Origin of the sequence: Ureibacillus massiliensis 4400831 = CIP 108448 = CCUG 49529, assembly GCF_000772965.1 — a bacterium.
Taxonomy (GTDB): domain Bacteria; phylum Bacillota; class Bacilli; order Bacillales_A; family Planococcaceae; genus Ureibacillus; species Ureibacillus massiliensis.
In genome coordinates this window covers 1-45,034 of record NZ_JPVQ01000028.1, presented here as the reverse complement: position 1 = coordinate 45,034, position 45,034 = coordinate 1, and the positions used below count along the sequence as shown (strand labels likewise).

The window sequence follows — 45,034 nt, the reverse complement described above, 5'->3', positions numbered from 1 at the left end:
CTGTTGATTTTTGTTTGTGGAAAACTGTTAACTCTAGTTTAGCGTTTACAACATTTTCATAAATCCCATTGCCAGCAATTATTTCAACACTCATCGAAGCTAAATCACTTTTGTAAATAAAGGTTGCTAATTGCCCCCGTGTCACAGGACTGTTAGGTTCAAAGGTTGTTGGTGTAACACCATTTGTAATTTTAAGATTTAATAAAGTTTGAATAGCATTTTTATACCATGCATTTTCACTTACATCTGTAAAAGGAAGATGTACTTCTTCATTCAATTCAAATTCATATGCTTTTGTTAAAATACCTGCCATATGGGCTCTTGTAAGTTGTTCATTAGGTCTAAAGGTATTATCTTCAAAACCACTAATGATTCCTTTGTTAACAAGAGTAGCAATTTGTTTGTAGTACGGGTGTTTAGTTGAAATATCTTTAAATTGAGGGTTAGTTACTGTTGAAGTATCTAGTTGTAGGGTTTGTACAAGCATAAGGGCCGCTTGTCCACGAGTTACGGGTTGATAAGGTTTAAAAGTTCCATCTTGGTAACCTTTAATGATTCCTTTACCTGCTAATTGTTGAACAGGTTCATAAAAATAAGCATCCACATCAATATCTTTAAACATAATCTCCTCAGCATTTGCTGTTATAAAATTGCTGTTATGTAAGCAAAAGATTATGGTTAAAGCAAAGAGTGATATAATTCTAACTATTGTTTTCATTTATACACAATAATAGTATTTAATACTCACCCAAATCGTACCAAAGTCGGGAGGTAAATACTAGATAAATTTGTTATTAACTAGGCTAATTTTATTTTTTTCGAGAATATAAAAAACCGCCTCGCGACCCCGAGACGGTTTATGTAACTTTATATGTTCACGACTCACTAAGAGTGAATCGTTTCCTATAAAGTTTTTATTATTATCAAGTTACCCTCTGGCTTCTTGATAAAAGATTTGAAAACTATTGAGCATCACTGTACTACATTAATAGTTGTCATAAAAAAATTGAGTTAAAATTTTATAAGCACTGCTTACCTTTTTCGATTTGAAGTCGTACTTGATCAAAGCCAGTTCCACCAAGAGAATTTCTTCTACTAACGGCCGCTTCTGGTTTTAATACTTCATACACATCCTCTTCGATAAGGTCGCTCTCTGCTTTCATATCTTCAAGAGGTAAATCTAATAAATAAATCCCTCTTTGAATACAAGTAAACACTAATTTCCCAGTTACTTCATGAGCTTCACGGAAAGGCATGCCCTTTGTCGCTAAGTAATCAGCAAGCTCAGTTGCATTTGAAAAATCACTATGAACTGACTTTTTCAAACGCTCCTTATTGACAGTCATCGTACGAACCATACCCTCAAAGATTTTCAATGCACCAAGAATTGTATGGACAGTATCAAACATACCTTCCTTATCCTCTTGCATATCTTTGTTATACGTTAACGGTGTACCCTTCAATACTGTTAACAGTCCCATCAGGTTCCCATAAACGCGACCAGTCTTGCCACGAATAAGTTCTGCCATATCTGGGTTTTTCTTTTGTGGCATAATTGACGAACCAGTTGAAAAGGCATCATCTAATTCAATAAATTTAAACTCATCAGTTGACCAAATAATAATCTCTTCTGCAAATCGAGATAAATGTGTCATGAGCAATGAAGAATTTGATAAAAATTCTACGATAAAATCACGATCACTTACTGCATCCATTGAATTTGCATACACTTTGCTAAATCCAAGCAACTGGGCAGATTTTTCACGATCAATCGGGAATGTTGTGCCTGCCATGGCGCCTGCACCTAATGGCAATATATCAATTCGTTTCATGGATTCGTTAAAACGTTCTTTATCACGCTCAAGCATCCAGAAATATGCCATTAAATGATGAGCAAAACTGATTGGTTGTGCTCTTTGTAAATGGGTATAACCCGGTGCAATTGTTTCAATGTGTTGTTCAGCTTTTTCTAAAATTGTACGTTGGAAAGCTTCAATTAAATCGACCACTTCGACTACACGTTTTTTTAAGAATAAGTGAACATCCGTTGCAACTTGGTCATTACGGCTACGGCCAGTATGGAGTTTTCCCCCTACTGGACCGATTATATCCGTTAACATTTTTTCTAAATTTAGATGGATATCTTCGTTGGCAACACTAAACTCGAGCTCTCCAGCCTCTGCCAAAGTTTTTAGCTCATGTAAACCGCCAAGTATCTTCTCTACATCTTCAGCAGATAAGATTCCTTGTGCGCCTAACATTGTTACGTGTGCGACACTACCTTCGATATCTTCCATTACTAATTGTTGGTCAAAGCCTATTGACGCACCGAATTCATCTACCCAGCTTTCTGCTGACTTTTGAAAACGGCCACCCCATAATTTTGTCATGATGACACCTACTTCTAAGATCCAAATTACTAGTGGAAATTATTTTGTTACTTTCTGTGTATTTTTAGCGACTTCCGCAGCAACTACTGTTGGAAGTCCCCATAATTCAATAAAACCAACTGCAGAATTATGGTTAAATTTATCTGCTTTTGAGTATGTTGCTAACTCCTCAGAGTATAGTGAATTTGGTGATTTACGTCCATCAACAATTGCGTGACCTTTAAATAATTTCACACGAACTGTACCGTTTACGTATTTTTGCGTTTCCTTGATAAAAGCATCAAGTGCAGTACGGATTGGGTTGAACCATAATCCTTCATAAATCACCTCTGAAAGTTTATGCTCAATAATCGGTTTGAAATGGGCTAGTTCTTTTACTAATGTAATATCTTCAAGCTCTTTATGAGCAGTTAAAAGTACTTTTGCACCTGGAATTTCATATACTTCACGAGATTTAATACCAACTAAACGGTTCTCAACGTGATCGATACGTCCAATACCATGAGCACCTGCAATTTTATTTAGCTCTTGGATTAAATCAGCAAGTTTCATTTCTTTCCCATTTAATGAAACTGGTTTACCTTCTACAAATTCAATTTCCACATATTCAGCTACATCAGGAGCGTTTTCAACTGAAACAGTTAAACCATATGCTTCTTCCGGTGGAGCTACCCAAGGATCTTCCATTACACCAGCTTCATTTGCACGGCCCCAAAGGTTTTGGTCGATTGAGAATGGAGAATCGATTGTAGCTGGAACAGGTACACCATTTTTTTGCGCATATTCAATTTCTTCATCACGGCTCCATCCCCATTCACGTACTGGAGCAAGAACTTCTAAATCTGGATTTAATGCTTTAATTGAAACCTCGAAACGTACTTGGTCATTTCCTTTACCTGTACATCCATGTGCTACTGCATCTGCACCTGTTTCATTTGCAATTTCAACTAATTTTTTTGAAATTAATGGACGGCTTAGTGCAGAAACAAGTGGATATTTTTGTTCATACCATGTATGACCTTGTAAAGAAAGCAGTACGTATTCTTCTGCAAACTCGTCTTTAGCATCTACCATATAAGATTCAATAGCACCAACTTGTAGTGCTTTGTTTTTTACGAATTCAAGATCTTTTCCTTCACCTACATCTAGACAAACAGCGATTACATCCCATCCTTGTTCTTTTAACCAAGGAATTGCTACTGAAGTATCAAGACCACCTGAATATGCTAATACTACTTTTTTATTTGCCATAAAACTTACGCCTCCGATAACACTGAATGTATTTTTATACAACTATATAAAACTTTATACATGAATAGTAACACGTTATAAAAATAAATACAAGTGTATTTTTATAAAAAATTAACTATTTAAAAAACGAGTAAAACCTTTTATTTTCTAAGTGTTTACGTTCTACTCGTTTATGTATCATTTTTTATTAAAAAACCCGCTTCCTAACATCTCAACTAGTCTGGGAGCTACTGCATAAAGCTTGCTTGTAAAACCCATTACCTTTGGCAAATTTATTTCTCTTACAGGTTTATCGATACAATTTACGATACCTGTTGCGACCTTTTCGGGTTTTAACAAAAATTTTTCTATACTTTTACGATAGGCATTTGTTGCATCTACCTTTTGTAAAAAAGGAGTATCAATGGGTCCGGGATAAATTGCTGTAACTTTCACATCAAATGGTGCTAGCTCCATTCGAAGCCCATTTGCAAATCCTGTAATAGCATGTTTTGTAGCAGCATAAATACTTGCTTTTCTCGTTGCTACCTTCCCTGCTTGAGAACCGATAAAAATAATATGACCTTTTTTTCTTTTTATCATAGATTGAGAAAGTCTTCTGGTCATTAGCATCGGTGCACGCACATTGACATCGATCATTTCATTAATATTATCATCAAGTAAATCGAAAGCATTTTGGAAAATACCTAATCCTGCATTCATGATGGCGACATCTAGTGGAGGAAGATTTCTACAAACTCTTTCTATATCTTCTATTTTAGTTAAATCTGCTTGAAAAACATTTGCCCCTAATTTACTAAGCATTTCTAATGATGGTTCATTGCGTCCAGTGGCATAAACAATATGACCTTTTTTAATACACATTTCTGTAATTATTCGACCAATTCCACTAGTTGCTCCTGTTATAAAGATAACTTTACCATTCATTTCACCGCATGTTCCTTTCTGAACAATCCATACTTTTATTTATAATGTGTTTATATCTCATATTATAAATGATTGTTTTTTGTATTTTGTTTTAAATTAATTTGTTTTAAAAGCAACCATCAATTTTGTCCTATTGAATAGCTACTCTAAAATTAGAAAAAAGAGTATAGAAAATCTATACCCTTTATCCGCCTATTAATAATTTATATAGTTCATCTTTCGACTTTAAAAAGTCGTTTAAATTGTATGTGTCTAAAACAGCTAAATATGCCTTTAACGCTTCATTTAATGCATTTTTCAATTGGCAGGCTGGAGAGATTTTACACATATTATTTTCACTATTAAAACATTCAACTAAGTAAAAATCCTCTTCAGTTTTACGCACAACTTGACCAATATTTATGTCATTAGGATTCATGGCAAGTCGAATCCCACCTCCGCGACCACGGATTGTTTCAATGTATCCGAGTTGACCTAACTCATAGGTTACTTTCATTAAATGATTTTTCGATATATTATAATTGTCAGCAATCTCTTGGATCGTCGATAATTGTTCATTACCTTTTATGCCAAGATATAACAACACTCTTAATGAATAATCTGTATATAATGTTAAGCGCATAATGCCACCACACTTTCTTAAGACCATTGTATCATTTTCTCATAGAAATTTTTAATAAGAAATCTACAAATTTTAAACATGTATTTTATATACTTCATTTGTGTCTGATTTGTTAAAGATGTATTTTATATATTGCTTTTAAAAATCCCTAGGAGTATAGTGACTTTTGAAAGGACGTGTTTAAATTGTTATCACAACAAACTATCGACGTTATTAAATCAACTGTACCAGTATTAGAACAACATGGGGTTACAATCACTAAAACTTTTTACAGCAATATGTTAAATGCACATCCAGAATTATTAAATTATTTTAACAGAGCCAATCAACAAAAAGGTCGTCAACAAACCGCTTTAGCTAATACAGTATTAGCTGCTGCAAAATATATCGACAATTTAGAACCAATCGTACCTGTAGTAATGCAAATTGCACATAAACACCGCGGATTAGGTATTTTACCTGAGCATTATCCAATTGTTGGTGAAAATTTACTTCGTGCTATTAAAGAAGTACTTGGTGATGCTGCAACTGATGAAATTATCGACGCTTGGGCAAACGCATATGGTGTTATTGCAGAAATTTTTATTTCTGTAGAAGAGGATTTATATAAAGCTGCAGAAGATAATGGAGGTTGGCGTTTATTTAAACCATTTAAAGTAGCTCAAAAAGTGCAAGAAAACGAAGAAGTAACATCATTTTATTTAGTACCTGAAGATGGTTCCACTTTACCAGCTTTCCAACCAGGTCAATATATTACAGTTCGTGTGAAAGTACCTGGGGATGAATACACATCAAACCGTCATTATACTTTATCACAGGCTTCAAATCCTAACGAATACCGTATTTCAGTAAAACGTGAAGATGCATGTGATCCAAAGGGTGTTGTATCAAACTACCTTCATAACAATGTAAATGAAGGCGATTTCATTGATGTAAGTGCTCCAGCGGGCTTATTTACTTTATCAGAAACTAACAATCCTACTCTATTTATTAGCGGTGGTATTGGTGTAACGCCATTAAATACAATGTTACAAGCAATGGAACCAGGACGTGATGTAACATTTGTTCATACAGCACGTAATAAAAATGTAATCGCTTTTCAAGAGCAAATTGAAAACAAAGTTAAAGAACTAAACGGAACTTATAGAGCTTACTACTCAGATTCCGAAGGTTATATTACAAAAGAAGTATTAGCTCCTTATATAAAAGAAACAACAGAAGTTTATGTATGTGGACCAGCACCATTTATGGAAACAGTTATTTCTCTTTTAAATGAACTAAATGTACCTAAAGAAAATATTCACTTCGAATTCTTTGGACCTGCTATGACGATAAAAGCATTTGCTCATGCATAATTTAATCGACTATTTAGTTTACATTTTCTAATATAAGGTAAAAATTCACCCCAAATGTATAGCGAATAATACATTTGGGTTTTTTTTATGTTCTTGAATAAATCAAAACATCTCCTACTAGTTCTACCTTAACTAATCCTTCTTGTTCTAAGTAATCTAACTCCCCTATTGTTTTCGACAAAGTTAATCCAAGCTCTGATTTATAAAGAGATGCATATAATTTTTGTGTTACCTCATACACTGTTTTAGGTTCACTTAAAATATCATAAGCCTGTTTTGCTCGCTTATGATCTCTTTTAATTCTAAAATCAATTAATTCATTCACGTTTTCGATTTCATTGCCGTGTCCAGTATATAATTTACTTACGTTTAAATCCTTTAATAGTGTTAAAGACTGATGATACTGTAGAAGCGTTTTAGGGCGATCCATTGAAAGGTCGATCGGCGGTTCAATTAAAGGATTCGATGAGATTGTTTCTAACAACAAATCTCCCCCAATTGCTGTGTTTGTTTTTTCATCAACAAAAATCAAATGACTTTGGGCATGACCAGGTGTGTAATGTGCTTTCAATCCAGGATGTCCAGGCATTTCATCTCCATCTTGAATAAAATGAGTTAAAGGCGTAGTACCTAATAATTCTAGTTCACCTCGAATTTGCAACATTTTTTCAATATAACGTTCAGGCACTGCTTGCCGTATCATATGATATTGATAAAATTGATCTCTGTATTCAAGAAACTCTGGTTTTTGGCGTAACCAATGATCCACATACTCATGGGCTAAAATGTTTGCCTTTGGAAATGCATCAATCCATCCGGCATGGTCAGGATGTTGATGGGTTAAAATGACTTGATCGATATCTTTCATTTCATAGCCAGCTGCACGGATTCCCGTTTTCAATGTTTCATAGGCCTCTGTTGTCTTTGGACCTGCATCAAATAATGTCAATGCTTCTCCTTTCACTAAAAACACATTAACATCTCCAACAGGAAATGGTGTTGGCAAAACTATTTTATGTATGTTCATTAATCTTCCCCCTAAGTGAACTAAACAATTATTTTAAAAAATGAATCATTATTCATTATATTTTACTTCTTTTTTCTAATTTCGTCTATGTAACAGAGTTGACATATTCTCGTATAGTGCATATAATTTTCATTATTCTTAATATTAAAAATGTAATGATGAAGCCGAGTAAATGATTTGATGGTTTAAGAGAGTGCTATGTTTGGTGAGAATAGCATAACCCCCTCAATTCATTGAACCTACTTCTGAACAGTCATGACAACATGACCGTAGCCTTGCGATAAAAGGAAATGAGTTGTGCTATTATGGCAAACTAAGGTGGTACCGCGGAAACTGTATGCGTTTTTCGTCCTTATTTAAGGATGGAAAACGCATTTTTTATTTGTTATGAACTTAACACATATATTGAAACGGAGGGATATAGATGGAAAAAGTAGTTTTTGTTGGAGCAGGATCAATGGCTGAAGCAATGATTCAGGGGTGGATTGAACAAAATGTGGTAGACGCAACACAGATTTATATAACAAATCGCTCAAATTATGAAAGACTTGATGAATTAAGTTTAAAATATGGCGTGAATATATTACAAAAAAAGGAAGAACTTTTTCATGCGGATATCATCGTTTTAGCGGTGAAACCAAAGGATGGAAAAGTTGCTATGGAATCTATTTCTTCATTTATTGCACAGAACACACCTGTATTATCAGTAATGGCCGGAATATCAATTAATGCAATTTCTAATTTATTAGGAAATAGACCGATCGCACGTGTTATGCCAAATACATCAGCAACTATCGGAATGTCAGCGAGTGGTGTTGCATTCAATGAAGATGTGAATGAGGATTTAAAGAAACAATATTTACAAATGCTAGATGCAATTGGCATTGTTATTGAAGTCGAGGAAGAAAAATTACATGCTGTTACAGCTCTATCTGGAAGCGGTCCAGCTTATCTATACTATCTGCTCGAGGCTTGGGAAAAGGTAGGAACAGAGTTTGGCTTATCAAAGGAGACCGTCAGAAAATTAATGGTTCAAACAATCGCTGGATCAGCCGCGATGTTACAGCAAATAAAAGAAGAGCCTGATGTTCTACGAAAAAAAGTGACAAGTCCAGGAGGAACAACTGAGGCAGGAATTCAAGCGTTAGAAAGTCATCATTTCAATGAGGCCATTTATCAATGTATTAAAAGTGCAGAAGCAAGATCTAGAGAATTAGCAAAGGGAGAATAATCAAAGCTTTTTTCGTCTTTTCTATTACTCTTCTCTTACCAAAGCAACTTTTTTCCATACGAGCGTATTTTTCTGTAAGATAAGAGAGTAGCTAATTTGAAAGGAGTTTGAATTATGGTAAAACTTTTTGAACCATTTTCAATAAGAACTATTGAACTTAAAAATCGCATAGTAATGTCCCCTATGTGCATGTACCAGGCGGAGGATGACGGTATTGCTACTGATTTTCATCTTGTTCATTATACATCAAGAGCAATCGGTCAAGTTGGACTGATTATTTTAGAAGCTACTGCAGTTGTTCCAGAAGGTCGAATTACAAATAAAGACTTAGGCATTTGGAGCGATGAACATATTGAAAACCTGACTAAAATTGTATCTAACGTAAAAGCGTATGGTTCAAAAGCTGGCATTCAGCTTGCTCATGCTGGAAGAAAAGCAACGGTTGATGGCGATACATATGCCCCATCATCTATTGCATTTAGTGAAATGTATAAAACGCCTTTAGAAATGTCAAAGAACGATATAAAAGAGGTTGTTTCAGCATTTAAGGCCGCTGCGCAACGAGCGATAAAAGCAGGTTTCGACGTTTTAGAAATCCATGGGGCGCACGGTTACTTACTTAATGAATTTTTATCTCCATTAACAAATCAACGAACAGATGAATATGGTGGCTCTATTGAAAACCGATATCGTTTACTTAGAGAAGTAATTGATGCAGTCCGTTCAATTTGGGATGGTCCCCTATTTGTTCGCATATCTGCAAATGAATATGCTGAAGGTGGATTAAAACCAGAGGATTATATTCAATTTGCATTAAGGATGAAGTCTCAAGATGTTGATTTGATCGATGTGAGCTCTGGTGGCGTTGTATCTGTATCAGTTACATCCTTCCCCCTTTATCAAGTTCCTTACGCTGCAACTTTAAAACAAGAAGCAAACATTGCAACTGGAGCAGTTGGTATTATTACAAACGGAAAAGATGCCGAGGCTATTTTACAGGAGCAAAAGGCAGATTTAATCTTTATTGGACGGGAACTTTTAAGAAATCCTCATTTCCCATACACGGCAGCAGTGCAGCTGGGGATAACAATTGAAGCGCCAAATGATTCATATGATCGAGGTTGGCGTTTTTAAGGAAGATAACCTGCGCGTGATAGATAGTTTTGAAGTAACAAAACTATCTATTCACGCGTATTTTTTTATATTAAAGAGTACCTTCCTTTATACGTTTCACAATTGAATATGTAGTGAACAAAGCCATAGGTCCAAGAACTGCAGTTATGATAATCCAAATATTCAAAGCATTAGCTGCTTGTAATCCCTCAAAATTCGTAATGATATAAATGATTAAACCAAATAATAGTAGATAGCTTAAAACATTTGGAAATATTACGAGTAAACGTAAAACAGCAGGATTGATTTTTGGTTGATTCATTTGACCACCCCTTATTAATTCTCCATCACACTATCATTTTACTCGTTTGTTCTACTATTTTCTACATATAATTATATTTCAATTAAAAATGCACCTTCGAATATTAGAATTGTTTCTAATAATGGAGGTGCTCTAAAGCATGTTTTTTCTATCTTATTTATATTTTTAATAACTTATTATTTTTCCACAAAAATTCATCGAAATCATTGGCGATAAAAGTATTTGGAAAAATCCCCTTTGCTTCAGTAACTAATGCTTGAATTTGTGGGAATAAAAACCTTGCGCTCAGATGGTTTAAAATTAGATTTTCTGCATGCGCTTCTTTTGCAATTTTAGCGGCTTCAAGGTTTGTTGAATGTCCGTAACTTGCTGCAAGCTCTGCTGTATTATGATCGAAAGTAGCTTCATGGACGACTATATCCGCATTTTCACTTAAATTTATTGCATTACCACAATACTTTGTATCACCTAAAATCGAAACTACAAACCCTTCTTTTGGGGGTGCTGTTACATCTTTACTATATACAACCGTCCCATTTTCTAATGTTATATTTTCTCCATTTTTTAATTTTCCTAGAAGCGGACCTTTTGGCACACCTAGTTCACGAGCCTTTTCAATAAGCAATTCACCTTGTAATGGTTTCTGTTCTATGCGGTAACCAAAACATTGTATGACATGCTCCAATTCCAATGCAGTTACGATAAATTGCTCATCCTCAAAAATAATACCTTCTTCAACTTCCACAAATTGAATATCATAGGTTATATGTGTATTGGATAATTCAAAAGTCGATAAAACCCAACTTTTCAATCCTTTTGGACCATACAAGGTTAATGGATCTTCCCCACCTAAAAATGAACGAGAGCTTAAAAAGCCTGGTAAGCCAAATATATGATCTCCGTGTAAATGGGTAATAAAAATCTTATCAATTTTTCGTGGTCGAATAGAAGTATGTAAAATCTGATGCTGAGTTGCTTCCCCACAATCAAATAACCAAATCGTGCCACATTCATCTAGCAATTTAAATGCTAATGCACTTGTATTTCTTTCTTTTGAAGGCATTCCAGCTCCAGTACCTAAAAATTGTAATTGCATAATAAGCCTCCGTTTTATATTACTCTTTCAAATCCTCTAAAAAATCCTTACTGAAACTTGTTTTAGAGGCATAGGTAGTTTTTTTATCAATTTCAATACCTTTTTGGATTAGACCTTTTCCAAACTTTTTCTCAATTTCATCAATTAATTCGTAAATAGGTTCCTGCTTGGCAAATTTTTCGTAGTTATCAAAGGATAGTTGTTGAGCAGAATTTTTTCGATCACGAACATTTGATACCGTTACACCTAATAAACGTATCGGAGAGCCATCCCACCCCTTGTGGAATAATTTTATCGCCTCTTCAAAAATATCATCTTTTAAATAAATATCGTTTTGTAATGTTTTACTACGTGAGCTATTATGCCAATCAGCATCTCGAATTTGGATACTGACCGTTGAACCACATAGCTTTTTCACTTCTAATCTTTCTGCTACTTTTGCAGATAACATTTGAAAAGTATCTGTAAGCTTATCTATATCCGTTTCATCAAATGGCAACGTTGTTGAATTCCCTACACTTTTTGTTTCATAAATCGAATCTGGATCAACCTCTCGAAAGTCGATACCATTAGCACGTTCTCGCAATCTTATTCCATTTTTTCCAAGAGCTTCTTTTAATAAACCTTCATTTGACTGTGCTAAGTCACCAATTGTATTTATTTTAATGGTCTGTAATTTTTTCGCTGTACTTTCACCTATTCCGTGCATTTCTATGACAGGTAAAGGCCATAAAATGGATGGAACATCACGTTTTCTTAAAATAGTGATACCCATAGGTTTTTTCATATCAGAAGCAGTTTTAGCTAAAAATTTATTTGGCGCAACGCCTATCGAACAAGGAAGATCTAATTCGTTTTGAATACGAAGCTGAATTTCTTTTGCAATTTCAATTGGATGTCGTTCTTTAGATTTAGCTGAAATGTCCATATATCCTTCATCAATGGAAACCGGTTCAACCAAGTCTGTATATTCTCGCAAAATTGAAAACATAGCTTTTGAAGCTAGTCGATATTTTGGGAAGTCTGGGGGTAATAAAATTAGACCTGGACATTTTCGTAAAGCTTCGCCAACATTCATCGTTGTATATATACCCTTTGCGCGAGCTTCATAGGAACTTGTAACAATAATCCCTCGTCTTTGCTTTGGATCTCCTGCAATGGCGATTGGTTTATCCTTTAACTCCGGATTATACGCTTGCTCCACTGAAGCATAAAAACTGTTCATATCAACATGTAAAATAATCCTCGACAATGTCCCCACCTCCAAACCTATACCCATACTACAAGAAATTTTACCATAATTAATAGACTTTAAAAAAACAGTATCATCAATAAGATATTTATCACTAAAAATATTTCCATTTTTATCATTGACAAACAATTATTTATATAATATCCTCATTTGTGTAAACCTTATAACTTTATAGGTTAACACAAAGGGGGATAAATTTATGAAATCTAAAACATATCCATACGTTATGACAGCATTTGCAGCAGCAATCATTGCAGTATTAGCACAAATTACAATTCCGTTACCATTAGTACCGATTACAGGGCAAACTCTTGCAATTGGTTTAGTTGTCACTATTCTAGGTACTAAATACGGGACACTTTCTGTACTCGTTTATATTTTATTAGGAGCTATAGGAATGCCAGTCTTCTCCGGTTTTTCAGGTGGCTTTGCAGTACTTGTAGGACCAACTGGTGGTTATATTGTTGGTTTTTTAGTACAAGCGCTCGTTATGGGAATTTACATGGATAAGCTTGGTTACAATTATGTGCAAGCAATCATTTCCAATTTATTAGGAATGATTGTAACATTATCATTTGGAACTATATGGCTGAAAATTTTAGCAAATATTTCATGGGAAGCTGCTTTTTTCAGTGGTGTTGCTCCGTTTATAGTTGTTGGGATTATAAAAGCAATCATTGCTGCATGGGTAGGCATAATGGTTCGCAATCGATTAACTACAGCTAAACTATTGCAACAATTTGCATAATGTATGAAAAAATGAGCATATCTTTATTTTGATATGCTCATTTTATTTATTCAAATTTAAAGTCAAACCAGTTTTTGATTCTTGGTAAATTTATATGTTGATTGTAGGATTGATCCTTCACAAAAAGTTTAGTTGGAATATCGGTTAGTGTATTAATAACCTGTGGCTTATCGTCAAAATAGTAATCTAATTTCAACTCTTTTATTATGTGAATTTTCTCGTGATCTTCCATACCACAATAAAAGTTTTCTGCTTTTACAGGAAACCCCCTCTCTTCTACCCATTGCTTCGTTCGTGTACAATAACCTTTTGGGCGAGATGTAATATAAAAAATTTCATGACCATCCTGATGTAATCGATTCAACAATTCTATTGCTCCATCAAAAGCTTGGCAATTAGTAAAATATATTTCCTCTAATAAACTTGCCCACATTTTACCACCAGCCACTTTATCTAAACCAAATGCTTCATGGATTTCGACAGTTTTCAGCTGTTTAAAAATTTCAATGCTTACATTTTGATGAAGCTTTTGATTATATATATGAAAAGCGTGCTCTCTTAAATTAATCAACGTATCATCAATATCAAAACCAAATCTCACAACAATCCTACTTTCTTAAGGAGATAACTATTACTATTTTTTCGGATAGGCGACTATCATTAAATCTTGTCCAATTTGATGATAAGATTCAAATTCGAGATTTGTCGCTAAGTCCATGCTATCTAAATCATCGCCAAGGACAGGTGATTTCGAATGAATGCCCCCAATTATTTTCGGAGCAATGTATACATGGTATTTATTAATAAGACCTCGTCTAAGGAAGGAGCCATTTACTGTTCCCCCACCTTCTACTAAAATATCTGTAATTCCTTCATTATATAAGGCTTCTAACATTTCATCTAAATCCAGACCATTCTCGGCTTTCGTTACACTAATAATTGATACGCCTTTTTTCTCAAGTTCTGCAATTTTATTCGGGTTTACATTTTTTTCTGTAACAATAATTGTTTTAGCATCACTAGTATTTAATACATTAGAAGCTAAGGGAATACGCAATTGACTATCTAGAATAATTCTTATTGGATTTTTCCCTTTACCTTCAGGCAAGCGCGTCGTTAATGTTGGATTATCTGCAAGTACTGTACCGATCCCCACTAAAATTGAATCTACTTCATTACGTAATTGATGTACATGTAGTCTTGCTTCTTCACCTGTAATCCATTTTGAGTGTCCTGTGTGAGTAGCTATTTTCCCATCAAGTGTCATTGCAAACTTTGAAATAACAAATGGTCGTTTTGTAATCATATTATGAATAAATCGTTCATTAAGCTTTATCGCCTCATCTTCGAGCAAGCCCACTTCAACTTCAATTCCTGCATCTCTAATCAATTGGATACCACGTCCCGCTACAGCTGGATTTGGATCCTTTGTTGCAACTACTACACGTGCAACTTTCGATTCTACAACTAAATTTGCACATGGAGGTGTTTTCCCGAAATGTGAGCAAGGTTCTAATGTAACATATAAAGTAGCCCCTTTTGCATGTTCACCAGCCATATTAAATGCATGTACTTCAGCGTGTGGTTCTCCTGCTTTTCGATGTAAACCTGAGCCTACAATTACACCGTCTTTAACTAGCACAGCTCCAACAACAGGGTTAGGATTTGTTCTCCCTTTAGCTGAAGCCGCTAAATCTAATGCTAACTGCATATAATCTTTATCAGTTTTCACAAAATACACCTACTACAAAGTCATTTTTGGGTCAGGAATATGTCCTGATTTCAGTATTTTTGTATTTAGATAATAACGATTTGTCTCTGTCATTCCGCCCCATAAAGGGATATGTTCTTTAGCAATTAAGCCGTGGCTTTTTAATGCTTGTAGCTTTTTAGGATTATTTGTTATTAGTGTTACTGGCTTTTGTCTTAGAGATTCAAGAATTCGTAAAGCTTCCTCATAAGAACGAGTATCATCTTCAAACCCTAATGCTTCATTTGCCTCAACTGTATCGAAACCTTCTTCTTGCAATAAGTACGCAAGAGATTTGGAAAATAGACCAATTCCTCGGCCTTCATGGTTAGCAAGATAAAAAATCGCTCCATGACCGTGTTCTTTTATCATTTTCATAGATTGATGTAGTTGGTATCCACAATCACATCGCATACTTCCGAAAATATCTCCCGTATGACAAATACTATGCATTCGAATTATTGCGTCCTCTGCAGCCTCAAAATCACCATATACTAACACCGACGACTGCTGCTGATCAGCTAAATTTGCATTAGCAATTAAATCTAACACTTCTTCTTTTGTTAATTTTCCATCTATTTTTAACCATGTATACCACTTAAAGGTCGCTTCAAAATCACCCTGTTTCACCGGTAATTTTACAGGACCAACTAAGCATAGATTCTGATTTTTATTGAACGGTACGATGTTCATTTTATTTAAAAGGATTTCCTTTTTATTTATAAGTAAATTGTTCATTCCACACCCCAACCAATCTTAAATTAACAACTCAGTTACTATTCGTAACTAAGTGTAGGTTAATAATTTTAACACGTCAAATCATAGTATTCAGACTTTCACCATTCTATTTGGCGAATATCCAATTCACACTTAGAATACTACCACATAGTGAAAAATACTAAAAATGACTCAACTCAAAGAAATTTCATTATCTACGTTATTTTAATAGGAAGGTAATAAGAGGGATTGGATTTTGTTCAATTTAAAAAAATGAAGGTTCTGTTTTATTATTCATAACAGAACCTTCATTATAATTCGATAAATCTTTTATTATTACATTCTGGCAAAACGATGATACACATCATTTAAAGTTTCACACCCCATTTGTTGTACTCTCTCAATATAAATACTCCAAATTTTTGCTGTCATTTTTGCATCACCTAACGCATGGTGTCGATTTTCAATAGGAATATTATTATGACTACAAAGATTATCTAATGTCGTCATGGTCATAATTTGTGGCTCTACAACTTTATACAAAAATGATGTGTCTACAATTCGTTGCTTAAATGGCGTACGTAATATTTTATTACTAAAATGCTGCAAAAAACTTCTTTCATGATTCGCATGATGCGCCACTAATGTAGAGTTTTGTGTAAATTTGAAGAATTGAGTTAATACTTCTATAATTGGCGGTGCATCTTTTACTTGTTCCGTTGTAATACCTGTTAACGTTTCAATTTCTTTTGAAACCTCTTTATCATATTGAACGAGAGAATAAAATGTTTCATTTTCTATAATCTCTTTACCAGACATTTTTGTAGCACCTAAAGAAAGGATACAATCACCCTTCTCTGGTGAAAAACCAGTCGTTTCGATATCAAATACAACGACATTTAACTTATTTAAATTGATATTCATGACATCTTCCTGATTCATCTCTTTTTGTAAATGTCTTAAATAAGCAATTTGTTGAGGATTTTGCGTTTCACCAATTCCACCTACTGATCTTCTCGATTGTATACCCCTTAACATTTGCATAAATGGTTCAAACGCCATAATAAACACCCTTTTGTTTAGTCTCGATTGAAGACTTACTTTTAATAAATTAACGATAATCTCATTAGCCTATAAAGTTCATTGATATCACTGCATCGTGAAGTCTTTTACCATCTTTTAATATTTGTTTTATTTCTTTACGCTGCTCTTTTGATAAGTTTTTAATATTCAAATAATGTGTATCATCATAAGTAGAAGCATTTAATAGTGACATACGGTATTTAATTAAATTAGAAAAATGTCCCTCACAATTTTTTAATAATGATGTATACTCTTCTTTTTTTACTAACTTACCCATCCGATCTAATGTGGACGTTTCATAGATATTCTCTTTAATTGAAAGCAATCTTATAGAATTTACATAGGGTATAAACGCACTATATTTCAAATTTATACACCCCTGATATACTCCGTGCGGTTCAACAATAATTTGACCAAATGGACCAATTACATTTTTTGCGTGTTTCATATTTGCTGCAAATCGTTTAAGTATTTTAGGGTGATGTTGTTTAAAATCAAAAATAACCGATTTTAAATGATGGATATAATACGTATTTCCAAAAAGTACTCGTGCATCAAAAAATATTTGTAAATATCTTATGACTTCCCAGCTTTCATTTTCCATCCAATCCACCAATTGTGTTTCCCAATCTTTTAACGATTTGCACCAAATAGGATTGGAACTCATAATATTCCCGTTACAGTAAGGGTATCCTACGAAATCAAGTCCAAAAGCTATCTCCTCACCAAGTTCCTTAAAATATAAATCATTTATTTGATTAGAAACTTCATATACAATGCCATGATCTTGATCACTTATTAAGCCCTGTTCTAAACGACCTCCACTTCCTGTGATAAACCAAGAAAAGCTGCAGGGTGGCGAGTCCATTTTCATTTTCCCTTTTGCTACCTCTAACACTTTTAGCATCACTTGATCATGAAAATCATTAAGAGAAACGCTTGTATCTATGTAAGAGGAAATATATTGATTCTTCCATTGTCTTATTGATTCATACGTTTCCATGAGCCACTTCCTTTTTTTACGTTCGGAAACTTTGATTATACGTTTCTAACACAAGCCTCAGTTTCATTAAACAAGATAGGAAGTTGTTTTTACAACTTTTATCTACCAAAAAACCTCTGTGACAAATTTGAAACAGAGGTTTTTTATATACTATGTTTTAATGAAATTATTTATCTTCTGTAGTTGCAGCTGTTGTTAATTTTGCTTCTTGTTCCATATGTTCAGGATAACCGTAGCTACCGTGTTCACTAATATCTAGACCCATGATTTCTTCTTCTTCAGAAACTCGAAGTCCAATTGTCATATCTAAAACTTTTAAAATAATGAAAGATACTACAAATGCATATGCACCAGAAGCAACAACACCTAAAGCTTGAACACCTAATTGCTCGAAGCCACCACCGTAGAATAATCCTGGTAGACCCCATTCGATGTCAACAGAAAGAGCTGGTACAGCGAATAAACCGTTTGATAATGTACCCCAAACCCCTACAGTACCATGAACTGATAATGCAGCGATTGGATCATCAATTTTAAGTTTTTCAAATAGTTTCATAGAGAATACTACCATGATACCACCGATTGCACCGATAATTACCGCAGCCCACGGTTCAACGAAACCACATGAAGCTGTAATTGCAACTAAACCTGCAAGAGCACCATTTAATGTTGTTGGAACATCAGCTTTACCTGTTACTGCCCATACTGTAAACATTGCTGCAACAGCACCAGCGCCAGCAGCTAATTGTGTATTTAAAATAACAAATCCTAGGAAGCCATCTGCTACACCAAATGTTGATGCACCGTTAAATCCAAACCAACCTACCCAAAGGATTAATACACCTAATGCAGTGTAAACTTGGTTATGACCTAATAGATTGTTAGAAGAACCATCTTTATTATATTTACCAATACGTGGTTTTAAAATGATTGTTGCAGCTAATGCAGCCATTGCACCAGTTAAGTGAACAACTGTTGAACCAGCAAAGTCTTGTTTGCCGTGTTCAGCTAACCATCCGCCACCCCAAATCCAGTGAGCAACGACTGGGTAAATAAATGCTGAGAATAATACTGCAAAGATTACATAAACTGATAATTTCGCACGTTCAGCAAAACCACCAAATGCGATTGTTAACGCAACTAACGCGAACATTACTTGGAATGAGAAGTCTACAGCTGGTGTTAAACCACCATCAGCAGCTGAAAAGTCTCCATAGAAGAAGCTTGATAATCCGATAAATGGATTTCCTTCACCGTAAATAAATCCATATCCAACCGCCCAGAATACTAATGTTCCGATACCAGCTGTGAAAATTGTTTTACCAGCAATATGACCGGCGTTTTTCATTCGAGTGGAACCTGCTTCTAATAATATGAATCCGCCTAACATGAAAAATACTAAAATTGCACCTAGAGCTACCCACAGGTTATCCATCAGAACAACAACTGCATCCAAATCCATAAAACATTCCCCTTTCTGTAGTGAAAAGTAAACATGTTACGTTATATTATTCTTTCATGTGATGAAATGTAACATGTATTTTATAGCTTTATTTTAACCTATCTATAAGCATTGTCAATATTGTTTTGAATATCAATTTGCGATAAGTATTATCTAATGTAAGAATTTATTACATAAAAACCAACCGTCTTTCAATGTGAAATATTGTAACATCAACCTTTGAAACGCTTACATATTTTTCATTTCTTTTGAATAATTTAACAATTAGCGTACCCTTTAACTAAACTAATTTTCATTTTTTTCTAAAAATAAATACTTTTAACTGTTTACGAGAGGTTGCTCCTTTTTGTATTTTTATACTTCTTTTTTACTACACATCTTACATAATTCAGCAATAAAAAAAATTCCCAAAAGTCATTTTACACCTTTGAGAATTTTTTCGAATTAATTTAAATGGATATCGGTGTGATAGCTTGGAAAGATATATATTCCGTCAATTAAATCTATATCGTAATGTTTTTGTCTAAATTTTGAATTATATACGTATTCCATTAGTATAATTTCTTCGTCAGTTACATCACATAGTACACCAGAGATGGATAATCCATTTTTAAAAGCAACACCAATAGGCTGGCCAACCAAGGACTTTATTCGATCATTCATGATATTAGCCCCCTTATATTCTAGATTATGACTATGAACATAAAAGAGCTGTGCGATTGCCTTTCTACTTATATATAAAAAAACTCCGTTCATCATTATTCGAACGGAGTAGTGGTATCATTTTTTTCTGTTTCCTCTCATTAACTTTTCAAAACGATCCATCATTGGATCTTTTTTCGGAGTGAAATGAAATGGATTCTTCTCCATTCCAAACTCCTCATTTTGGTTTGCTTTAGTAAAAACGCTTAACTTGTCTCCAGCCGTTGCTGTTGGATCATTTATAATGCTTTCTTCTTTACCATCAAAATGAGGGGTTGCCTCTACATGTTGGTTGTCTGTGTCTCTTGGCATAATTTCATCTCCTTTGATTTTTAATATGACGAAGGAAGATGAGAATTATGCAATATTTTTTTATAAATGTTACTTTTTCTATCATAAATCAAATTTTATCCAGAAACGAATGTTGAAATCTTAAATTTATAAATTTCTTAACATAGTCCAAACTAAATTTACGTTTTTTTATAATAAATGCTTTGACATCAGAAAAAAAATACGTTAAATTACGTAAGGGCGAACAATAATAGCCTTATTTTAAAAAAATATTCGTTTTTTCGAGGTGTATATGATGGATAATGTATTTGATTATGAAGATATTCAACTAATTCCTAATAAATGTATCGTAAATAGCCGTTCTGAATGTGATACTTCTGTAATGTTTGGTGGATTTAAATTTAAACTTCCTGTTGTGCCAGCAAATATGCAAACAATTATTGATGAAAAAATTGCTGTTATGTTAGCCGAAAATGGTTACTTCTATATTATGCACCGTTTCAATCCAGAGACTCGTGCAGATTTTATTAAAGATATGCATGCACGTAAGTTAATCGCTTCTATTAGTGTAGGTGTTAAAGAAGAAGAATATAAGTTTATAGAACAATTAGCAATCGAAGATTTAGTTCCTGAATTTATTACGATTGATATTGCCCATGGTCATTCTAATGCTGTAATTAACATGATTAAGCATATTAAAAATCATTTACCACAAAGCTTTGTTATTGCAGGTAATGTCGGTACTCCGGAAGCTGTAAGAGAATTAGAAAACGCTGGTGCAGACGCAACAAAGGTTGGTATTGGACCTGGTAAAGTTTGTATTACAAAAATCAAAACAGGCTTTGGAACTGGTGGATGGCAATTAGCCGCGCTACGCTGGTGTGCAAAAGCTGCTACAAAACCAATTATAGCTGACGGTGGCATTCGTACTCACGGTGACATCGCTAAATCTGTTCGTTTTGGTGCATCTATGGTAATGATTGGTTCTTTATTTGCCGGCCATGAAGAGTCACCAGGTCAAACGATTACAAAAGATGGAAAAATGTTTAAAGAATACTTTGGTTCTGCATCTGAATTCCAAAAAGGTGAAAAGAAAAACGTTGAAGGTAAAAAAATGTATGTAGAGCATAAAGGATCATTAAAGGATACTTTAGTGGAAATGGAACAGGATTTACAATCATCCATCTCTTACGCTGGTGGCAATAAATTAGAAGCTATCCGCACTGTAGATTATGTTGTCGTAAAAAATTCTATTTTCAATGGTGATAAAGTATACTAAATCGATTTTATTAACTACCCATTATAAAGATAAAAGAAACGAATAGATTTATTCATAAATCTACTCGTTTCTTTTCATTTCTTCATAAAATGAACATCTATTTATACGTAATGTCCTCATGTTTTTAACACCTATGCTTTTCTAAATCTACGTAAGAACGATTGAAGACGTTCATTTTTAGAATGTTCTAATACTTCAGATGCTGTTCCCTGTTCTGCGATAACCCCTTGATCTAGAAATAGTACTCTATCTGCCACATTTAAAGCAAAATCCATTTCATGCGTGACGAGTACCATTGCCATATCCTCATTGCGAGCAATATCACGAATTACTTCTAATACTTCTCCAACTAGTTCTGGATCTAAGGCAGAAGTGACTTCATCAAACAACATGATTTTAGGACGCATAACCAATGCCCGTGCCATTGCAACTCGCTGTTTTTGACCGCCTGATAGCTGAGAAGGATAATTATTTAGTTTATCACCTAACCCTACTCTTTCAAGCATCTGAATAGATCTTTCTCGAACTTCTTCCTTATTTTCATTTTTCACATGAATTGGTGCTGCCATACAATTATCTAAAATTGTCATATGGGGAAATAGATTAAAATGCTGAAATACCATTCCGATATCCCCTCGTACCTCTCTTAAATGTTTTTCATTTGCTCGGACTAGTTCACCCTTCTTTTCCATCTTCCATAGGTTTTTATCCGCAACAAAAATATCGCCTGACGTCGGTTCTTCCAAGGTCATTAACATTCGAATAATAGTAGTTTTTCCAGATCCACTCGGACCAATCACTGCTATTTTTTCTCCTGAGTGGATATCAAGATTAATCCCCTTTAAAACATGTACATCTCCAAAGGATTTTGTTACATCCCGATATTTTACAATAGCCTCACTGTTTTTCAGCTCTTCTTTCGTTTTTAAAGTTAAGTTTTTAACCAATAGAATGTCCCCCCTCTAAATGGATACCTTCAAATTTTTCTTTCTCGCTTTCTTTAATAAAGCATTTTTATCAAATCTTGTATTCATCTTTACTTCAAGTTTTTTAATAAGTATTGAGGATGGATAACTAAGTGTTAAGAAAATAATTCCTACAATTGTTAATGGTTCTAAATAAGCAAAATTCAAAGCACCATAGGAATTAGCCATGTATAAAATTCCACCTACGCTGATTGTCGATGCAATCGGAACTTCTTTGAACATAATAATGAAATAATTTCCTAGCATCGGTATAGTTGGGGGAATTGCTTGTGGTAAAATAATTTTTTTCCATTTATCTAATGTAGAAAAGTTCAACGCTACTGAAGCTTCCCATTGTCCTTTATCTACACTTTCAATACCTGCACGATAAATCTCACCTATATACGTACTATAATGGATTCCAATTCCTAATACCGCGCAAGTAAATGGCTCTAATGTCACACCTACGACAGGCAATACAGGTAATGCATAAAAGATAAAGAATAACTGAACTAAAAGAGGGGTTGATCTGATAAATTCCATAATCCAAGTAACAATCCAAGTAAAGTATTTACTTGGTACACTTCGAAGAATAACCCATACAAATCCAAAGATTAAAGCAAATGCAAAGCAGGCAAATGTTAAACCTACTGTAATACCTAGTCCCTTTAATACAATTGGTAATGCTTCAAAAAAGGTTTCCCATTTCCAATTATTCATCAGCTTGCCACCCCTCTCTTAGCAATACTTTCTCCTTTTCTAGTTAACCAAATCAACGGAAGCGCTAGAACGAAATACATAATTAATACCGCAACATAAATAAGTGGTGCTTGTGATAAATTTGTACTTCTCATAATATCTCCGTAGTATAAAATGTCTCTCATACCAATTAAAGATACAAGTGACGTCGCTTTCATCATTTGAATTGTATAATTTCCGAACTCCGGTAGCATCATGCGAACAGCTTGTGGTAATATGATGTACCGCATTCTTTGAAAGGAGGACATGTTTAAGGCAATACCAGCTTCCGTCTGTCCTTTATCCACAGCTAAAACGGAGCTTCTTACAACCTCAGATAAATAGGCGCCATAGTTTAGCCCGATGGCAATAACTCCTGTCCACCAATTTGACCCTAGTTGAATTCCGAATAACATTGGTATAGCGTAATATAGCCAAAAGAGCTGAACTATTAATGATGTGCCACGGAAAACTTCAACATATACACCTGTAATACCGGTTATTACTTTATTTTTTGATAGTTTAGACAATCCTGCTATAAAAGCCATAAAATATGCAATTAATGCAGAAACAACTAATACCGAAACGGTTATACCAAGACCTCTCATGAGCTGAGGAAATATGTCAATTAAAGTGCTAATATTAGATCATTCCCTTCTCTCTCATCAATTAATATCTTATGAAAAAATAGGGACAGCTTATTATGAAAGAAGCTTGTCCCTATTAATCTAGCAATCAATCATTTTACAAATAGTAGAATTAACTCTGACCTGCACAAGCTTGTTCAGTTGTAATCTCTCCTACTTCTACCATATTACTAATTTCACTAAAGCCATTTGCTTCTAGTAGTTCTGCTATCGTGCCATTCTCTTTCAGTTCTTGTAATTTTTCATTATATGCATCACGTAATTCTTGATCTTCAAGATTAAAGGCTGCAGCACCATAGCTTGGTACGCCTTCAACATCTGGTTGTTCAAATGTTTCAACAAACTCTAACGCATCCGTTCCTGCAGAAACTAACGCCATTTTTACAGTCATTTCAGTTCCTGTTGTAGCATGAGCACGCCCTGCTTGAACAGCAGAGAATGTAGCAGGGATATCTGGAGCTGTAATAATTTGATCAGGACTTACACCTTCTTCTTGTAAAAAGCCAATTTCCGTTGTCCCTTCCATTACAACAACTTTTAATTCTGGATTTGCAGCGATATCTTTATAACTTTGGATATTTTGTGGGTTTCCGGTTTGAACGATTAAACCCTCACCATATTTCATTTCTGGTTCACTAAATAATACTCTCTCACAGCGATCAGGATTGATGGCCATACCTGCAGTAATAACATCGAATTGTCCTGCTTGCACACCTGGGATTAATTGACCAAAATCAGCTAATTGTGCTTCCACATTTTCAATGCCTAATTCTTTAAAAACAGCTTTTGCAATGTCAACATTAGCTCCCTTTAATTCACCATTTTCTTCATATGCATATGGTACCTCATTGGCAAAACCAATTTTGACTGTTCCAGCTTCTTGTAGTTTCTCTAATTTTGATGGTTCACTTGCTGTTGTAGTTTCAGAAGAATCATTTTCCTCTGCTGGTTCACTAGATTCACCAGGTCCTCCACAGGCAGCTAATACAAGGATGACTAATGTAGTTAATAGCATTAATACGTGTTTTTTCATAAAAACCCTCCTCCAAATAAAATTCTATTTAAAATGTCATTAAATAGCGGTTATTAGGTTTTACCTATTTTAAAGCACACTACTTTCAGCTCAGTCATTTCTTCAATTGAAAAGGAAACGCCTTCTCTACCAATTCCAGATCCTTTAATTCCTCCAAATGGCATAGAATCGATTCTAAAATCACTACTATCGTTTACCATTACACCTGAGTATTCCATCTGTTTAATAGCTTTAAAGGCTAAGTCAATATTTTTAGTAAATATTCCTGCATGCAATCCGTATTGAACATTGTTAGATTTTTCAATTGCTTCATTTAAATCTTCTACTCTATCTAAAATGACTACTGGTCCAAATAGTTCCTCTTTCGATATCTTATTTTCAGGGTCGACGTTTGTCAGTATAGTCGGATAATAGTAAGCGCCTTTTCGTTGACCACCACAAAGACAAATTGCACCTTCAGCAATAGCTTCATTCACTAGTTTTTCTACACGGATAGCTTCTTTTTCTGTTATAAGTGGTCCCATATCTGTTAGTTCACTCATTTTATCGCCAACCTTATACTGATTCGTCCGATAAACAATCGCATTTTCAAATTCTTCATAAATATCATTTTCTATATAAACCCGTTGGACTCCTAAACAATTTTGTCCGGCAGCCCAAAAGGCTCCTGAAACAATGGAATCAACAGCTTCCTTCAAATCAGCATCTTTCAATACAATACAAGGGGAATTTGATCCAAGCTCCATACTTAGCTTTTTCACTCCAGCTTTTGAAGCAATATCATTGCCAGCTTTATTTCCACCAGTAAAAGAAATCATTCTTACCGATGAACTTGTCACAAGTACATTTCCAATCTCACTTGAATAGCCAGTTAAAACAGAAAGGATTTTTTTTGGTAATCCCGCATGCTCAAATGCTTCTGCTAATAAAAGTGCACTTAATGGTGTAACGGTAGCAGGCTTTATAATAATTGCATTTCCTGCAGCAATGGCCGGACCTAGTTTATGAGCTACTAAATTAAGAGGGTCGTTAAAGGGTGTAATTGCAACGATTAAACCAACAGGTAATCGTTCATAATAACCGACTCTATTTTCGTTGCCCTCCATTTGGTCAAAAGGAATCGTTTCACCCTTAATACGCCTTGCCTCTTCCGCACTTAAGCGAATGGTTTGAATACATCGTTTCACTTCTTTTTGAGCTTCTCGAATCGTCTTACTACTTTCTAATGCAATCGTTTCTGCAAACACATTCTTTCGTTCTTCAATCCAGTTTGCAGCATTATTTAATATCGTCATCCGTTCGTAAGTTGAGAGATTACTAGCAATTTTTGCACCAATGACGCCTTCTTCAATTGCAATTAAGGCATCATCTTTGCTCGCGGCGGGAACCTTTGCGATAATCTCACCGTTTTGTGGATTTTCAACTTCAATCATACTTTCCCGCCATACCCATTCACCAGCTAACAACATCTTTTTACTTAGGAGTGTTTGTTCCATTAATTCTCTCCTTTCTTGCATCTAAAGTTGTCTACGATGAATATTAATTAAATCAATCAAAATCGAAAAACCTGTTTCAGATTTACCTGCACCCGCCCCTATTAACGTAACTGGTCCTAATAAATCACAATGATAAGAAATTGCATTTGTAGCACCGTTAATACTTGCTAGCGGATGATTTAAAGCTATCATTTCTGGTTTAACAGAAGCGGAAATACCGTCTGACGTTTTCATTAACCGAGCAATTAGCTTCCATCTTTTACCTTCATTTTTTGCCTGCTCGATATCCTTATTTGTTAAGCGAGAGATTCCCACTCGTTCTACCGCATCCATTTTTATAGGATAATTTAGTAAAACATTTGAAAGAATGACAATTTTATATAACGCATCATAGCCTTCAACATCATTTGTTGGATTTGCTTCAGCATAGCCTAGTTGTTGAGCTTCTTTTAACGCTTCTTCATAAGAAAGACCCTCTTCCATACGTGTCAGCATATAATTCGTCGTACCATTGAATATCCCTTGAATCTCGGTTATATCATTACCTGCTAATGATGTTGTTGCCATCCTTAAAGCAGGTGTTCCACTCATTACTGAGCCTTCATAGCCCCAACGTACTTTATTTTGTTGCGCAAGGGTATTCAGTTCCTGAAATGCCAATGCAACAGGACCTTTATTACTCATAATGACATTTTTCCCATGGTTAAAGGCGTGTTTACAATGATCAATTGCTGGTTGACCAGTTTGAACATCAGTAAATGTTACTTCAACAATCGTTTCTGCATTTGTATTTGCAATAGTTTCAAAGCTATCCAATCCTCTAATAAGACCTGGATAATCCGGATATGCATCAAATGATCCTGTTTCTTTAATGACTTTCAATAAATCCTCAACAGAAAGACCTTCTGGATGATAAACGGAGCCTTTCATTAAATCACTTACTGCTACAATGGAAATATTTAAACCATACTCATTTTCTAATTGTTGTTTTTTGTTTAATACGATTTCCGCAAAACCTTGGCCTACAACTCCAAAACCTAATAATGCCACTCGGTGTTCCAAATATACTCCTCCAATCATGAAGCGAATAAGTTTTCTTTTTTAAATCGTTTTTCTGGTAACTTGGCATTTCCTAATAGATAATTTAATAATGTTTGCGTCAAAATGGCTGCGCCAATTGGTAAACACCGTTCATCAATATCGAATATTGGTGTATGTAAATCCCGTTTTACACCATCTGGATAGGCACATCCTAGGAAAATCATAGAACCAGGTGCTTCATAAGTCATATGAGAGAAATCTTCCCCACCTAAACCAAATGGAACTTCTTCAATTTTCATCAAGGGGTATAATTCTTGAGTTGTATTTTTCAGCACCGCATTTACTTCTGGATGATTATATAATGCCGGCTCACCATGAGTGATTTTTAACTCATATGTCCCTCCAAATGCTTCAACAATTGAAAATGCCTTATCTAATTTTTGTTCTAAACTACTTCGAACAGTCGGTGTGTAGCTGCGCATTGTACCTTGTAAAAACACTTCAGTTGGTATGATATTACTAGCTGAACCACCCTTTACTTCACCAACACTAATAACCGCCGCATCAAGTGGTGAAATATTTCGAGCTACGATTCCATGAAGAGCTTGCAATACAGGACCTAGCATCCAAATTGGATCTGTACCTAAATGTGGGTATGCACCATGGCCACCTGAACCATGTATCGTCGCTTGAAATACATCAACATTCGCCATACTATATCCATCATGGATGAAAACTGTTCCTACCTCGCGCTCCGGATTCATATGAAGAGCTACAATTGCATCAATATCTTTTAGTACACCTGCTTCAATTAAATAAGGTGATCCCGTTTTACCATTTGCATCTGTATTTTCCTCAGCAGGTTGAAAGATGAATTTCACAGTGCCTTGAATAGTAGTTTTAACAAATAGCTCACCCATTAGAGTTGCTACAGCTATTCCAATGGAAGTGTGAGCGTCATGCCCACAAGCATGCATGACGCCATTATTTCTTGAACGAAAGGAATGGGTTGTTTGTTCGACGATAGGTAATGCATCTATATCAGCTCGGATAGCTACTGTTGGACCAATTCCTCGCGTTAATGTTCCGATTACAGCTGTCTCTACACCGATTCCTTTCTCAACCTTCATACCTTCAATTTTTGATAACTGCTCATAAACAAAGTTAGAAGTCTCATATTCTTCAAAACTTAGTTCAGGGTTTTCATGAAGCTGTCTTCTCCATAGAACTAATTGTTCAGACAACTGATTTACTCGTGAAAGGATGTCTATTTCCATATGCACACCTTCTTACTCGCCGATTGCTACTGCACTATCTTTTAAAATGGCAAATGCTTGTTCAAGATCTTGGATAAGATCCTCAGTATCTTCAATACCTGCTGAAAGTCGAACTAAACCTTCAGGAATTCCCATTGCCGCTCTTTCCTCAGGGGTACTTTCTACATGGCTCGTTGTTCTAGCTGGACCATAAGTTGTTTCAACTGCCCCTAAGTTCGCCGCGCGATTTGCATATTTCAATTGTGGCAATAAAATTCTCACAGCATCCATGCCACCCTTTAAAGAGAAACTTAACATACCACCAAAGCCTCTCATTTGTTTTTTCGCAATGTCATGGTTAACATGGGATTCTAAACCTGGATAATAAACGCCTTCCACTAATTCTTGCTGCTCTAAAAATTTTGCAATAGCTAGTGCATTTTTTTCTTGTTGTCTAACACGTAACTTTAAAGTTTTCATACCTCTTAATAAAAGATAAGCTGCCCAAGGATCAAGTGTTGCTCCATTGATTTCGCGGTAGTGGTAAATTTGTTCAACTAACTCCTTCGATCCACAAACAACACCACCTAAAGCATCAGCATGGCCACCAAGGAATTTCGTAGCGCTGTGTAAAACAAGATCTGCACCTAATGCTAATGGATTTTGGTTGATTGGGGTTGCAAATGTATTATCAACAACGACAAGCGCTCCAACTTCCTTCCCTTTTTTCGCCATCAATTCAATATCAGTAATCTTTACCGTTGGGTTAGTAGGGGTTTCTAAATATAGAATTTTACAACCTTTTTCAATTTCTTTCGCAATTGCTTCATGATTTCCTGTTTCACAAAGGGCTACCTCTATCCCCATTTTTGGCAGAAATTCAATGAAGATTTTATTCGTTCCACCGTAAGTATCTTTAATAGAAACAATTCTATCTCCAGGCTGTAAAAATGTGTAAAGTGTATTGCTGATGGCAGCCATTCCTGTTGAAAAACTTGTGGCTGCTTCTGCCCCTTCAAGTGCTTTTACTTTATTCTCAAAAGCTTGCACTGTTGGGTTTGTATTTCTGCCATAAATATGGCCTTGCTTTTTACCAACCGCCACGTCATACCATTCGTCCATATCGTCATAGGAATAAGCTACACTTACTATGACAGGTACTTGTGATGCACCATGTACTAGCACTTCCTTTTCTCCTGCCCAAACTGCTTGTGTACCTACATTAACTTTTTCTTCTTTCATGTCTATACCTCCGCTTTACTTGAAGTTATTTGTTTATTAATTGATTGTAAGCAAACCTTGCAATCACTGTATCTTGAACACCTGTGCCTGTTAAGTCACATATTGTTATTTGCCTTTCATCTATCCGCCCTGTTTTTATACCGGAAATTATTTCGCCAATTTCCAATATGTTTTCGTTATGTTGAGTAATGATTTGGCTTTCAAGAGCGTGATGTAATTCGCCTAATCTAAAACATTGTGATTTAACATCACATGCGATGATATCTGCCTTCTCAAAGATTAGGGGTTCTAGCTCCTGCTTATGCTCTGCATCTGATCCCATCGCTGTAATATGTAAGCCTGGGTGGAGCCAATCCGCCTTAATTAAAGGGGTTATAGAAGGGGTTGTTGTGACAACAATTTCGCTTTCTTTCACTAATTCTTCTACATTTTTTGCGATTACAACTTTTACCCCTAATGTTGATTCCATTTCAAGAGCATATTTTTTTGCCGATTCTTCATTTCTACCGTAAACAGTTAACTGTTTAAAATCTCTTACATGGGATAAGGCTTCAATTTGGTAACGAGCCTGTGTTCCTGTACCAATTACTCCAACTCGATCAACCTTTGATTTTGCTAAATATTTGGAAGCAATTGCCCCTGCAGCTGCAGTCCTAACATCAGTTAAATAGCCGTTATCTAGCAAAATACTTTCTGTTAAACCAGTTTTCGTTTGAAATAAAATCATCATACCGCTTAAGCTAGGTAATCCTATTAATGAGTTATTAAAGAAACCGGATGATATTTTTATTGCAAAGGTATCTAAACCTTTTATATACGCCGTTTTAACATCGATTTCTCCATTATGCTCAGGGATGTCGATTCTCATAATCGGCGGTAGTGTTACAATGCCTTTTGCCAGTGCGGTAAATCCTTCCTCTACTATTTCAATAGCTGTTGGATTTACTTTTACAAATTCTCTTATTTCATTTTCATGAAATATTTTCATAGTATTTCACCGCTTTAATAGATTTTTGTAGAATTTTTAACAAATAGTTGTCGTGGGAAGTTTGCAAATACTTCTATCCCCGTTTCCGTTACTCGGAAGGATTCACTTAGTTCTACACCATATTCATCAAGCCAAATACCAGGAATACAATGGAATGTCATATTTGGTTGTAAAACTGTTTTATCTCCGGGACGTAAGCTTGCAGTGTGTTCGCCCCAATCTGGAGGATAGTTTAAGCCCATTGAGTAACCGATACGAGATTCCTTTTCAAATCCACTTTTTGCAATACTTTTTCTCCATACCGCTTCTACTTCTTCACAAGTAATCCCCGGTTTAACAGAGCTCAATGTTTCGTTAAGACCTTCAATCACAACATCTGCTAAATATTTAATTTTTGGATCTGGTTCTCCAATAAATACTGTTCGAGATAATGGAGAATGGTAGCGGTGATAGCATCCTGCTAATTCTAAAATGACAGGTATACCGGATTTATATTTTTCATCTGTCCATGTTAGATGAGGTGTTGATGTTCTTTCACCTGATGGTAGTAAAGGCATAATTGCAGGATAGTCACCACCAAATTCAACTGTCCCGCTAATTTGGGCATGCATAATTTTTGCCACAACGTCACATTCTCTTACACCTTCTTCGATTGCATCAATACCAGTTTGCATTGCATTTTCTACGATTCTTGCAGCTCTTCTTATATATTCAATTTCTTTATCAGATTTAATAATGCGAACGTAATTTACAAGAGAAGTTGCATCTACAAAGGTACTTTGTGGCAATCCAAGCTGTAACTGAGTAAAACATTTTGCAGTAAAGTAGTAAGTATCCATTTCTAAACCGACTGTTCCATTTGTTTGGCCTAATTCTTTTAAGATGTCGCAAACAAAGTCCATTGGGTGTCTTTCAGTTGATTGAACATAAATATCTGGGTATGGGATAATATGATTTTCTCCTAGGTAAGTTGTTACCTTTGCGCCATTTGCATCTTGATTACGACCAATCCAAAATGGTTCTTCTTCATCTAGAAGCACGATTAAACATTGATGAACGTAAAATGACCATCCATCATAGCCAGTTAAATAATTCATATTCGCAGGGTCTGTGACAAGTAATATATCTAGTCCTTTTTCTTGCATTTTTTCTTTCGTTTTTCTCAATCGTTCTTTATACTCAGATAACTCAAAAATCTCCATATACTTACCTCCCTTGTTATGAATAATCACTAACAATTGTTATGATTAGTTACAAAGTATTATATTGTCTGATAAGTACTCTAAACAATCTGTCAATTTGTATGAAATTATTAGACAATTTTAAAAATTGATAAATAAGATAATCAAATCTTAAAATATTCTAAATATTGAATAGAATTTGTGTTAGAATAAATTACACAATTTAAGAATGAAAGGGGCAAAATCTAAGTGGTTCAAATTCCAAGTGTGCAACAGGTTCATAATCAAACGATTACTTTACAAGATGTATGGAAAGCAAAAAGTACAATTTCAGCGATCATTCACAAAACTCCTCTAATCTATTCAAAAGCTCTATCAGAAAAAGCAGGAGCTGAAATTTATTTAAAATATGAACATATTCATGATAGCGGAGCATTTAAAATGCGGGGGGCCGTAAATGCCATTTATCAATTAACGGAAGAGCAAAAGAAACATGGTGTTACTACCTTCTCAACAGGAAATCATGGATTTGCAGTAGCTCTTGCTGCAAAAAAACTCGGTATACGAGCGGTCATTTGTGTATCAAAACACGTACCACAGGCGAAATTTGAAAAAATTAAGGGCTTAGGTGCGGAATTAGAAATCTACGGCGATGGACAAGATGATGCTGAACAACGTTGCTATGAACTACAAAAAGAGCAAGGTCTAACCCTCATCCCACCCTTTGATCACCCTTCTGTTATTTCGGGACAGGGTACAATTGCGCTAGAAATATTAGAAGACTTACCCTCAGTTCATAGTGTGATTGGTGGACTTTCAGGTGGAGGACTTCTTTCAGGAGTAGGTTTAGTTATGAAAAATACTAATCCTTCTATCCAAGTGTTTGGTGTCAGCATGGAAAAGGGTGCTGCAATGTACGAAAGTCTTAAAGCAGGAAAACCTGTAGTAGTTTCGGAACATGAAACACTAGCTGATAGTTTACTAGGAGGCATTGGTGACGAAAATAAATATACATTTAGTATGGTAAACCAATATGTTGATCAATCGGTATTAGTAAACGAAGAAACCATAAAAAAAGGAATGGCTTATTTATATAAAGAACATAAAATTGTCGTAGAAGGCGCTGCAGCAGTGGGAATTGGAGCAATAATCGATAACATTATTTCATTAAAAGAAAATACGAAAAACGTAGTGATCATAAGCGGAAATAATGTCGATCTTACTTCTCATCTTAATGCAATAAAAGCATATATATAAATATAGAGAATTTAATAGATTTTCTTCTATTTTAAGGGGTGAAATAACATGCAATTTACTGTTAAAAACGTGCTAGCAATTCCATTATTACAATCTGCAAAACTTCTATCAGGTGAAAAGATTATCAGTTCTCAAATTATTAAATCAGTATCTGTAATGGAAATCCCTGTCGAAAACTTCGTAGGAAAAAACGAATTCGTTTTAACTACTGCTATTGGATGTGGAAATAATACAGAGCTATTTCTTTCGTATGTAAGAGAGGTTTTCGAATCTGGAGCTGCCGCAATGGGAATTGCTGTAGGAAGACATGTTCAATACGTCCCCGAAGAAATTATTGAGTTTTGTAATAATCACCATTTTCCTCTTATTGAACTTCCATGGGAATTACGATTTTCCGAAATTTTAAAGACCGTATTGGAGCAAATAAATAAATGGGAACAAACTTCCCTTTTAAAGGCAGACTCCATTCAGCGTGAGTTACTAAAGCTTTTTTTAGATCACGAATCCGTTGACTATGTTCTTAAATATTTATCAAAGGACTTTCAAATGAATGTTGAACTAAAACGAGAACGTGATTGTACAGAACCAAATCTATTAGGACAGATAGATTTAGATACAGAAGAACCCACTATTATTCGTCATGAAAATGGTACTTTTACTCAAATTGTTCCTATTAAATTATCAGGGAAAGATACTTACTTTTTACTATTAAAATCAAAAAAACTAAACGCACAACCTATTCCATGGCTCGTTTTAAATCAAGTGGTGACGATATTAACTTTATGGATTCAAAAAGAAATTACACTAGCTGATAATAAACAAAAGGAAATTGATGATTATTTAAAGGACTTAACGAATGGCAATTGGATAAATAAAGAAAAATTCATCGATGAGGGAAAAAAACTGGGGTTTATTGTTGATGTACCTTATGTTTGTATTGTTGGTCAGCCTGAAAAATTAGATGAATATTACTCCTCGCAGAAAAAGAATACCGCAGCGATCGAAAAGGAATTTAAACATGAGTTTACGATGATCATTAACGAATTAAAAAATAAAGTGAATAAGCAAATCATTCTAACATTTCATCGTGAAGTAATTGTGATATTTCTAGAATGCAGTTTAGAAAAAGTAAACCATGAAGTAAATGACTTTTTAGATTTATTAAATTGTTATGTTGAAGAAAAGAAGATACCTGTTATTTCTTGGGGGATTGGTGAAAATCATGCAGGAGTTATGACATTTCACTATAGTTATAAAAATGCAAGAACAGCACTTGAAGTTGGTAGAAGTCATAAAGGTACAGGTTCTCGAAGTACATTTGCAAGTACAGGCATTTACCAATTGCTTATTTCCTTACAAAATAACACATTTTCAACAGAATTAATGCATTCAACGATTGGTTCTATTGCTTCCTATGATAAAAACAACGGACTCGATCTTTTAAGAACATTATCTTCTTATATTTATCACCAAGGGAATGTAAGCCAAACTGCCAGAGCTTTATCACTTCATCGACAATCACTTTTATATCGTTTAAGAAAAATAGAGGCATTAACCAATCGCTCTTTAAGTGACCCAGATGATATCTTCTTATTACAATTTTGTTTAAAGCTTTGGGAAGTAAGATTTGAAAATAGTGAGCCATATATCATTGCAAAGTAACAGTTTAAAAGTATAGGTCATTATGAACTACCCCGTAAAAATTAGATTAGTGTCTAACTCTTACGGGGTAGTTCACAACACCCTTACTTTTATTATTGGTGGACTTCCCCTACTTGAACCGGAAGATAGGAAGCCTGATCGAATCGATAAATAAATACTTTTGCGTTAATATTATCGCCATTGTCATCAAAAGTAACAGTCGTTAATGCCCCTTCATAATCTTTTATACCACGAACTGCTGTAACAACATCTGCTTTTGATGGAAGTTTACCATCATTTGTTTTAATGGCATCTTCCAAACCTTGTAAAAGTACACCCATGGAATCGTAACCGTATATGGAGAAGTAATTCTGCTCTTTATCAAATTTTGTTTTATATTCTTCAGCGAATTTTTTTCCTGCTTCTGTCGCATTACTATCTCCAGCAATGGAAGTAAAATAAGTGTTTATAACAGCTTCGCCAGCAATATCTACTAACCCGGAAGAGTTCAAACCATCCCCACCCATAAATGGTACATCGATGCCATTCTCTCGAGCTTGTTTGACCAATATTCCACCTTCAGAATAAAGACCACCGAAAAATACTAAATCAGGTGCAGCTGATTTCACTTTACTTATCACATCGTTGAAATCCTTATCTCCAACTGTAATTGAATCTTCTCCAACAATTTCAGCCCCTAAATCTTTTGCAGCCTGAATAAATGCCTCGCTCAAACCTGTACCATATGAAGTTTTATCATGAATCACAAAGATTTTCTTCGCACCTAATTCTTTCACAGCAAATTGTGCACCAGCTGGGCCTTGGAAGTTTTCATGTGCAACAATCCGGTTCACTGTTTTTAAACCTCGATCCGTTATTTCATTAGCAGTATTTGCGGGAGATACCATTACTATATTATATTTTTCGTAAACCTCAGATGCTGGAATGGCGACCGCTGAGTTATAGTGACCAATCACTCCATAAATCGATCTATCCTCACTTATTAAGTTCGCATTGGAAACGCCTTTTTTTGGATCCCCTTGATCATCGTAAGGTACAAGCTGTAACGAAAAACCCAATTCTTCAAATTTAGCCTGTTCCTCTTCTAATTTCATTTGTGCACCTAACTTAATAGCTTCACCAATATTGGCTGAACCACCAGATAACGGCGATTGTGTTGCAATTTTAATAGTCGTTTTGCTATCTGTAGTCTCGGCTCCATCACTTGTTTGTGGTTTAATTATTGAAGATGTACTTGATGAACAAGCAAACAATGTTCCAACAACTAAAAAACATGCAAGAAGTGCACCTATAAATTTTTTGAAATCCATTTTATACTCCCCTTTAAATTACCTTTCTTATTGAGCATCTGTATTTTCTTCTTTATAGTTTGAGGTATTTTATTAGGATTGATTTCTATCATTCTCTTGTTAGTTTTTAATAATATTTTAATGACTAAGTATATCATTTAGTTCAAATACTTTTATATATGATAAAAGTTAACAATTAATACAATTCAATATTCATTAATGAACAATATGTTATTAGTTTTATAACCTTTAAGCTCGATAACTATCTATAAACCAGCAACCAAAATAAAAACGACTACAGATTTTTAAAATCAAGTAGTCGTTTTTATTTTTATGCTAAGTATGCTTCTTTAATTTGTTCATTTTCAATTAAATCCGTACCTTTACCTGATAAAACAATTTCTCCATTTTGAATAACATATCCTCTATGAGCAATACTTAATGCTTGGTAAGCATTTTGTTCGATAAGAAGGACTGTTATCCCCATCGAATTTAGCTGTAGGATAATTTCAAAGATTTGTTCTACAATGATAGGAGCCAGTCCCATTGATGGTTCGTCTAGCATTAATACTTCAGGATTCATCATTAACGCTCGTCCAATGGCAAGCATCTGCTGCTCCCCACCACTCATTGTTCCACCTTTTTGGTTTAGTCTTTCTTTTAATTTAGGAAAATAGTTAAATACCATTTCCATACGTTCTTGAATTACATCTTTCCCTTTTACCGAATAGGCACCCATAATTAAATTTTCTTTAACTGTTAGTTGAGAGAAAATTCTACGTCCTTCTGGTACATGGGATAAACCTAAAAGCGTTGTTTCATGAGGCGGTTTATTTGTAATATCTTTTTCTTTATAAATGATCGATCCTTTTTTTACCTTTGCTAGTCCACTGATTGATTTTAACGTTGTTGATTTCCCTGCACCATTGCTTCCTATTAAAGTAACAATTTCACCCTGCTCTACTTCAAGACTAATTCCTCTAAGAGCTTGAATTGCACCATAATATGTCTCTATATTTTTTAATTCAAGTATTGGCATCTTCAATCACTCCTTTTGTCCAATTTGTACAGCAGCAGAACCTAAATATGCTTCGATTACTTTAGGATTTGAACGGATTTCCTCTGCGTTTCCTTCTGCAATTTTTTCACCGTGGTCGAGTACATAAATATGTTCAGAAATTTCCATAACAAGTTTCATATCATGTTCAATTAATAAAACTGAAACATTAAATTCTTCGCCCATCTTTTTAATAATACTAGTTAATTCTGCTGTTTCTTTTGGATTCATCCCAGCAGCTGGTTCATCTAATAAGATTAATTTTGGCTTTGTAGCTAATGCACGGGCAATTTCTAATTTTCGTTGTGCTCCATAGCTTAAATTTTTCGCTTTTTCATTTAATAATTTTGCTAGGTCGAAGTATTCTAGAAGTCGATATGCTTCCTGTTCAGCATCTAATTCTTCCTTTTTTGTACTAGGTAAATTGAAGAGAATTCCTAGCAATCCAGTATTTAAATGATTATGCATTCCAACTAATACATTTTCTATGACAGACATTTCTCCAAAGAGACGAATGTTTTGGAATGTTCTTGATATCCCTTTTTTTGCAACAACATCGGGTTTTAAACCGACGATTGATTCACCCTCTAATAAAATATCACCTGAAGTTGGTTTATAAACGCCTGTTACCATGTTAAAGAATGTTGTTTTCCCTGCACCATTTGGTCCAATAACCGCGGTAATTGAACCTTCATTTACAGTCATCGAAATATCTTTATTGGCAACGAGTCCACCAAACTCCTTTGTTAAATTCGTTACTTCTAATATTGGCATATACATTCCCTCCTAAATCTGCACCTTTTCTTTTTCTACTGCAGCTGATTCTTTTTCTTTCAATATCAGCGCACCATCTTTTTTCAATTTCTGCTCATCAAATTTCTTATTTTTAGCAGGAATTAATCCAATAGGTCTGTATAATGCAAATAGTACAAGAAGTAAACCGAACAATAATTTTTGCATTTTTGCAGGTGAAAGCGCATCAGGAATAGAGATGACTCCGCTTAAGCTAAGTTGATTCACCCAGTTAGTTAACTCAGTAAGTACCTGTAAGTTTAATATTGTAACTAGGGCGGCACCCAAAATTACACCTGGCACACTACCCATACCACCAAGCACAACCATCACTAGTATGGTAAATGATTCCATCAAAGTGAAACTTGTTGGATCGATAAATGCTTGCTTAGCGGCAAATACTACACCCATCATCCCTGAAAAGGAAGCACCTAATGCAAAGGCCATTAATTTCGTCTTAACTAAGGGAATACCCATCGCCTGTGCTGCGATTTCATTTTCACGTACCGCCTTCCACGAACGTCCAAGCTTTGAATGTTCAAAACGGATTACAGCAAAAATCGTAAATGCTAAAATGATCAGCGTTACGAAGTAGTATTGATTTGGAAAAACTAAGTCCATCCCAAATAGTCTTGGAGGTGTTACAGATGAGATACCCATTGCCCCATTTGTTAAGTTGATTGGTCTATCCGCATTGTTAAACACAATTCGTATAATTTCACCGAAACCTAGTGTAACAATTGCTAAATAGTCTCCTTTTACTCGTAATACAGGTACACCAATCAGTACTCCAGCAATGGCAGCAAGAATACCACCGATAATTAAGAAAATCCAGAAAGATTCCCCACCAAGAGGATATTCACCGAATGGCATAAAGTTTGAAGCCTGTGGTGTTGCAAATATAGCATACGAATAAGCACCAACAGCAAAGAATGCAACGAAGCCTAAATCTAGCAATCCTGCCATACCAACTACGATGTTAAGTCCCAATGCCATAGAAACGTAAATTCCTACCATTGTGGCAACTTCCATGTAATTTTGGAATGCTGGACCGCCGCTTGATGCAAATGGAATTAAAAAGAATAATATTCCCCCACCAACGATCCACTTTGTTACATTTTTTAGTTTCATATAATATAGGACTAATAAAGATGCCAATAATAATAAAAAGGCTATTACTGATTTTTGGGATAAATATAATGCAGCTGATGTAATAACAACAAATAATGTAAATAAAATAACTTGTGACCATTTATGTTGTAAAAATAAGTTTAATTTTTCTTTCATTTCAGTCACCTACACTTTCTCCGCAGTCGGTTTGCCTAATAATCCTTCTGGTTTAAAGATTAATACAATGATTAAAATAGCAAACGCGAATACGTCTTTATATTCTGCACCAAGGATTCCACCTGTTAGAGTTGTTAAATTGGCAGCAGCAAACATCTCCATTAAGCCTAGCAATAAACCACCAATCATTGCACCACGGATATTACCAATTCCACCTAATACCGCAGCAATAAATGCTTTTAATCCTAGGATAAATCCAATATACGGGTCAATTGTTCCATATTGCATAGCAAAAAGAACACCTGTTGCGCCACCTAACGCAGAACCAACAAAAAATGTAGTAGAAATTACTTTATTCACATTAATTGACATTAAAGATGCAGTTTCACGATCTAAGGAAACTGCTCTGATTGCTGTTCCCCATTTAGTACGATTAACGAAGAAATCTAATGCAACCATCATTAAAATTGCTGTAACAATCATAATAATAAATGAAATTTTGAAACTAGCATCGTTAAACAAACTACTTATAGATGAGAAACCAATCGTCACCTGACCTGTAAATAATGAAGGTCCTGTTAAAATATAAGTACCACCGTTCATCATTTCAGCTATAAATCGAACAACATCCTGTAAAATAAATGAAATACCAATCGCAGTAATTAATGGGATAAGTCGAGGCGTATTTCGTAGAGGTCTATAAGCAACCCTTTCGATTCCAACCCCTAATAGTCCAACTAAACCTGCTGATATTAAAAGTACAACGATAAATACGATTAACTGCGGGATTGCACTTGTCCAACTCATACCCATAATTAAAATAAATAATGCAGTTCCGATATATGCACCCGTCATAAAGATTTCACCGTGTGCAAAGTTGATTAACTGTAAAATACCATAAACCATCGTGTAACCAAGGGCTACTACGGCATAAACAGCACCAAGAGCAAGTCCATCAATTAAAACCTGAGGCAAACTAATTAACATATCTTGAAGCATACTTAACCCTCCCTAAACTCAACTTTCCATAATAGCATTTATATCTCTATTTATTTCCTTCATATTATAATCACTTAAACTAGTTCATTAATTTATTTTGCAAGTAATTTAAAAAGGTAAATATAAAATTTAATTATTCGAGAGAAAACTAAAGTCAATTTCATATCACTATTAATTTATGTATAGAAAAAGTGTTGAGAAAAATAGGAACGATCTCAACACCCTTTCTACATTTTAATTAACTATTATTGACTTACTTCCCCAACTTGTACTGGAGGATAAGCAGCTTCTGCGAATTCGTAAATGAATACTTTTGCGTTTACGTTATCGCCTTTTTCATCAAATGATACTGTAGTTAACGCACCTTCAAAGTTTTGAATAGCACGAACAGCGGCTGCTACATCCGCTTTAGAAGGAAGTTCTCCTCCATTATCAGTAATCGCATTTTCTAAACCTTGTAATAATACGCCCATTGCATCATAGCCATAAACAGAGTATGATTCTGGTTCTTTATTGAAAGCAGCACGGTATGCTTCAACGAATGCTTTACCAGATTCCGATGTTTCAGAGCTACCAGCTACAGAAGTAATATAAGTACCAATGACCGAATCCCCAGCAATATCAACTAAACCAGAAGAGTCAAGTCCATCTCCACCCATGAATGGAATATCTAATCCTTTATCACGAGCTTGTTTAATTAAAATACCTGCTTCAGAATATAAACCACCAAAGTATACTAAATCAGGTTTAGCAGTTGTAATTTGGTTGATTACACCGTTAAAGTCTTTTTCACCAACTGTTACAGATCCTTCGCCTACGATTTCAGCACCTAGCTCAGCTGCAGCATCTCTAAACGCATCTGCTAACCCTACACCGTAAGCTGTTTTATCGTTGATAACAAAAATTGCCTTTGCACCTAATTCATTGACAGCAAACTCTGCACCAGCAGGACCTTGGAAGTCATCACGAGCAACAATACGGTTAACTGTACTTAATCCACGATCCGTTACGTCTGTAGCTGTTGCTGCAGGAGATACACTTACGATATTGTATTTCTCGTAAACTTCAGTAGATGGGATTTGTACACCTGAGTTTAAATGTCCCACTACACCATAGATAGCATCATCTGTACCAATAATGTTCGCGTTAGATACACCTTTTTTAGGGTCTCCTTGATCATCATACGGTTCAAGCTGAAGCGTATAGCCTAATTCTTCAAACTTCGCAATTTCTTCTTCTAATTTTAATTGAGCACCTAATTTTAATGCTTCCCCTAAAATTGCAGAGCCACCTGATAAAGGTGATTGAGTAGCGATTTTAATAACCGTATTTTCACCACTTGTTTCCGTTTCTGTTTCCGTACCTGTTGATTCTGGTTCAGTTGTAGATGATGAACCACCAGAAGAGCAAGCAGCCAATATCCCAACAGTTAAAGCACTAGATAGAAGTAAACCTACTGATTTTTTAAACTTCATAGTTAACCCCCTAATTCTATTTTTCTTTTTTTACTAGTTTTGAACTAGTTCTATTTAAGTATAATTTTGTAAATTGCAAATATCATTAATGTTGTTAGGATTTCTAACATACTTTTTTGTAATATCTTTGTAATCTAATTATTTTACGGATATTTTATGTTCATCATTAAAAAAAGTGGATTTTAATTGTTATTTTGTTAACTTTTTTTACATGAAATTAAAAATACAGTTGTTAATACATAGAAATAAATGTAAAATATTTATAGACTTTAATTTTCTGAATATTCTTAAAAGGGGAGTGTGAATGAAATGACATATAATGACGCCTCGTATAAAGATAAAAAAGTAATATCTATTGGTACAGTGAGCGAATTAACGGGATTAACCGAACGACAAATTAGGTATTATGAATCACGACAGCTTATTTTTCCTGAACGTACGAAGACAGGTTTAAGGAAATACTCCTTTCAAGATGTTGAAACTTTAATCGAAATCGCCAATCATCTTGAGGAAGGTGTTTGGACGAGCGAAATTCGGAAAGAACTAAAAAAACGCGAACAACAACTAAATAACAGTAATATTCGGACAAACCTAATTAAAGGTCAAATTAATGCACACTTTAAAATTTAATTTCTAGTCTGATAAATTCCAATAAAATTAGACAAATAAAAATGCCCATTATTGTTATGTAACCTAACAATAACGAGCATTTTTCTGTCTCTTTTTTTACTTTAATGCAATCCATGTTCTTTCATTTTCTAATTGAACCGATACTTCACGACCGATAAAATTTGATAAAGTTACTTCATTAAATACCTCTTTTGTTAACCCCTGCGTATATACTTCTCCTTTTTCTAACAATAGACTATGGGTAAAACATGGCAATACCTCTTCTACATGATGAGAAACATATATTAAGGTTGGACCATTTTCTTGGTTCGCTACTTTTTCGATAAATAGGAGCAATTCTTCTCTCGCTATAATATCCAAACCGTTACATGGCTCATCTAAAACTAAAATTTTAGGTTGCGACATTAACGCTCTCGCAATTAGTACCCTCTGTTTTTCTCCCTGGGATAATACGCCATATTCCTCATCTTCTAAATGAAGACAATTTAACATTTCCATAAGGCTTCTAGCGAAATCCACATCTTTTTGTTCAACTGCCTCATATAAACCAATCGATGCAAATTTCCCACTTAATACTATACTTAATACACTATGATTAATATGGAACTCGTGTTTTATAGACGAACTAACAATACCTATCTCTTTACGTAAATCAGGAATACTTGTTTTCCCAAATTCGTTTCCTAAAACCGTTACCTTACCTTTTGTCGGATAGACATAACCATTTATCACATTAAGTAATGTCGTTTTGCCCGACCCGTTTAAACCGAATAAACACCAATGTTCTCTCTTTTTAATCGACCAGTTAATATCTTTTAATAAATACTTTTTATTTCGGATAACAGATACCATTTCCATTTCTACCATCTTTAATCTCCCCCTAGTGCAACCTAAATTCATATTATTGTTATTATAAATGAAAAATAGTGTATAAGAGGATGAAAATTCAAAATAAATAATCAATTACTAGTTTTTTATTGCATCAAAAAACCTTCCACATAAAATGTAGAAGGTATGTAATCATCCCTACCAAAATAATTTTATACTTTGGAAGGGAAATATTCGTAGTTTTGATTCACCTAGTATTGAATCGATCGGTATAAGTCCATAATGGCGACTATCAGCACTTTTCAATCGGTTATCGCCCAATACAAAAATAAATCCTTCAGGAACTTTGTTTTCCCCAGTCAATTCTTCTAATGTAAAGTTTTCCGTAATTCGTTGCTGCATCGGCGTTTCTGTTTTGCGATTTACATATGGTTCTTCGTACTCCACACCGTTAACAATTAAAACATCTTCTTTCATTTCTACAGTATCTCCAGGTAATCCTATCACACGCTTAATGTAATATTCATCCTCATAAGGCGCTTTGAAAACTACATGATCAAAACGATCAATATTGCTAATTTTACTTACAATAATCACATCTTTATTTTCGTAGGTCGGAATCATTGATGCTCCTTTTACTACTACAGGTGAGAAAACATATTCTCGACAAACGAAAGCAATAACTATTCCAAATACGATGGCAATGACCCAAGAAAATAATTCTTTCTTAGTTGATTTTTCTTTTTCTCCCATTAAATATTCTCCTTGTTTTAACCTCGTAAATACCATTATAAATTATAATCAACAATATTTAGATAAAATTATTGCCAACTTTACGATAATTATTGTCATTTTTCTAAAAGATTTTCCAAATGAGCTTTAATCTCTTTAGTCCATTCGTCAGACGTTATACTAAACATAACCGTATGTCTACTCGTTCCGTCTTTCCTTATCATATGGTTACGTAAAACTCCTTCTTTTTTTGCACCAATTCGTTCAATAGCTTTTTGAGAACGGATATTTTCGTGATCTGTTTTAATTTGAACTCTTTGCCACCCTAGATGCTCAAAACAATAGGTTAATAATAAATATTTACAATTTGTATTGATTGACGTTCTCCAATAATCTGGGGTTAACCAAGTAAAGCCTATTTCGCCTCTTTTATGATGCTCGTTAATGTCCATTAGCTTTGTAGCACCAATAATTTTATTAGTAAATGCATCAATGATCACAAAAGGAAACTCAACACCAGCTTTTTTTAAAGTTAATGCACTCTCTACATATTTTATAACATCTTCACGATTTTTAACTGTAATAGACATATGTGTCCAGATTTCATCATAACAAGCTACTGCAAATATATCATCCACATCTTCCATTTCCATTGGTTTCAATTTCACAATTTTATTTTCCAAATAACCAGTTTCCAATTAATCACATCTTTTCTAAATAGTTTTATATTCATATTGCATAATTTACCATTAAATTCCTTATTCTACAAATAAGAAAAACCGGGCGAAAACCATGCCCGGTCCTTTTAGGTTCATTTC

The 45,034-nt window shown here is 34.7% G+C and carries 44 protein-coding genes and 1 other annotated feature; of the genes, 8 read left to right on the top strand and 36 right to left on the bottom strand.

Translation table 11 applies throughout. The features are described from left to right. The 5 genes from CD30_RS13645 to CD30_RS13625 all read right to left on the bottom strand — a co-directional run. Nucleotides 1-622: S-layer homology domain-containing protein (locus tag CD30_RS13645; protein ID WP_170215842.1), on the bottom strand; the 622-nt coding region annotated here is incomplete at its 3' end. A gap of 397 nt (nucleotides 623-1,019) precedes the next feature. Next, nucleotides 1,020-2,390: an argininosuccinate lyase gene (gene argH, locus CD30_RS13640; protein WP_036177938.1), complete on the bottom strand. Its 1,371-nt coding sequence runs from the start codon at nucleotides 2,388-2,390 to the stop codon at nucleotides 1,020-1,022. A 39-nt stretch (nucleotides 2,391-2,429) separates the two neighbouring features. Then, a complete protein-coding gene (locus CD30_RS13635) occupies nucleotides 2,430-3,641 on the bottom strand; it encodes an argininosuccinate synthase (RefSeq protein ID WP_036177936.1) in 1,212 nt (403 codons plus the stop codon). Nucleotides 3,642-3,818: 177 nt separating this feature from the next. Further along, entirely contained in the window at nucleotides 3,819-4,568 is a 750-nt protein-coding gene (locus CD30_RS13630; RefSeq protein WP_036177934.1) for an SDR family NAD(P)-dependent oxidoreductase, read from the bottom strand. A 184-nt stretch (nucleotides 4,569-4,752) separates the two neighbouring features. After that, complete coding sequence (locus tag CD30_RS13625; RefSeq protein WP_036177932.1) at nucleotides 4,753-5,190, bottom strand: Rrf2 family transcriptional regulator; 438 nt, start codon at nucleotides 5,188-5,190, stop codon at nucleotides 4,753-4,755. Between the two features lie 185 nt (nucleotides 5,191-5,375). Between CD30_RS13625 and hmpA the strand changes: the two genes are divergently transcribed. Further along, nucleotides 5,376-6,545, top strand: coding sequence for an NO-inducible flavohemoprotein (hmpA, locus tag CD30_RS13620; RefSeq protein ID WP_036177930.1), 1,170 nt, complete (start codon nucleotides 5,376-5,378; stop codon nucleotides 6,543-6,545). A gap of 85 nt (nucleotides 6,546-6,630) precedes the next feature. On the opposite strand, the gene CD30_RS13615 is transcribed toward hmpA, so the two are convergent. Next, on the bottom strand, nucleotides 6,631-7,572 hold the full coding sequence (locus CD30_RS13615; RefSeq protein WP_036177928.1) for an MBL fold metallo-hydrolase: 942 nt from the start codon (nucleotides 7,570-7,572) through the stop codon (nucleotides 6,631-6,633). 146 nt (nucleotides 7,573-7,718) lie between these two features. After that, nucleotides 7,719-7,929 (top strand) — a binding site (T-box leader). A 67-nt stretch (nucleotides 7,930-7,996) separates the two neighbouring features. Between CD30_RS13615 and proC the strand changes: the two genes are divergently transcribed. Both proC and namA read left to right on the top strand, forming a co-directional pair. Then, nucleotides 7,997-8,803, top strand: a complete 807-nt coding sequence (gene proC, locus CD30_RS13610) for a pyrroline-5-carboxylate reductase (RefSeq protein ID WP_036177926.1) — start codon at nucleotides 7,997-7,999, stop codon at nucleotides 8,801-8,803. A gap of 114 nt (nucleotides 8,804-8,917) precedes the next feature. Next, nucleotides 8,918-9,937: an NADPH dehydrogenase NamA gene (namA, locus tag CD30_RS13605; RefSeq protein ID WP_036177924.1), complete on the top strand. Its 1,020-nt coding sequence runs from the start codon at nucleotides 8,918-8,920 to the stop codon at nucleotides 9,935-9,937. 70 nt (nucleotides 9,938-10,007) lie between these two features. Here namA and CD30_RS13600 read toward each other — a convergent pair whose 3' ends face one another. From CD30_RS13600 to CD30_RS13590, 3 genes are all read right to left on the bottom strand, one after another. Then, entirely contained in the window at nucleotides 10,008-10,238 is a 231-nt protein-coding gene (locus CD30_RS13600; protein WP_036177922.1) for a hypothetical protein, read from the bottom strand. A gap of 157 nt (nucleotides 10,239-10,395) precedes the next feature. Beyond that, a complete protein-coding gene (gene rnz, locus CD30_RS13595) occupies nucleotides 10,396-11,334 on the bottom strand; it encodes a ribonuclease Z (protein ID WP_036177920.1) in 939 nt (312 codons plus the stop codon). A gap of 19 nt (nucleotides 11,335-11,353) precedes the next feature. Continuing rightward, nucleotides 11,354-12,586 carry a DNA polymerase IV gene (locus tag CD30_RS13590; RefSeq protein ID WP_456243250.1) on the bottom strand — a complete coding sequence of 411 codons (1,233 nt, stop codon included), beginning with the start codon at nucleotides 12,584-12,586 and terminating at the stop codon, nucleotides 11,354-11,356. A 199-nt stretch (nucleotides 12,587-12,785) separates the two neighbouring features. On the opposite strand from CD30_RS13590, the gene CD30_RS13585 reads away from it, so the two are divergent. Continuing rightward, the gene (locus tag CD30_RS13585; protein ID WP_036177918.1) at nucleotides 12,786-13,334 is read left to right on the top strand and encodes a biotin transporter BioY; all 549 of its coding nucleotides are present in this window, start codon (nucleotides 12,786-12,788) and stop codon (nucleotides 13,332-13,334) included. A 46-nt stretch (nucleotides 13,335-13,380) separates the two neighbouring features. Here CD30_RS13585 and CD30_RS13580 read toward each other — a convergent pair whose 3' ends face one another. From CD30_RS13580 to CD30_RS13545, 8 genes are all read right to left on the bottom strand, one after another. After that, the gene (locus tag CD30_RS13580) at nucleotides 13,381-13,935 is read right to left on the bottom strand and encodes a 5' nucleotidase, NT5C type (RefSeq protein ID WP_036177916.1); all 555 of its coding nucleotides are present in this window, start codon (nucleotides 13,933-13,935) and stop codon (nucleotides 13,381-13,383) included. A gap of 33 nt (nucleotides 13,936-13,968) precedes the next feature. Next, nucleotides 13,969-15,066 carry a bifunctional diaminohydroxyphosphoribosylaminopyrimidine deaminase/5-amino-6-(5-phosphoribosylamino)uracil reductase RibD gene (gene ribD / locus CD30_RS13575; RefSeq protein WP_036177915.1) on the bottom strand — a complete coding sequence of 366 codons (1,098 nt, stop codon included), beginning with the start codon at nucleotides 15,064-15,066 and terminating at the stop codon, nucleotides 13,969-13,971. A gap of 12 nt (nucleotides 15,067-15,078) precedes the next feature. Beyond that, a complete protein-coding gene (locus tag CD30_RS13570) occupies nucleotides 15,079-15,777 on the bottom strand; it encodes a GTP cyclohydrolase II (RefSeq protein ID WP_408056785.1) in 699 nt (232 codons plus the stop codon). A 360-nt stretch (nucleotides 15,778-16,137) separates the two neighbouring features. Continuing rightward, on the bottom strand, nucleotides 16,138-16,863 hold the full coding sequence (locus CD30_RS13565; RefSeq protein WP_036177913.1) for an exonuclease domain-containing protein: 726 nt from the start codon (nucleotides 16,861-16,863) through the stop codon (nucleotides 16,138-16,140). A 64-nt stretch (nucleotides 16,864-16,927) separates the two neighbouring features. Further along, nucleotides 16,928-17,887 carry a DUF294 nucleotidyltransferase-like domain-containing protein gene (locus CD30_RS13560; protein ID WP_036177912.1) on the bottom strand — a complete coding sequence of 320 codons (960 nt, stop codon included), beginning with the start codon at nucleotides 17,885-17,887 and terminating at the stop codon, nucleotides 16,928-16,930. A 166-nt stretch (nucleotides 17,888-18,053) separates the two neighbouring features. Then, nucleotides 18,054-19,349, bottom strand: a complete 1,296-nt coding sequence (locus CD30_RS13555; protein ID WP_036177911.1) for an ammonium transporter — start codon at nucleotides 19,347-19,349, stop codon at nucleotides 18,054-18,056. A 444-nt stretch (nucleotides 19,350-19,793) separates the two neighbouring features. Then, nucleotides 19,794-20,012, bottom strand: a complete 219-nt coding sequence (locus CD30_RS13550) for a hypothetical protein (RefSeq protein WP_036177910.1) — start codon at nucleotides 20,010-20,012, stop codon at nucleotides 19,794-19,796. Between the two features lie 117 nt (nucleotides 20,013-20,129). Next, nucleotides 20,130-20,363: a hypothetical protein gene (locus tag CD30_RS13545; protein ID WP_036177909.1), complete on the bottom strand. Its 234-nt coding sequence runs from the start codon at nucleotides 20,361-20,363 to the stop codon at nucleotides 20,130-20,132. Nucleotides 20,364-20,637: 274 nt separating this feature from the next. Here CD30_RS13545 and guaC point away from each other — a divergent pair, with 274 nt between their 5' ends. Further along, nucleotides 20,638-21,621 (top strand): GMP reductase, encoded by a 984-nt coding sequence (gene guaC, locus CD30_RS13540; RefSeq protein ID WP_036177907.1) that lies wholly within the window; start codon nucleotides 20,638-20,640, stop codon nucleotides 21,619-21,621. A gap of 131 nt (nucleotides 21,622-21,752) precedes the next feature. Here the strand turns inward: guaC and ehuA are convergent, their stop codons facing one another. The 10 genes from ehuA to CD30_RS13490 all read right to left on the bottom strand — a co-directional run bounded on the left by ehuA (nucleotide 21,753) and on the right by CD30_RS13490 (nucleotide 32,229). Beyond that, nucleotides 21,753-22,568 (bottom strand): ectoine/hydroxyectoine ABC transporter ATP-binding protein EhuA, encoded by an 816-nt coding sequence (gene ehuA / locus CD30_RS13535; protein ID WP_328286139.1) that lies wholly within the window; start codon nucleotides 22,566-22,568, stop codon nucleotides 21,753-21,755. Nucleotides 22,569-22,583: 15 nt separating this feature from the next. After that, on the bottom strand, nucleotides 22,584-23,306 hold the full coding sequence (ehuD, locus tag CD30_RS13530) for an ectoine/hydroxyectoine ABC transporter permease subunit EhuD (RefSeq protein ID WP_036177905.1): 723 nt from the start codon (nucleotides 23,304-23,306) through the stop codon (nucleotides 22,584-22,586). Next, complete coding sequence (locus tag CD30_RS13525) at nucleotides 23,306-23,932, bottom strand: amino acid ABC transporter permease (protein ID WP_036177903.1); 627 nt, start codon at nucleotides 23,930-23,932, stop codon at nucleotides 23,306-23,308. The genes ehuD and CD30_RS13525 overlap by 1 nt, the downstream gene beginning before the upstream one ends. 151 nt (nucleotides 23,933-24,083) lie before the next feature. Then, nucleotides 24,084-25,004, bottom strand: coding sequence for an ectoine/hydroxyectoine ABC transporter substrate-binding protein EhuB (gene ehuB, locus CD30_RS13520; protein ID WP_036177901.1), 921 nt, complete (start codon nucleotides 25,002-25,004; stop codon nucleotides 24,084-24,086). 53 nt (nucleotides 25,005-25,057) lie between these two features. Further along, nucleotides 25,058-26,500, bottom strand: a complete 1,443-nt coding sequence (locus CD30_RS13515; protein WP_036177900.1) for an aldehyde dehydrogenase family protein — start codon at nucleotides 26,498-26,500, stop codon at nucleotides 25,058-25,060. 21 nt (nucleotides 26,501-26,521) lie between these two features. Further along, entirely contained in the window at nucleotides 26,522-27,562 is a 1,041-nt protein-coding gene (locus tag CD30_RS13510) for a homoserine dehydrogenase (protein ID WP_036177899.1), read from the bottom strand. A gap of 14 nt (nucleotides 27,563-27,576) precedes the next feature. After that, the gene (locus CD30_RS13505) at nucleotides 27,577-28,818 is read right to left on the bottom strand and encodes a M20 metallopeptidase family protein (RefSeq protein ID WP_036177898.1); all 1,242 of its coding nucleotides are present in this window, start codon (nucleotides 28,816-28,818) and stop codon (nucleotides 27,577-27,579) included. A gap of 12 nt (nucleotides 28,819-28,830) precedes the next feature. Then, nucleotides 28,831-30,039 carry a cystathionine gamma-synthase family protein gene (locus CD30_RS13500; RefSeq protein ID WP_036177897.1) on the bottom strand — a complete coding sequence of 403 codons (1,209 nt, stop codon included), beginning with the start codon at nucleotides 30,037-30,039 and terminating at the stop codon, nucleotides 28,831-28,833. Between the two features lie 25 nt (nucleotides 30,040-30,064). Then, complete coding sequence (locus CD30_RS13495) at nucleotides 30,065-31,027, bottom strand: cyclodeaminase (protein ID WP_036177896.1); 963 nt, start codon at nucleotides 31,025-31,027, stop codon at nucleotides 30,065-30,067. Nucleotides 31,028-31,041: 14 nt separating this feature from the next. Continuing rightward, complete coding sequence (locus CD30_RS13490) at nucleotides 31,042-32,229, bottom strand: M24 family metallopeptidase (protein ID WP_036177895.1); 1,188 nt, start codon at nucleotides 32,227-32,229, stop codon at nucleotides 31,042-31,044. A 228-nt stretch (nucleotides 32,230-32,457) separates the two neighbouring features. On the opposite strand from CD30_RS13490, the gene eutB reads away from it, so the two are divergent. Beyond that, the gene (gene eutB / locus CD30_RS13485) at nucleotides 32,458-33,465 is read left to right on the top strand and encodes a hydroxyectoine utilization dehydratase EutB (RefSeq protein WP_235802066.1); all 1,008 of its coding nucleotides are present in this window, start codon (nucleotides 32,458-32,460) and stop codon (nucleotides 33,463-33,465) included. Nucleotides 33,466-33,513: 48 nt separating this feature from the next. Continuing rightward, the gene (locus CD30_RS13480; protein WP_036177894.1) at nucleotides 33,514-35,127 is read left to right on the top strand and encodes a PucR family transcriptional regulator; all 1,614 of its coding nucleotides are present in this window, start codon (nucleotides 33,514-33,516) and stop codon (nucleotides 35,125-35,127) included. Between the two features lie 92 nt (nucleotides 35,128-35,219). On the opposite strand, the gene CD30_RS13475 is transcribed toward CD30_RS13480, so the two are convergent. The 6 genes from CD30_RS13475 to CD30_RS13450 form a co-directional block, all read right to left on the bottom strand. Continuing rightward, nucleotides 35,220-36,437 (bottom strand): branched-chain amino acid ABC transporter substrate-binding protein, encoded by a 1,218-nt coding sequence (locus tag CD30_RS13475; protein ID WP_036177893.1) that lies wholly within the window; start codon nucleotides 36,435-36,437, stop codon nucleotides 35,220-35,222. Between the two features lie 310 nt (nucleotides 36,438-36,747). After that, a complete protein-coding gene (locus tag CD30_RS13470; RefSeq protein WP_036177892.1) occupies nucleotides 36,748-37,455 on the bottom strand; it encodes an ABC transporter ATP-binding protein in 708 nt (235 codons plus the stop codon). Nucleotides 37,456-37,461: 6 nt separating this feature from the next. Then, a complete protein-coding gene (locus CD30_RS13465; RefSeq protein ID WP_036177890.1) occupies nucleotides 37,462-38,247 on the bottom strand; it encodes an ABC transporter ATP-binding protein in 786 nt (261 codons plus the stop codon). A gap of 12 nt (nucleotides 38,248-38,259) precedes the next feature. Then, complete coding sequence (locus CD30_RS13460; RefSeq protein ID WP_036177940.1) at nucleotides 38,260-39,552, bottom strand: branched-chain amino acid ABC transporter permease; 1,293 nt, start codon at nucleotides 39,550-39,552, stop codon at nucleotides 38,260-38,262. Nucleotides 39,553-39,561: 9 nt separating this feature from the next. Next, complete coding sequence (locus CD30_RS13455) at nucleotides 39,562-40,551, bottom strand: branched-chain amino acid ABC transporter permease (protein WP_036177888.1); 990 nt, start codon at nucleotides 40,549-40,551, stop codon at nucleotides 39,562-39,564. A gap of 245 nt (nucleotides 40,552-40,796) precedes the next feature. Then, nucleotides 40,797-42,026: a branched-chain amino acid ABC transporter substrate-binding protein gene (locus tag CD30_RS13450; protein WP_036177886.1), complete on the bottom strand. Its 1,230-nt coding sequence runs from the start codon at nucleotides 42,024-42,026 to the stop codon at nucleotides 40,797-40,799. 309 nt (nucleotides 42,027-42,335) lie between these two features. Here CD30_RS13450 and CD30_RS13445 point away from each other — a divergent pair, with 309 nt between their 5' ends. Continuing rightward, the gene (locus CD30_RS13445) at nucleotides 42,336-42,656 is read left to right on the top strand and encodes a MerR family transcriptional regulator (RefSeq protein WP_036177884.1); all 321 of its coding nucleotides are present in this window, start codon (nucleotides 42,336-42,338) and stop codon (nucleotides 42,654-42,656) included. 96 nt (nucleotides 42,657-42,752) lie between these two features. Here the strand turns inward: CD30_RS13445 and CD30_RS13440 are convergent, their stop codons facing one another. The 3 genes from CD30_RS13440 to CD30_RS13430 form a co-directional block, all read right to left on the bottom strand. Then, the gene (locus CD30_RS13440) at nucleotides 42,753-43,523 is read right to left on the bottom strand and encodes an ABC transporter ATP-binding protein (protein ID WP_036177883.1); all 771 of its coding nucleotides are present in this window, start codon (nucleotides 43,521-43,523) and stop codon (nucleotides 42,753-42,755) included. Nucleotides 43,524-43,682: 159 nt separating this feature from the next. Then, the gene (gene lepB / locus CD30_RS13435; RefSeq protein WP_036177882.1) at nucleotides 43,683-44,237 is read right to left on the bottom strand and encodes a signal peptidase I; all 555 of its coding nucleotides are present in this window, start codon (nucleotides 44,235-44,237) and stop codon (nucleotides 43,683-43,685) included. Between the two features lie 95 nt (nucleotides 44,238-44,332). Then, on the bottom strand, nucleotides 44,333-44,914 hold the full coding sequence (locus CD30_RS13430; RefSeq protein ID WP_036177881.1) for a GNAT family N-acetyltransferase: 582 nt from the start codon (nucleotides 44,912-44,914) through the stop codon (nucleotides 44,333-44,335). Nucleotides 44,915-45,034: the final 120 nt, after the last annotated feature.

Bases quoted from the DNA above. Each gene is read 5' to 3' on its own strand.
- lepB (WP_036177882.1), bottom strand. From the start codon at position 44,237: ATGGGAGAAAAAGAAAAATCAACTAAGAAAGAATTATTTTCTTGGGTC.
- CD30_RS13550 (WP_036177910.1), bottom strand. From the start codon at position 20,012: ATGAATGATCGAATAAAGTCCTTGGTTGGCCAGCCTATTGGTGTTGCT.
- CD30_RS13600 (WP_036177922.1), bottom strand. From the start codon at position 10,238: ATGAATCAACCAAAAATCAATCCTGCTGTTTTACGTTTACTCGTAATA.
- CD30_RS13500 (WP_036177897.1), bottom strand. From the start codon at position 30,039: ATGAAAGAAGAAAAAGTTAATGTAGGTACACAAGCAGTTTGGGCAGGA.
- CD30_RS13525 (WP_036177903.1), bottom strand. From the start codon at position 23,932: ATGAGAGGTCTTGGTATAACCGTTTCGGTATTAGTTGTTTCTGCATTA.
- CD30_RS13515 (WP_036177900.1), bottom strand. From the start codon at position 26,500: ATGGAACAAACACTCCTAAGTAAAAAGATGTTGTTAGCTGGTGAATGG.
- CD30_RS13475 (WP_036177893.1), bottom strand. From the start codon at position 36,437: ATGGATTTCAAAAAATTTATAGGTGCACTTCTTGCATGTTTTTTAGTT.
- CD30_RS13565 (WP_036177913.1), bottom strand. From the start codon at position 16,863: ATGGCGTTTGAACCATTTATGCAAATGTTAAGGGGTATACAATCGAGA.
- ehuD (WP_036177905.1), bottom strand. From the start codon at position 23,306: ATGAATAATTGGAAATGGGAAACCTTTTTTGAAGCATTACCAATTGTA.
- CD30_RS13495 (WP_036177896.1), bottom strand. From the start codon at position 31,027: ATGAAAATATTTCATGAAAATGAAATAAGAGAATTTGTAAAAGTAAAT.
- CD30_RS13585 (WP_036177918.1), top strand. From the start codon at position 12,786: ATGAAATCTAAAACATATCCATACGTTATGACAGCATTTGCAGCAGCA.
- CD30_RS13615 (WP_036177928.1), bottom strand. From the start codon at position 7,572: ATGAACATACATAAAATAGTTTTGCCAACACCATTTCCTGTTGGAGAT.
- CD30_RS13460 (WP_036177940.1), bottom strand. From the start codon at position 39,552: ATGAAAGAAAAATTAAACTTATTTTTACAACATAAATGGTCACAAGTT.
- CD30_RS13545 (WP_036177909.1), bottom strand. From the start codon at position 20,363: ATGCCAAGAGACACAGACAACCAACATGTAGAGGCAACCCCTCATTTT.
- CD30_RS13465 (WP_036177890.1), bottom strand. From the start codon at position 38,247: ATGCCAATATTAGAAGTAACGAATTTAACAAAGGAGTTTGGTGGACTC.
- CD30_RS13480 (WP_036177894.1), top strand. From the start codon at position 33,514: ATGCAATTTACTGTTAAAAACGTGCTAGCAATTCCATTATTACAATCT.
- CD30_RS13635 (WP_036177936.1), bottom strand. From the start codon at position 3,641: ATGGCAAATAAAAAAGTAGTATTAGCATATTCAGGTGGTCTTGATACT.
- CD30_RS13570 (WP_408056785.1), bottom strand. From the start codon at position 15,777: ATGAACATCGTACCGTTCAATAAAAATCAGAATCTATGCTTAGTTGGT.
- CD30_RS13630 (WP_036177934.1), bottom strand. From the start codon at position 4,568: ATGAATGGTAAAGTTATCTTTATAACAGGAGCAACTAGTGGAATTGGT.
- CD30_RS13445 (WP_036177884.1), top strand. From the start codon at position 42,336: ATGACATATAATGACGCCTCGTATAAAGATAAAAAAGTAATATCTATT.
- proC (WP_036177926.1), top strand. From the start codon at position 7,997: ATGGAAAAAGTAGTTTTTGTTGGAGCAGGATCAATGGCTGAAGCAATG.
- CD30_RS13555 (WP_036177911.1), bottom strand. From the start codon at position 19,349: ATGGATTTGGATGCAGTTGTTGTTCTGATGGATAACCTGTGGGTAGCT.
- CD30_RS13450 (WP_036177886.1), bottom strand. From the start codon at position 42,026: ATGAAGTTTAAAAAATCAGTAGGTTTACTTCTATCTAGTGCTTTAACT.
- rnz (WP_036177920.1), bottom strand. From the start codon at position 11,334: ATGCAATTACAATTTTTAGGTACTGGAGCTGGAATGCCTTCAAAAGAA.
- CD30_RS13560 (WP_036177912.1), bottom strand. From the start codon at position 17,887: ATGGAAACGTATGAATCAATAAGACAATGGAAGAATCAATATATTTCC.
- namA (WP_036177924.1), top strand. From the start codon at position 8,918: ATGGTAAAACTTTTTGAACCATTTTCAATAAGAACTATTGAACTTAAA.
- CD30_RS13440 (WP_036177883.1), bottom strand. From the start codon at position 43,523: ATGGTAGAAATGGAAATGGTATCTGTTATCCGAAATAAAAAGTATTTA.
- CD30_RS13625 (WP_036177932.1), bottom strand. From the start codon at position 5,190: ATGCGCTTAACATTATATACAGATTATTCATTAAGAGTGTTGTTATAT.
- ehuB (WP_036177901.1), bottom strand. From the start codon at position 25,004: ATGAAAAAACACGTATTAATGCTATTAACTACATTAGTCATCCTTGTA.
- argH (WP_036177938.1), bottom strand. From the start codon at position 2,390: ATGACAAAATTATGGGGTGGCCGTTTTCAAAAGTCAGCAGAAAGCTGG.
- CD30_RS13505 (WP_036177898.1), bottom strand. From the start codon at position 28,818: ATGGAAATAGACATCCTTTCACGAGTAAATCAGTTGTCTGAACAATTA.
- guaC (WP_036177907.1), top strand. From the start codon at position 20,638: ATGGATAATGTATTTGATTATGAAGATATTCAACTAATTCCTAATAAA.
- CD30_RS13490 (WP_036177895.1), bottom strand. From the start codon at position 32,229: ATGGAGATTTTTGAGTTATCTGAGTATAAAGAACGATTGAGAAAAACG.
- CD30_RS13470 (WP_036177892.1), bottom strand. From the start codon at position 37,455: ATGCCAATACTTGAATTAAAAAATATAGAGACATATTATGGTGCAATT.
- CD30_RS13455 (WP_036177888.1), bottom strand. From the start codon at position 40,551: ATGCTTCAAGATATGTTAATTAGTTTGCCTCAGGTTTTAATTGATGGA.